The sequence below is a fragment of the Trichocoleus sp. ST-U1 genome, assembly GCF_039961835.1.
GTDB lineage: Bacteria > Cyanobacteriota > Cyanobacteriia > Cyanobacteriales > FACHB-T130 > FACHB-T130.
This window is the reverse complement of the sequence record NZ_JAMPJZ010000025.1, coordinates 1-57385: the sequence shown is the minus strand read 5'-3', so window position 1 is coordinate 57385 and position 57385 is coordinate 1. Positions and strand designations below refer to the sequence as shown.

Sequence of the window (57385 nt, the reverse complement as noted above, 5' to 3'; positions counted from 1 at the left end):
CTCGTCATTTAGCAGAATCCCCGTTCCCGGCACCACCACACCCGATCCAAAGCCGTAGTTAATCGTAAACGTGAGGCTGACAGTATTGCGCTCCTCATCGACTACCGTTAAATGAGACGTATCTTGGGATTCCTTGGGATTGGCAAAGCCCTGTAGCGTCTCCTGATTCCCTGCCTTTACCTCAGTGGAAGATCGCGCCCGTTCCAAACTAATTTCCTGGCGTCTTTTAGCGGCGTATGCCGGATTAATCAAGGCATTAACCGGAACTTTCACAAAATCCGGATCGCCCAAATGTACAGCCCGATCCGCATAAGCAATCCGCATTGCTTCCACCATCAAATGCAGGGAGTCTGGGTGGTGCCATCCTTTGGATTTTAAGTCAGTTTCCCCAATAATATTTAAGATTTGCAGCAGGTGAACGCCTCCCGACGAAGGCGGCGGCATCGAGCAAATCCGAGCAGCGCGGAAATTGCCGCAGACGGGGGCACGCCAAGTCGTTTTGTAAGATTTTAAATCTTCAAGGGAAATCAAACCCCCATTTTTTGCCATATCGCTCGCGATCGCGCGGGCAATGTCGCCAGTATAAAAGTCTTGAGGATTGAGGGCGATCGCTTGTAAGGTTTTGGCTAAATCTTTTTGTACCAGTTTCTCTCCCGGTGCAAACAAAGTGCCGTTCGGCGCAAAAATTTGTCGGGCTGCGGGATTATTGAGAATGGCATCCTTGCGGTTTCCAGCAACTTGGGCAAAACGCGAGGTAGGGTTGATCGTAGAGCCTTCGTTGGCAAAACGAATCGCCGGTGCGATCGTTTCTTTCCAGGGAAGTTTGCCATACTGGCGATGGAGTTCGTACAGTCCCGCCACCGTTCCGGGCACTGCTACTGACAAATATCCATTGACACTGGCATTGGGACGCACTTTCCCCGCTGCATCCAGGTACATATCCCGCGTTGCCTTCAGGGGGGCGCGTTCGCGAAAGTCAAGCGCCTTGATTTCGCCAGTTTTCTCCAAGCGCACCAGCGCAAAACCCCCGCCGCCGATCCCAGCCGAAAAAGGCTCGACAACGGAAATGGCAAAAGCAGTTGCCACGGCTGCATCGACTGCATTGCCTCCCTTGCGTAACATAGTCAACCCCGCGTCACTCGCCAGTCGGTGAGCCGAGACAACCATCCCCCGTTTGCTTCGGACGGGCTGTACAAATGCTGCGGGTGCTTTGTCGCACCAAGACACGGAGACAGAGACAAGAACTGTCACCAGTGCCAGGGAAAAACGCTTAGACCTTAGAGAAATAGGCATTATTGTGGCGCAACAGAGCGATCGCTTTTGCCACTAAAGATATCACTTACCACTCGCGATGATTGTTTTTTTTCTTGAACCAATCCCTTTTCCTGACCCAGCACCATTCAAGATTGGGTGCGTCCGGTGAGGTTAGCGATCGCTGTCGCTATCTCCACGGGGTTGACTGGCTTAGAAATGTGTACCTGGAAACCTGCTTGGAGCGCCTTTGTACGGTCTTCAGCTCTGGCGTAGGCAGTCAGCGCTACAGCCGGAATTGTTCTACCTTTTATATCCAGCGCCCTGACTTGACGAATCAGGTCGTAGCCATCTTCTTCCGGCATCCCAATATCGCTCACCAAGATATCCGGCTGCAAGCGGTGGAGGGCTTCCAGTGCTTCGCGGGCACTCGTCACAGCGGTGACTTGGGCGTGGTATTGCTCCAAGATGGCAGTTAGCACTTCGCGGGCGTCGGGTTCATCATCCACAATTAGCACTCGCAAGCCATCCAGCGTTACGGCACAGGAAGCGAAGTCGGCGGAGGAAGGAGGAAGGTGAGAATCTAATTCATCTTTCCGGTTTTCTGCTTCCTCCCTCCGGAGCGGTAAATTCACAATAAAGGTTGCGCCTAAGCCAATTCCGGGGCTTTGGGCGCGGACGGTTCCCCCTTGCAATTCTACGAGGTGGCGCACGATCGCAAGTCCAAGTCCGAGTCCGCCATGCGATCGCGTCGTTGTACCATCGGCTTGACGGAAGCGTTCAAATACATAAGGGAGAAAGTCGGCACTAATCCCTTGTCCCGTGTCAGTTACTCTGATTTCGGCATAGTTGGGAATCGGGAATGGTTCGTTCCCATTCCCCCTGCCTACAGAAAGTTGTACCTCGATCCGCCCTCCCTTGGGGGTGAACTTGACGGCGTTAGAAAGCAGATTCCAGACGACTTGCTGCAAACGAGCGGAATCGCCCAAAATGAGTCCGACTGAGCGATCGCATCTAGAGTCAATTTGAATGTTTTTCGCTGCTGCTGCGGGTAGCACCGTATCGATAGCCGCCTCAATCACGGGTACAAGTTCGATGGGACGCACATTTAGGCGCAACTTGCCGGTAATAATCCGCGAGACATCTAGGACATCCTCAATCAATTGAGACAGTGCCCTGGTATTGCGGTCGATGGTTTCCAGGGCGCGGGCGGCAGTGGCGGCGTCAAATTTCCGGGTACGCAGGAGTTGAGTCCATCCCAGCATGGCGTTGAGAGGCGTTCGCAGTTCGTGGGAAAGGGTCGCTAAAAACTCATCTTTGGTGCGGTTTGCTTCTTGGGCTTCCCGGTAAAGGCGTGCATTCTCAACCGCGACGGAAGCCATCTGTGCCAGTTGGACGAAGATGGCTTCATCTTGTTCGGTGAAGTCACCCTCGTATTTATCCGACAGTTGAATCAAACCGATATTTTTCCCGTTGTGTCCCGTCAGGGGTGCAGCTAGCCAGCCTCGGATCGGTAGATTATCAACAGTTTTGTCAAATTCTTTCCAAGCCGGATGTGCCTCTAGCTGGGCTTGCGTCATCCGCATCGAGCGGTTCCTTTGGCAGACAAGCGAGTAGATGCTCGTCGTCACATCAATTTTTTCAGGGGATTCGCGCCTGGGTGCATATTTGTCCGACACAGAGATGGCGTTGAGAGACTGCGCCCAGTCTTGATTAAAACTTAGTTTGGCGTGTGACTGGTGGGCACCGATGATCGTACGCGCTTGGTCAGCGATCGCTTGCAACCGCTCATCAATCGAGAGTGTAGAGTTGATGGCTAAAGCAGCATCCGCCAAGCCTCGAAGTTGGGTCGCCCGTTGTTGTTCGTTGAGCAAAAGTTGATTGCGTTCTTGCTCTAACTGCTTGCGATCGCTAATATCGGCAACAATGGACATACAGCTAAGATTTCCCTGAGCGTCACGCACCGGACACGCCCAGACACTGATATCAACCAGTGAACCGTCCTTCTTTCGGCGACGTGTTTCTATAGCTGTTAATGTTCCGCCTTGCTCGATAGCATCAAGTTGTGCTATAAACTCGTCTCGTTTATCTTCTAGGATGCTAGGAAGAAAACAGCCGACTACCTCTTGTTCGCTCCAGCCGAAGATCCGCTCATCTGCTGGATTCCACAGTTTTACCGTTCCATCATCAATACTGAGAACTGTAATCCCCAGGGGACAAGCTTGAATCAGGCTGTCAAGAGTTTGGTTTGTTGCTTGCAGCGCTTCCTCAGCTCGCTTCCGTTCGCTGATGTCTTCAACCATGCCCAATCCATAGCAGGGGTTCCCTTCTCGATCGTAAATTGCCGTAGCTGTAAGATTAATCCATAAAATTTCCCCATTTTTCTTGATATAACGTTTTTCTACTTGATAGCGAGTTAGTTCACCTGTGAATAATTGCTCTGTATAGCGCCAATCTTTTTCAACATCTTCGGGGTGGGTAATCTCTGTAAAGGTCAATTGACTGAGTTCTTGCTCTGGGTATCCCAACATCTCACAGTAGGTTTTATTCATTTTGACCAAGCGACCGTTTATGTCAACCACGGAGATGCCAATGGGTGCCTCTTCAAAAAATTTCCGGAATCGTTCTTCGCTTTCTCGAAGTGCTTCCTCGGCTCGGACGCGCTCTGTAATATCTTCGTGTACCAAAACCACTTCGCGAATATTTCCGGTTTCATCTTTGACGGGATAGATGAAAGCCTGCGTCCAGCGTTCTTGCTTGTGGAAATCTCCTAGCTCCGAAACATAGTAGATGATGGGTGGCATGGCTGTCGCCTCGCCAGCAAATGCCTTTTGAATGTATGGCATGATGCCTTTAGCGACTAATTGCTCATCCTGCAACAGGTTGTATTCCGAAAGTTGGTCAAGCGTGATTCCCCAAAGTTTCTCCCAAGCCTGGTTGACCTGAAGAATCCGACCGTCGAGAGCCATAATTTGCGTACTCAACGGGGACTGATCCACCAAAGCTCGGAAGCGAGCTTCTGATACTCGCAATTCCTGCTCAGCGCGTTTGCGTAGCGTAGCGTGCCGCAGGCTTTCGCTTAAGTCAATCGCAAAACCCACTCCGATTTTGTTCGCTCCGCCCAGATAGCCTGTCCCCACTAGGACGGGAACCCTGGTGCCGTCTTTGCGGATGTATTCTTTCTCGAAAGGCGTATGGGTGCCTGTCTGCTGCATCGCCTCCATCGCCTGCAAATCTAAATGCCGATATTCTGGCGGCGTCATTTCCGCCCAGTTCGCTTTTCCGGATAGCACTTCCTCCTGTGTATAACCGACGATGTTACAAAAGACATCGTTTGCTTCCAGGATATTGCCAGAAAAGTCCGCAATGATGACCCCGATGATATTTGACTCAATCAAGCGTCTCGCCCGTGCTTCACTTTCTCGCAGAGCCTCTTCAGCTTGCTTGCGCTGGGTGATGTCGCGGGAAATGACCACGATCCCCTTGATGCTTTTATCCTGATTGTGCAGGGGGGCGACGATATATTCGTAGTGTTGCAAGCCGCTAGCACCTAAGAACTCGTTCTCATTTCTGATCGGTTCTCCGGTAGAGATGACTTCTTCTCTGTGAGCATCAAATCGGCTCATAATTTCTTCTGGCAAGCCGATATCTCGCCAAGTTTTGCCTACCAGCTCGCTTGGCTGGAATCCCACCACTTGGGCACCGCCAGCGCTTACATATTGGTAGCGGCCTTCACGATCGAAGATGTAAATGTGATCGACAGATGCCGAAAGAATTGCATCCAGCGTACTGGCTTGTTCTTGAAGCTCGTTTGCAAGTTGCCGAGATTTTTCTTCCGCTTGTTTGCGTAGCGTAGCGTGCCGCAGGCTTTCGCTAATGTCCTGTTGAGTTCCCCACGCTCGTACTAAAAAACCATTTTCCACAATTCCTACGAGGTTATTTAAGAAATATTTGGGATTTCCTTCTTTATCCACCTCATAGGATTCTGCATCGCTGAGCCGGTAGCCAGACTGAATAAACGCCCGCAAATATTCAATATTATGTGGCTCGGAGGGAATTAAAAAATCTTCTAATCTTACCCCAATAATTTCTTCTACACTACTAAACCCATACATTTGAGCCATGACCCGATTGCATTCAGCTAAGTATCCATGTTGGTAAAAACGCTGAATCTGCTCATCTTCTGTCACTTCTATGGGAATCGGTTGCTCAAGTTCAAATCGCCAAATTCCTTCTGAACTCCGCTCAATAAAAGCGCGGTAGCGTTCTTCGCTGTTCCGCAACAAGGCTTCAGCTTGCTTGCGCTCAGTAATATCTCGAATAATACTTAAAACTATTTTTTTATTGCCAATTACTAGGCTTTGGGCACTCACTTCTACCGGAAAGGAACTCCCGTCTTTGCGGTAGTGAATGGTTTCAAACAAAATTCCTTCTTTGTCTGCTTGTTCAATTTGCTGAGCGATTAAATCCCGAGTTTGTGGCGCTCGTAAATCGTTAATCTTCAGGGAAATCAACTCTGACTTAGAGTAACCATAAGCCTTAACAGCAGCTTGGTTTGCTTCAATAATTTGACCATCAAGCTGAATATATAAAACAATGTCACGACTGTGTTGAGAAAGAAGTTGATATCGTTTTAATTCTTCCTCAGCGGCTTTGCGCTCGGTGACATCAGTTAACATCGCGATCGCTTTCGGCATCGCTTCACCTTTCGCGTCGCTGACACCGCCTTCATGAAAAATAAGATTTGTGGAGACAATTGCCCAAAGCGTCGAACCGTCTTTGCGGCGGTAACGGAAGTCAAACTGCTCGTTGATACCCTGTTTTCCTCGCTCCAAAGATTGCTCTAACTGAATGCGAGCCTCTTCATCCATGAAGTCAAAAATTGGACGACCGAGCATCTCTTCTACACCGTAACCGAACATCTCGGCTAACCGTTGATTGACGTACTCTATTCGCATTTGGGCATCCAATAACCAGATGCCCTCGTTAGCCGTCTCGACGATGCTACGATACCGCTCCTCGCTGGCTCGTACTTTTAATATGTTCTTCTCGGATCGATGCTTGGCAGCTTTTAATTCCGCGCTGAGCCAACTAATAAATAATGCCACCAACCCAAACACCGCCACTCGCAGGATGTCCCCTCCACCAAACAAAACTGAATGGAACGGCGGGATAAAAAAATAAGAAATCGTTAAAGTAGACAAAACAGTAGCTAACAGTCCCGGTTTCGAGCCGCCGTACCAGGAACTCAACATCACGGCAGCAAAAAAAAGTGGGGAAATGTGCGGCTGAATGTGCGGCAATAACCACAGCGTCAGTACCCCAGCGCTAGCAACGGCGAGTACAGCAACACCGTAGCGCCGTAATCGAGGGTTGATTTTTTTTAACATATTCTGTTCTCCTGGCGGGTTCGGCATTTGGAGCGCTTCGCACTAATGCCAACACCGATTCTTAATGTAAAAAATGAAAAACGAATCTCCCGCACCAGCGCGATCGCGTTGCGCTGACTTGTCAGTTCGCTGGTTCGCACATCTACCCTAGTGGCTCCTCGATCCGTATCATAGCCAGATGTCAAGGTCTAGCGCCTCTATATTGCAAAATACTGATGATGCCAGTGTTAAACACAAAAATCGGCTCCAATTACGCTGTTGCACAAGATTGCACCATACTGTAACAATTTTGTGAGGTTGGGTTGTAAGGTTAGGAGCATCTCTTTGCTACCCCCGATGCGTTCATCCTTTCATTAGGGAAAGCTCCAGTTACTGCAAGGGTTCAATCGCATTGTGCATTAAGTCTCCTAAAATTATCGGGGGATTAAGAATTTAAAAAAATAATGGCTCGTAGCCCTACTTTATCTTTTGATCGTGGCACTTTAATATTGCATCCGCCTCCTAGGGGCAAAGCTTGGGTGGAATATGCGACTTGGGACGATCGCGTGGAAAAGTTCCGCATTCCGGCGATGCACTATCGTCAACTGGTAGAAGCACTACAAGCGGAAGAAACAAATTTTATCGATGAGGCGAAGGGTTTTCAAGCGCTGGAACTCGTCGCCAGCATGGAAATGGAACCCTACCCGCATCAAACCGAGGCGCTAATGGCTTGGAAGCAAGCGGGACGTCAGGGAGTAGTGGTGCTGCCTACGGCGGCTGGGAAGACGTATCTGGCTCAACTGGCGATGCAGGCGACGCCGCGCAGTACGTTAATTGTGGTGCCGACACTGGATTTGATGCACCAGTGGTATGCCCACTTGACGGCAGCTTTTCCGGATGCAGAGGTGGGGTTGCTGGGAGGGGGTTCGCGGGATAGAACAGCAATTCTGGTTGCCACTTACGACAGTGCGGCAATTCATGCCGAAAACTTGGGCAATCGCTATGCCATGCTCGTGTTTGATGAGTGTCACCACTTACCGACTGATTTTAATCGGGTGATTGCCGAATATGCGATCGCTCCCTACCGACTCGGACTGAGTGCGACTCCGGAGCGTTCTGATGGCAAACACGCCGATCTAAATCTTCTCATTGGTTCCGAAGTTTACCGCAAAACGGCAGAGGAACTTTCGGGTTCGGCACTCGCTGAACATGAGATCGTCCAGATTAAAGTCAAGTTATCGCAACTAGAGCGCGATCGCTACAACGAGTTAATTCAACTCCGCAACAACTTTTTGCGAGAGTCCAATATTTCTCTCGGCAGCATACAAGGCTGGCAGCAGTTTGTGATGAGAAGTGCCGGTTCGCCAGCAGGACGTCGGGCGATGCTAGCCCATCGGGAAGCGAAAGATATCGCCTTGGGTACAGACGGCAAACTGCGAATTCTCGCCAATTTGATTGCCGAACATCACCCAGAACGAATTCTGATTTTTACGGCTGATAACGCTACCGTTTATCGCATTTCCCAAGATTTCTTAATCCCAGCGATTACCCATCAAACGCCGGTGAAGGAACGCCACGAGATATTAACTCGGTTTCGGGAGGGAGAATACAAAACTCTGATCGCTTCCCACGTCCTGAATGAAGGGGTGGATGTCCCCGCCGCTAGCATCGCAATTATCTTATCCGGCACAGGTTCGCAGCGTGAGTTTATTCAGCGCATGGGGCGGGTTTTGCGGAAAAGTCAGGATAAAAATAAACGCGCTATTCTCTATGAGGTAGTGGCGGAAAATACCAGCGAGGAAGGTACATCCCAGCGGCGGCGGGGAGATAAGAAAAACGAACCGCCAAGGCGCAGAGAACGCGAAGAAAGAGAGGAGAAGAAAGGTAAACAATTGGAAATTTTGCCGTCGAAACCGATTTATGGGGTAAATTCTAATGTCGCTAAGCGAGCAGCGGAGTCACCGGCAAAATGGGGAGAGGAGGATGAACCACCCATTAGCGATTAGCAATTAGCAATTAGCAATTATCTAAATCCAAATGTTACCTACCGACCTTTTAATCCACCGTCAAAATGGCGAAACAATAGTCCCAAAGCGCTTAAATATAGATGATAAGCATCTAGAGATTGCATCCGATCTGATTACCTGTTTTCAGGAAGCGCTTGGTTGTACGCAGGGAGAACTCGATCGCCAGTTGCTGGAATTAGAAGGAGATAGCCCAGATTATCGCCTGAAGCGGGGGCTTGCCCACATTCTCAAAAGCAGTTTGTGTACGTTTGAAATCGTTAGTCCCTTAGAACCGCAAGAATTGCGGGAACGAGTCTTTGCGCTGGCGGCTCAATCTGTTCCCAGCCCTCAAGCCTCGGCGCAGACACTAAGCTTATTAGCGGACAAACTCAGCCAGGAACTCGATCGAGAAGTGCTGGCAAGTCAAATCCGCATGGGACTTTACGCAGATTTAGCCGAAAATCGCATCCTCACCCAGTTTGACACTCCGACTCCCGAAAATTTGTTGCACCGCTACAATTTATCCCAGGTGCAGGGTGTCTTCTATCGGGCGAGTCAAATTACTCTGAATGCTCACCGCAACGTTCCGGGCGAATATAAGCTGTTATTCCGCTATCTCAAATTATTTCAATTGATGGCATATATTGAAGGCGATGCGGATCATGGCTTCACGATAACAGTGGATGGCCCTACCAGTTTATTTAAGCCGAGTACGCGCTATGGGTTAGCGATCGCTAAACTCCTCCCAGCTTTACTCCACGTCACTAAATGGAGTCTCAGCGCCACGCTGCAAAACCGCGATGCCTTCACTGGCAACTGGAAAACCGGACGCTTTACGCTGAATTCTGAATGTGGTTTAGTGTCCCACTATCCACCTGGCAAGCCTTATGACAGTATGTTAGAGGCGTCTTTTGCCGACCGCTGGGACGCGCTGAAAAGTGAATGGGTATTAGAAAGAGAAGTTGACCTTATCCCCATTCCAGGCAGTGTCATGATTCCTGACTTTCGCCTCGTGCATCCCGATGGTCGCACGTTCTTACTCGAAATTGTCGGCTACTGGCGTCCCGAATACTTGCAAAAGAAGTTTTCTCAGGTGCGTCGCGCTGAATGCGAGAACTTAATTTTAGCGATTTCTGAGCGGCTAAATTTGGAGAAAGCCGGTGTTAAATTGAACGATGTACCGGCAAGAATTGTTTGGTTTAAAGATAAATTAGCACCCAAGGCGGTGCTAGCGGCAATGGATTAATCTCTACTCGCTTTCACAAGAGTGCCTTCGTCGCTATGCTCATCATGACAGCTCACTTTGGCAATTTGTTTTGGCAATTTGTTATCAACGCTACCGAAATCCAGGTAATCTACTTTTAAATATTTTCTGGCTTCTACTTAACTTTCCGATTCCCTACTTGCATAGAAAACTATATAGCAATTTTCGTTTGGATGCAGTATAGTTTAAACTCCCTCCGGCTTCTCTCCGAAAGCCGAGTGGGGTTTGAGGTTCAATGTGGAGCACACACTTAGCGAAAACCGCGATACCAACTCTCGAAAAAGAATTTTTTTAACGTAGGGACTGCCCCAATACTGCTCCTTGAAAAATAATAATTTTAGCTTGACTTTAGCAGCAAAAAAAACAACAAATACTAATTTTGGTGGTTTAGCTCTCGTCAAATCTTATTAAGGAGTGCCCACTACTTAAGCATTGAGTATACTTTACTTCTACTTCTATCGAAAGTAGGAAGACGATTACAGAGGAATGAGTTTTAATCAAGTGCATCCCGATTTTAGGAGAAACCAAGTAGATACCGATGAATAAAGATCTTAAAACTCAAATTAAAACGCGAGTTGGCATGATGTTGGTTGTGAGTGCTGGAATTTTGCTGAGTTTTCCAGCTACTGCACTAATTAATAGTCCTAATAATCACTCCAATGCTGGTAGTGAATCCGAGCAAGCTGATTTAACTGTGAGTAGCCAAGAGTTATTAGCTCAAGATGCGCCAGCCAGCCCCGAAGATAGTCCCGAAGCCAGTCCCGAAGCCAGTCCCGAAGCTAGCCCTGAAGCCAGTCCTGAAGCTAGTCCCGAAGCCAGTCCTGAAGCCAGTCCTGAAGCTAGCCCCGCAGCTAGTCCTTCAACCACAAGTACTATGAACAACAACAACACCGACCTCATGCCAGGAATTTGGCTATGTTTAAATAATCCTAGCCCGCAGTGTGGTAATCCCCCAAGACCTTAAACTCTCCACCTGTCTGTAGTGCGAAGGGGGCGCGAAGGGAGCGCGATCGCACTCCAGCGACCAATAAAAAAGCCCCCAGAAATGGGGGCTTCTTCTTTATGTTTTAGTAGCGACGAGAGAAACTGTTGTTTCTGCGACCGCCACCATCAGACGAACTTCTGTCTTCGCGGGGCTTGGCTTTATTCACTTTCATGTCACGACCCATCCATTCAGCACCATCCAGGGCTTCAATGGCAGCTGTTTCTTCAGCCTCGGTAGACATTTCCACAAAACCAAAGCCGCGCGGACGACCTGTTTCGCGGTCAGTGGGTAGCTGAACCCGCTTTACAGAACCATATTCTGCAAAAACGCCGGTTAAATCGGCTTCGGTAACGTCGTAGGACAAATTACCTACATAAATAGACATAGATCGACTCCAAAATCATAGGAACGTGGAGATTTAGATTTCGGAGAGGAGTCTGTTAAGACCAAGACGAAAAAGCCAGTCAATAAAAACAAAACCTTGCAACCGAATCAACTCTCATTTGAGATGATAGCATTTTAGAATTTGATCTGGAAAAGAGCCATAAAAGTATTACAAAACGCAATATTGAGGATGATGTAGGGGCAAAAGGCGCTCGCATACTTGGATCGGCAGTTCTCTCCCCTTCTCTCCACTTAACCGAGGATAACGGTGCGCGATCGCATCAAAAGAGTCAGTACCCGCATGGGCGAGGAGACTCCATCCTGACAGCCCTATTTTCCAGTGAAATCCAAAGCGCTGAGTGCTGACAAAATGTATCTTCAAGAAGACGTTAAGCTGCATAGAAACTGTAAGTAAGTTTGGGTTGTTTGGAATCAGCAACCAGAAGCACAGAATTTGGACGGGTCTACGCGCTTAAACAACAAGCCATGTCTTCAGCCTTGCAGCCAGAATCGGATAGCTACGGATAACAGATGCGATAACCGCAAGCCTTCTACAACTCAAAATCTAAAATGGGATTAGTGTTGTGGATCAAAGCGATTGACGAAGGCGGCTACTGCAATCATTGGCAACCCCACCAACAGGCAAATGAGCCATTGATTTAAGTTCAGTGGTGTTGTGGAGAATAAGCCATTCATTAGGCTCCACTGACTGAAGATTACTTGCAAAAGCAAAGTGCAGGCAATCCCAATTGCCAGGGCTGGGGAATTGCGAATGCGTCCGATGCCACGAATTTTGGCGATGACAGCATTTCCAAAGTGGCTAATGCTTAAAAGATAAAAGATTCTCCCGACCACTAAAGCCTGGATTGCCATTGTGCGGGCTAAATCAATATTCCCGGTTGTTTGTTTCATCCATTCAAATACGCCAAAAATTACAATCCAGTTAAAAGCAGAAATTACTAAGATCCGCTTTAACAGACTGCCAGAAAGCAAGGGTTCATTCGGGTTGCGTGGAGGCTGTTGCATCACCTGCTGAGATTTAGGCTCAAAGGCTAAGGGGACGGTCATGGCAATAGAATTAACCATATTGAGCCAGAGAACTTGTAAAGATAAGATGGGCAATTCTCTAGCGAGTAACACGCTAATCAAAATCGTCATCGATTCGCCACCATTAACGGGGAGAATGAAGGCGATCGCTTTCAGGAGATTTCGGTAAACGGTACGACCTTCCTCAACAGCCGCTTCTATCGAGGCAAAGTTATCATCGGTCAAAATCATATCGGCGGCTTCTTTTGCCACCTCAGTACCCGCACCTCCCATTGCAATCCCAATATCTGCTTGCTTGAGTGCAGGCGCATCGTTAACCCCATCCCCCGTCATCGCGACAACTTCGCCTTTAAGTTGTAAAGCTTCGACAAGACGGAGTTTTTGTTCCGGTGCGACACGGGCAAACACGACTCCATCTTCTACCGCTGTCGCCAGTTCTTGTTCATTCATTTGAGCAAGTTCTTGCCCGGTAAAGGCCAGAACTTCCCCATGCCTTTTCAACTCCATGCGAGAAGCGATCGCAGCTGCGGTGACAGCATGATCGCCCGTAATCATCTTGACTTGAATCCCCGCTTCTTGACAGGCTTGCACGGCAGCGATCGCTTCTTTTCGCGGCGGATCGATCATGCCCTGCAATCCGATAAAAATCAGATTCTTTGCAATATCACCATGATCTACTGATTGTTGCTCGGCTGACACGGGCTTCTTCGCCAACGCCAACACCCGTAGCCCCTGTTCTGCCATTGCATCGACTTCCCGATGCACCGTTTGTCCATCCACAGGGATCAAACTCCCATCAGCATCTAGCATCTGCTGACAGCGCTGGAGAATTGCCTCCACCGAACCCTTCACGTAAATCGTCGTACCGGGGTTTCCCCGCCCGTCCCCATCGCTTTTACCTTCATGCAACGTTGCCATGTACTGAAATTCAGACTCAAACGGAATAACATCCAGCCTAGGCATTTCTCGCTCTAAGTTTGACTGCTTTAATCCCACTTTATTGGCAACAGCAATTAACGCTCCCTCTGTCGGATCGCCAATCACAACCCATTGCTCGTCCTTGACTTCCAGGTGAGAGTCATTGCATAACAATCCGGCTTTTAAACACTCTAGAAGAACGGGGAAATTGTTCAGGTTAATCGGCTTTTCTTCTAACAGGATTTCCCCTGCCGGATTGTAGCCGCTACCGCTGGCTGTATAGTGCTGACCTCCGGCATAAATAACTTGTACCGTCATCTGGTTTTCAGTCAAGGTGCCGGTTTTGTCAGAACAAATGACTGTAGCACCACCCAGAGTTTCAACGGCTGGCAACTTACGGACAATGGCGTGACGACGCGCCATGCGGGAAACGCCAATCGCCAGCGTCACCGTCACAACGGCGGGTAATCCTTCGGGAATCGCACTCACTGCTAAGGCTACGGCAGCTTCAAACATTTTTACCCAGGAATTGCCGTACCCCCATCCCACTGCAAACGTCAGCGCGGCGACTCCTAGAATGACGTACAGCAACTTTCGACTGAATTTGTCAAATTTGCGAGTTAAGGGGGTTGTCAGGCTGCTTCCCCGATCCATTAACTGGGAGATTCGCCCGGTTTCAGTCGCCTCCCCAATTGCGACGACAACGCCCCTGGCAGTACCAAATGTCACGAAGCTGCCAGCATAAGCCATATTGGTTCGCTCCGCCAAGGGTGCGTCTAGGTGCAAAAGCGGGGCTTCTGTTTCCGCCTCTTTTTGTACTGCAACCGACTCGCCGGTGAGTGCAGATTCGTTCACTTGCAAGTTACGCACCTTCACCAGTCGCAAATCGGCGGGTACTTTGTCTCCAGAAGTGAGGAGTACGAGATCGCCCGGTACTAACTCAGTCGAAGGAACTTGTACTTTTTGACCCTCGCGCAGTACATTTGCATCTGTTTGAACAGAAGAAGCTAAGGCAGCGATCGCGCTTTCGGCTTTTGATTCTTGGACAAATCCGATAATGGCGTTAATTAGCGTCACGCCCCAAATTACCCACGCATTCACCCATTCCCCTAGAAATGCCTTGACTGCACCAGCAATTAACAAAATATACAGGAGCGGTTGATTAAATTGCTGGAGAAAGCGCACTAAGGGACTTTTTCCGGCTTTACCCTTGAGTTCGTTCGCTCCAAAACGTTCCTGTCGCTTTGCTACTTCAGCGGATGTCAAACCTGTTTCTATGTTGCTGTCTAAATTCTGAGCAACTTCTCCCACAGGTAGATGATGCCACTGATTTCCCACTGATTTCTCTTTCGCTGTTGCTGTCATTTTGTTGGCTCCTTTAGAGGCAAGAAGTCTATCTTTTGCAGACAAAAAACCAAAGGAGATTAGTTTCTTGCAGAGATTCTGTTTTCTTTAGTGTTAGTAACAAATGTGACTAGAAAGTGACAGCGATCGCAAACAAAGTCGAATGTGCCGATTGTCGTCCAGCACAGCCATCTCGGTTCTCGCTAAGCTGAGAATACTAGCTCAACATGATGGCTGATGCCAGCAGCGATGAATCACAAAAGGATTTTTCGATTGATTCAAATTCAACAAACTAAAACAGCAACCAGCAGAAGCATACCCGCGCAAAATTTAAAGGCAACCATCAGGCGTCAGCGACGACCAAGGATAGCTTGGATATTCTGGATACCGATGGCTCTAGGATTGGTGGGGTGCGAACCTGCCGCAGAGTTATTGCGGCAATTGCCTGGACAGGATGTACCCGAAGCGCCGAAATTGCCTAACAGCGCCGCTCAATCCCTCACCAGTGCCCAGATGGAAGCTTCTGTCCGTCAGCGGATCAACGAAGTCCGCCAAAAGAATGGCTTAAATCCACTTCAAAACAACGAAAAATTAGCACGGGTTGCTCGCAATTACAGTCAGAAGATGGCTCGTGAGAACTTCTTCAGCCACGATAGTCCAGACGGCAGCACTTTGACTAAACGGGTTCGTGCGGGGGGAATCTCCTACTGGATGGTCGGGGAAAATTTGTTTAAAAGTGTTAATGCTCCCCAACCCGTACCGTTAGCTGTTGAAGGATGGATGAATAGTCCCGGACATCGCGCAAATATTTTGCAAGCCGAATACGCCGAGACGGGTATCGGAGTTTGGCGGCAAGGAAACACTTGTTACATTACGCAGTTATTCTTGCGATCGCAATTTTCACCCAAAGATTTATTCAAGAAATTGTGATGACAATTGCTTGACGACGATCTGAAACCTGAAACTGCTGTCATTAAAGAAAAAGCCCTCTTGCTGTTGAACAAGAGGGCTGTATTTTATGGTGTGAGGAGTAGAACTTTGCAGTTCTTACTATCAGCCTACTCAGCGAATGTGACGTTTTGGTGACTATCCGATGACATTTCTTACACCATCAGCATTGGCTGCCATCCATCAATTAGAAGAAGCATCGCTGCCGCTGCATCCCCAGATTTAGAACGACAATGCATGGCTAAGTGTTTAGAAAGCTGCCTGTGTCGGGTGAGCCGAAAAACCTATTGCATCATTCAGGCACTCGCCAAGGCAGCGGATAGAGATATAGAGAACGGCTTAATCTTTTTCGGAGCATACGCCGGACGCGCAGACCGAATTATGTCTGTCGCTGAGGTGATGGCGGAGTTAACCGGAACGTGTTGAGATCGAATCGGGTGCGTACCTGCCTGTGGCGGGATCTCTTTTAGCGATCGCATTTCCTGACAAGTTCCTCAAACTGCGTTTCTATAATGAGACTGGGGAATAATACTTAGCTTGAACGGTGATGGCTGAGCGAACCTCTTTTCAAGAGAACCCCCTACAGTTGCAACACTTAAAGGCAACAGAGATGACTATTGAAGAGATCCTGAATCGGTATGCCGAAGGCAAACGAAGCTTTCAAAGGGTCAACCTGCGAGAGGTTGATTTGCAGAATGCTCACTTTCATGGTGTGAACTTCAATCAGGCAGATTTACGGCAAGCGCGATTGGGTAAAACGGACTTTAGCCGAGCCAGCTTCCGGGAAGCAGACCTCAGCGAAGCGCTCTTGTGCGGAACTGATTTGAGCGAAGCTGATTTGGATCGAGCCATTCTACGAGAGGCAGACTTGAGTGGTGCCGAGCTGAGTTACGCCAATCTGGAGCGAGCGAACTTGAGTAAAGCAACCTTAGGAGGTGCGAATTTAGTCCGCGCCAGATTATTTCGTGCCAATTTGTTTGACGCCAATTTGCGTCCTACGTCCGACCAAGCGACGGATCTGAGTCATGCGATTTTAAGCGATGCAGACCTATGCTACGCCAATTTAAGTGGAGCTGTTTTGTATCGGGCAAATCTAAATGGTGCAAAGCTTTGCCGCGCTCATTTAAATCGAACGCCACAACAAGGAATGAAATCAACCGATTTGAGCGCAGCCAACTTGCGAGGAGCTGACTTGAGTTATGCCGATCTCACAGGAGCAATTTTACACAAGGCAAATTTGAGAGATGCTGATTTGACAGGCGCTGTGCTGACGGATGCAGAGTTGCAGGGAGCAATCATGCCCGATGGATCGGTGCATGAGTGAGAGCGATCGCACGCTTGAAGTTAGCAATGAACCGAGTGACGAATTCCGATGGGCGATCGTGCTTTTACTGGATTAGCGATCGCCTTACAATCCAGAGAGATGTCATTACGAGATTTTCAACAAATACGCTAATTTCGAGAAGCGAATCAAGCAAGCTTTTTCGTCATAAATATGCTGTTCGGGTCATCAATGTAGCCAGCGAAGGGGCCTCGGTACTCGAACCCATACTGCGCGTACAATGCTCGTGCTGGAGCGAACTCAGGCATTGCCCCTGTTTCTAAATTTAGGCAATCATAAGCACGCCGTTCAGCTTCTTTGATGATGTGTTCAAGAAGCTTTGAGGCGACACCCCTACGACGGTGAGCCTTGGCGGTACGCATTGATTTGACTTCACCACTTCTTGAATTTAGTTCTTTGAGTGCCCCACATCCGAGTAATTCATCACCCTCCCAAGCCGTCCAGAAAGTAATTTCGGGCGATCGCAATGCCTCTAAATCAAGAGCATGAACGCTTTCAGGCGGCGTAATTTCATGCATATCTTCGAGATGTTCTCGGAGAAAATCAGCAATCTTTTTACCTGTCAGGTCATCTTTGCGAATCTGCAATCAACTCATCTCCTTAATTTACTAGGAAATTTTACTCTAATGAGGGATGGCTAACGGCTTCATGACAGGAACTACTCTACTAATTGATGGCGGAAATGCGTTAGTTTAATGCACGCAAGTAAACGCCCTATAACAATCGTGTTGCAAACGGACGATCGCTCCCACCCTACGAAGCGATCGCGCTCCTCAATTCCCAAACCGTTCCTCGCAGAGCTTCAGCATCAACTGGTTTGAAAAGTTAATTCGCAGGTGATGACTGCGATCGCAAGCTGAAACGGTAATTTGTTTGCTGCTTTCAACCACTTGGATTGAGATGTGCAAGAAGCCAACCAAGCGGAGCGAAGCTAGGTTGAGAGGAAGTTTCTGTCTATCTCGCTGAACTAGCATCCGATCCGGAATATTTCTACCGATTCATCTGATTTGGTCTGAGATCGGGAATTCGTCAATCTATCAATCTGATGCGAGAGTATTAGACAGAAACTTTCAGTCTAATAATACTTAAGCTGTACCATCTTCCAAGTTGGTCTCATTTCCAATCAATTCATAAAATTGCGAAATCTGTTCGGTAGAGCTGATGTGATAAACCCTTTTAGTATTTTGCGCCTGTTCGATATACTCACGATATTTGGGGGTCAAATATTTGTAGCATAACCAAAGTACGCGGTAGCTATTAAGTGAACTCTTTAATATTGGACTTTTTTCAGGCCAGCCTTCAGGGGGTTTAAAAAAACCTGCGATCATTCGTTTAGTTACCCACCAAAAATGCACATGGATTGGTAGATCCACAAAAACCAAAGTATCCGCTTCATCAAGTCGCAGCCAGACGGTTTCCTTGCAACCAAAACCGTCAATAATCCATCGGTCAGTAACTAAAATTTGCTGATGGCCGTGCTTATAGACTTCATGGGGAACTGGCGTGCCCCCCACTTGATATTGAATCTTGTCCAAGACGTGAAGTGGCAAACCCGTGATTTCGGATAGTCTCTTGCTTAGAGTTGATTTACCGCCTCCAGCATTGCCAAATACTGCTACTTTTTTCATCGCCATTCTCCTTTTAGTCCTTTTCTGTCACCTCGTAGACTAGATTGAGTGATGAAACCGAGCAATTCCAGTCTTTTGAATATCTAATAAAAAACGCTTGCACCGGACGGTCGGTATATACTTATGCTGAATTATATTTTACTTGCCGCCTGTGAAGCGCAAGCCGTTATGAGGATGAAGATTGGTAGTAGTCCATTACTAGCTGACGAGCGATCGCCCTCTCGCCACAGAGCGCTCGTCTGACCATGTAGTATCAGTATAGACATCTATCTTTAGATGTATTAAAGTGCCACTTCGCCGGGTGGCATTATAGCCTTGAGTAAGGGCTGCCGATCCCCATTCACGAGATATTGCTATGAATAGTTCTCTTAAGTCTGAAACATCCATGAAGCGACTCGAAATTCCTTTAGAGCGGGATATATTTTTACGTACCTTAATTCGAGAGTTGGCAGGTACATTACAGGATGTCGTGGGCTTAGAGGAAGCCTCCGGGTTTATTAGTGTCGTGGGTCAAAACATGGGGAGGCAAATCGACCGGGACTATAAAGCGGCTCTAGAGGTATCCCATCTAACGCGAGAGCAAGTTGCTGATGTTTTGGTAGATTTGAAGAAGCGAATCCAAGGTGACTTTTATATTATTGAACAAACGGATGAAAAGATTGTCTTAGGGAACCGGGCGTGCCCGTTTGCCGAAAAAGTCATCGATCGCCCTGCTATGTGTATGATGACCTCCAATGTTTTTGGCTCCATTGCAGCGGACAATCTGGGGTACGCCAAAGTAGAACTGCAAGAGACGATCGCAATGGGTGCGCCTGGATGCCGTGTGGTTGTTTATTTGAAACCCACCCCAGAGGCAGAAGAAAGTCACGGCAGAGAATACTTCAAAGGAGAGAGTGAGGGAGATGACGAGGGGTGACACCCGAACAGTTTCTCGAATTCGCTAGACCTTTACCCGAACCCATGCTCCTAATTGCCGGAAATGGTCAGCTTCTGGCTGCCAATCCGCCATTTTCCAAGATGCTGGGGCTACCCCGTCAGCTCCTGCAAGAGAAAATGCTCTTTGAGATGGTCGTCGATCCTGCTGATAAGGTTAAACAGTATCTGCGTGCTTGTTCCAGCAGTCGAGAAATGGTGATTGGCTCATTAACCTTCAATGCTAACAATGGAGAGACTTGCTTGTGTCGCTGTGAAGGAGCGGTCATCCGACCGCGATCGCCTGAATCCCCGGCACTTATTCTCTTACGCTTGAAAAACAAGGAATCTGCCAGTAGCCGATTCACCCTGCTGAACAAGAAGATCGATGAATTAGCCAAAGAGATTCGGCAGCGTCAACGAGCGGAAGAAGAGCGAGCTAAACTTCTGGTGCAGGAACAGAAAGCACGAGTAGAAGCTGAGAAGCTGAATCGATTGAAGGATGAATTTCTATCCACCGTATCCCACGAACTGCGAACCCCTCTCAATGCCATCCTTGGCTGGTCTAATATCCTGAGAACTAGCAAGGTAGACGCAGCCAAGATGCATCGGGCGTTGGAAACGATAGAGCGCAATGCCAGATCCCAGGCACAGTTGGTTGACGATCTCCTGGATATTTCCCGCATCATTACAGGCAAGATTCGCCTCAATGTGCAAACAGTTGACCTATTGCCCGCGATTCAGGCAGCAATCGATACGGTGCGTCCTGCTGCTGATGCCAAGAATATTCGCTTGCAGTCGGTGCTCGATCCAGCAGCAGGCCCTGTTTTAGGAGACTCCGAGCGATTACAACAGATTGTCTGGAATTTGCTCAGCAATGCGATCAAGTTCACACCGAAACAGGGGCGGGTTCAGATTGGTCTGCAACGGATTAATTCTCATATTGAGATTGTGGTGGCAGATACGGGTCAAGGCATCAGTGCAGAATTCCTCCCCTACGTCTTTGAGCGCTTTCGTCAGGCAGATGGTTCCATCACTCGTTCCTTTGGCGGATTGGGGCTGGGTTTAGCGATCGTTCGCCAATTGGTAGAACTGCATGGGGGAACGGTGCATGCTCAAAGCCCCGGAGAAGGACAAGGTGCAACATTTACCGTCAAACTACCCCTGCTTGCCGTTGGGCCAACAGCGATTGAACCAGAACGGGTGCATCCAACCGTGGGAGACAGTGTCCCATTTGACTGCTCCTCTCAACTAGAGGGATTGAAGATACTGATCGTGGATGATGACCCGGATATGCGGGATTTGCTCGCCTACACGCTGGAAGTTTGTGGGGCAGAAGTCATCGCTGCCGCTTCAGCAGACGAAGCCATCTCAGCACTGACCCAATCTTCACCACCGATAGATATATTAATCAGTGATATTGGGATGCCAGATGAAGACGGTTATGCTCTGTTGCGTCGCGTCAGAGCTTTGGAGTCAAACAATAAAGGCAGAATTTCCGCGATCGCCCTGACCGCCTATGCTAGAACTCAAGACCGCACGGCTGCGCTTTTAGCAGGCTTTCAATCCCATATTGCCAAACCCGTTGAACCTGCTGAATTAATTGCAGTAATTGCCAATTTAACTGGACGAATCAGCGGTACCTAGAATATTACGGAACCGTTCCTCGCAATGCCTCAGCATCAATCGGTTTAACAGGTAAATTCGCAGGAGATGACCGCGATCGCAAGCTGGAGCGATAATTTGCGTAATGCTTTCAACCACTTGGGTTGAGATGTGCGATCGCAGAAATCTTTAAATAGCGATCGCAAGAGCAATGTAAACGGCGGAAAAACTCCGGATGTTCTGTAGAAAAAAGCGGCTCCACAAGCGAGATTTCCAGGTTTACCGGAGTTGAGGATGCGATCGCAAGCTCACTGCTCACCCACCGCTCCCCTGAATTCCCACCGCCAAACGAATCTTCTCCGGCAAAAAATTCAAATCGTCTCAATTACAAAAATTTACTTAAAACTCTCTCACTTCAAGCGCAAGCGGGGGAAGATAAGGAGGAGTTTTTCTTCGCGACGGTTTGGATTGGGTTCGGGACTCCCGGAATGGAGAACCCAATTAATTCGGTTTTTCCCGGCGAGATTTGCTGGTTTCCAAGGCTGGTTATTCAGTTAATTCTGAATTCCAAGGTTACTGTCACTTTCTGGTCACATTTATTGATGACCCTGAAGATGGAAACTTACCCGACCCTGTAACAAAACGATTGATGATAAGGAGTTTTGGTTATGGTTGGAATCCTCATCACCTGGTTAGTCACTACTATCAGTTTTTTAATTATTTCCCGGCTGCCGATTGGCGTAGAAATCGACACTTTTGGAAAAGCCGCAATTTCCGCAGCAGTTTTTGGAATTTTGAATGCTCTCTTAAAACCCATCTTAGGGTTCTTCACCTTTCCATTCATTCTTTTGTCATTTGGTTTATTCCTGTTTGTCTTAAATGCAGTTATTTTCGGTTTAGCCGCTTGGTTAGTGACAGGATTTCGGTTACGGTGGGGTTTTTGGAGTGCTTTGCTTGGCTCCCTGGCGCTGAGCATTGTTAATTCTGTACTTTTCCATCTGCTAGCATCGCTCAGAATGTAAGCGCAGGCTGGTTCTGAGCGGGGAGAGAGAACCGGAAGTAGAGGGTTCAGAGAGTCCGGATTGAGTGAGAGTAACTGTCTAGAAGGATCGGTTTTTCAATTGGTAACGCACTAGCGTCCTAACATTTTCAGCAGACAGTCCTAATTCTTGCGCGATCGCAGCTTCCACCTGACTGAATTCTGTTACTGGAAACTCAAATTCTAACTTTTTGAGTGTCGAATCTGTCGTTTTGACCTGTACTTTGGTAAATCCCTGCTCTTTGTCAATTTCTGCTTTGATGACTAGCAAGGTGACTGAAAGTTGCACTTCCAACTGTGTATCAGCTTGAAGCTTATCAACCGTATCGTAGGAGCGACTTAATGCTTGGTCTGTTACCAGTCCACCCCCAACCCAAAAAATAATTCCTAGCAGGGGTAGAGGTAGCCAAAATTCTAGCCCTAAAAAATGTAATCTTTGTAACCAACGGGGAGAGGACATAGGGAGAGGTGAGGAATTTTAGCTTCACAGCTAATTGAGTTTAAGGGAAAAAAACAATCAAATTCGACATCAAAAGTCAAAATTTAAAAGATATAAAAAGAGAAGATTCACTTTTGACTCTTGATTTTCTTCGGTACTCGATAAAAATCTGACTGGTGGAAGACGTGCGATCGCTTTAGGCTTCTCTACTATGAGCAGCGCGATCGACGATTCTCCGGAAAAGAGGTTTCACTAAAGCGTCTTATGAGAATTTTACTGGTAGAAGACGACCCCGAACAATTAGAGCCACTAAACGCAGCTTTGTTGCAAGCCGGACATATTGTCGATGGCATTGAGGATGGGGAAACTGCCCAATGGCTGATCTCTCAAAAAGACTATGACTTGTTAATTTTAGACTGGATGTTGCCGACAGTCAGCGGGTTGAGCCTTTGTCGCCAGTATCGACAAGCAGGGAAAACCTCGCCGGTGTTGATGCTGACTGCCAAAGACACGACTGTGGATAAAGTTACGAGTTTGGATGCAGGTGCTGATGATTATCTGGTTAAACCGACTGATATTATCGAACTTTTGGCACGGGTGCGGGCATTGGGAAGGCGATCGCCTCTATGGCAGGGAGATATCCTCCGCATAGAAGATTTACAACTGCACTTGAATAGCTTGACTGTTGAACGGGGACAGACAACTATCCAATTGTCCGCCCGCGAGTTTCAGCTATTAGAATACTTCCTGCGCCACCCTCATCAGGTCTTAACCCGCGATCAAATTGAACAAGCCTTGTGGGAGTGGGGTGCAGAACCAGAGAGCAATGCCGTAACTACCCTTGTCCGGAGGCTGCGGCAGCGTTTGCAGTTAGTCGGTGCGGCAGATTGGATTGAAACAGTCTATGGCATGGGATATCGCCTCAATCCTTCGGGAAGTCAAAAGTAAAAAGAGAAGAAATTCAAAAGAGAAATGAATCAAAATGACAGAATAAATCTTTCTTTTGCTTTTTGCCTGTCTTGCCCCAAATTCGGGTGTAACTTTGCTTCCCTAAATCTTCAGGCGCTTTTTAACTTTGCCTTTTTCCATGTTTGGTCGTAGCCGTCGCAATCTGGCTCGCTGGTTCACCCTATCAATGGGAAGTATTTTGGTGATTTTTGCAGGAGTCGTCTACTACGTAGAAGTTGCAGACGCGCTCTTAGCATTGGATCGATTACTCTACCAACAAACCAAGGTAATGGCAGCGAGCGTGAATTATGAGCGTCGCAATGGTCAGTGGCAGGTAGAGCTGGACAATGTGCCACTTTTGGGAAATAACCCACAGCCGTTGGATAGTGGGCTGGCGTATGGGCGTTGGTACGATGCCAAAGGGCAATTGGTGCAATTTTTTGGTACGCTTCCCCCAGAGAAGCTGACGGTGACAGATGGATTTCAAACCATCAAAACTGCCAATGGCTCTGCACGTTGGCTGCGTCAGGTAACGCTGCCTGTCTACGAGAAGAGTGTATTAATTGGTTATCTCCAGGTTGCGACTTCCCTGACATCCACTCAAGAGGCTTTGTCTGAATTGCGGCTGGTTCTGACGCTCTTGGTGCCAGTCACCTTGGGGGTAATTAGCCTGACTGGGTGGTTTTTGGGGGGGCTAGCGATGCAACCGATTCGTCATGCTTACGAGCAACTGCATCGCTTCACCGCAGATGCTTCCCATGAATTGCGGACACCATTGGCGGCGATTCTTAGCAATGCACAAGTCGGGTTGCTGTCTGACGATCATTCACAGCAACGGCTTCGGCTAGACAAGATTGTGAATGTTGCTAAGTCAATGAATTCGCTGGTGAGTAATCTGCTGTTTTTGGCTCGGAATGATGGGTCATTATCTCCTGAATCTTTGAGAAAGATTAATCTAACTCTTTTGCTACAGGAGCTAGCAGAGAATTATGCAACGCAAGCAGCCACCAAAAATCTAAATTTTGTTAGTAATCTGCCGACTGAGAGCTTGGAGGTGAAGGCCGATCCAGAGTTGCTCCGTCTGGCGGTGATGAACCTGCTGAGTAATGCTTGCAAATATACCCTGGAGGGCGGTGAAGTTCAACTGCGATTGTTTACGCGATCGCATTTGGCTATTATTCAAGTTTCAGACACTGGGATGGGGATTGCGGCGACTGATTTGCCGCATATTTTTGAACGGTTTTATCGGGTGAATCGCGATCGCTCTCGCACTACAGGGGGTTTTGGTTTGGGATTAGCGATCGCTGAGCAAATCGTCAAAGCTCATGGAGGTGGGATCGAAGTCACCAGTGTAGTCGGTCAAGGATCAACTTTTCAAATTGAGCTGCCACTCCAGTAGCAAAAATAACCTGGCGATTGGAAATCGCGGCTACGCCAACCCCCCTTACCCCCCTTCAAGAAGAAGAGGGGACATAAGTTGCTTCGCTTCTATTCAACCAAGTCCGCCTGCGCGGAATCAATTCAGCCTGCGGAGGCAGGCTTTGTTTGTGTAGCCCCAGACTTCCAGTCTGTGGGGGATTTGCAAATACGGGATGCTCCCACTGTCACTTTCTAGTCACATTTGTTGCCAACACTGAAGATAGCAGGAGCAGAAGGTTATCACTCCTAAATCATTTTTCTTTAGTTAGTTTTCAACACTTTTTTTCATGGAGTTAGTGTAAATCCGATGTTGTTCAGAGGTACTTCTTCTCTACTCTGCCTTGCCGCTCTGGCTGTTGTTTGTAGTGGTTTATCAGCTCAAGCTGAAACTGACGACTTCACCCCTAAGACAGATGCGTTTGCCAGAGTACCTAATCATAATTTTGAATCAAATAAGACTCCAATTCAATCTGACCAAGTTACAACTTTCTTTGTACAAGAACAAGTGAATGTAGCGAATTCAGGTTCACCTGATTCTGTTGTAAAGGTACTGACAGAATCAACAATTCAAGAGCAAGATTTTTCAGAAATAAAATTGCCAACTGCCACTGCATCAGCCGAGGCGAATCAATCTCCATCTAACCTTTCTAGCGAGACAAAGCAGGAAATTCCTGAGAAAACAGCGATCGCAACCTCCGATGCGGTAAACCCAGAGCAGATTGTAGACAAAAGGGTGAAAACGTCTGCGTCGGCTTTGACTGTTGAACCTTCAACACCTCAACTCCCAGAAGCAGCGACGACTGAAACCACAGCGCCGGAAATCGCTCAAGTGGATGTAATACCTGGTAGAGCCACTCGCTCTGGCCCAAGTTATATCGGGGTTGCAGGCAACATTGGGTTGGGTGGCGATACAACTTTGAGTGAAGGTGCCTTTGCAGTCATTAGCAAAATTGGACTCACTCGGAATTTTTCTGTGCGACCCGCTGCTTTATTTGGCGATAATACAGTTTTTCTGGTTCCACTTACTTACGATTTCCCCTCTCAAGGAGTGGAACAAATCAGATACCGTGTAGCCCCTTATATTGGAGGCGGAGTGGCGATTTCAACGGGTGACGATAGCACTATTGGCGCACTGATTACGGGCGGGGTCGATGTTCCATTATCATCCCAATTCACCGCAACCGCTGGCGTGAATGTCGGTTTTGTTGATGAAACAGAGGTGGGATTATTAATCGGAGTTGGTTACACTTTCTCAGGACTTTAAACCGACTTTGCTTTAATCTTTTCACATCGCAACTCAAAGAAATTACGATCGCAACGGTGAAGGTGCCAGAATGAGCAGACGGGTAAACGACAGTCTCCCAAATCAAGTCTTCGCGGTAAGCAAAACAGCAGCACCCAAGCCAGCGCTGGCTTTCGTAGACGCGATCGCTCTAATTGTCGGTATCGTGATTGGTGCCGGAATTTTCGAGACACCATCCCTAGTCGCCGCTGCTTCTGGGAGTGAAGCGGTTGCACTTTCCCTGTGGATTCTGGGTGGCGGGATGTCCTTAGTCGGCGCATTGTGCTACGCAGAATTGGCAACGGCATATCCTCACGCTGGGGGCAATTACTATTACTTGATGCGTGCCTTCGGCAAAAACATCGCCTTCTTTTTTGCTTGGGCGCGAATGACGGTGATTCAAACAGGTTCGATTGCCCTGTTGGCGTTCGTATTCGGAGACTATGCCTCGCAATTACTGCGCCTTGGGAATTATTCATCCTCACTTTACGCAGGGATTGCGATCGCCCTGTTGACAGGTTTAAATATCATCGGCGTTCAGCAAGGAAAGTGGGCGCAGAATTGGCTAACAGTCGCCAAAGTGGGTGGCTTGCTGTTGGTGGTAATTGGGGGTTTAGCCTTTGCCGTTCCCAGTCTCCCGGAGGTGCCTGCTGCACCAGCAACATCCCAAACAAACTTTGGGATGGCAATGCTTTTCGTGCTGTTGTCCTATGGCGGCTGGAATGAAGCGGCTTATATCTCAGCCGAGTTACGCAACGTCAACCGAAACATGGTGCGATCGCTGCTAGTGAGTATCGGCATCATCACGACAATTTACTTAGCGATAAACTTCGCGTACATCCACGGTTTAGGATTGGCGAACATGGCAGCCTCAGAAGCCGTAGCAGCGGATTTGATGCGTCGTGCAGTTGGCGAACCCGGTGCTTGGTTTATCAGCTTCCTGATTGCCATTTCTACCTTGGGTGCGATCAACGCCACGATTTTCACCGGCGCACGTACCAATTACGCCCTCGGACAAGATTTTTCCTTGTTCAGCTTCCTCGGACGCTGGCACCATCGCGCCAGTACGCCAGCCAATGCCTTGCTAGTGCAGGGTGCGATCGCGTTAGCCCTCGTGTTTCTGGGAACTCTCACCCGCGAAGGCTTTAAAACGATGGTGGACTACACTGCGCCGGTGTTCTGGTTCTTCTTCCTGCTATCGGGTATCTCGCTGTTAGTGTTACGAGTTCGAGAACCGCAAGTAGTGCGACCCTTCCGCGTCCCTCTCTATCCTCTAACGCCCCTACTTTTTTGTGCAATCTGTGCTTATTTACTCTACTCCAGCGTTGCCTATACAGGGATTGGGGCGCTTGTCGGAGTGGCTGTCGCGATCGCTGGCGCACCGCTATTGCTGTTATCTCGTCGTCGGCAAATTTGAGCAAAACGTTAACAACTCAAAAGGAGAAGATGCAATGCAATTACAACAAATTAAGCTGTTGCTGGTTGCTAGTTTGAGTGCGGGTAGCTTCTTGTTCGCAGGCTGCACCCAACAACGCCAGTTTGAGGCACAAACTCAACCCGATCTTCAAGCCCAAGCGCCCACCGCACCGACCGCACCGAGTGTTCAAGTCGAAGCACCCGCAACCGACGTTCAAACCCAACAACAGCCAGCGGATGTGCCCTTTGTACCAACCCCCGAAGTCGTCGTCGCCGAAATGCTCAAACAGGGGCAGGTAAAAGGGAACGATGTACTCTACGACCTCGGTAGTGGTGATGGACGAATCGTGATTACCGCTGCAAAACAATTTGGCACTCGCGGAACTGGTGTAGATATCAATCCGCAGCTGGTTCAAGAAAGTCGAGAAAATGCCCAAAAATCGGGTGTAAGCGATCGCGTGCGGTTTTTACAACAAGATTTATTCGCCACTGACCTCAGCGATGCCACGGTGGTGACACTTTACTTGCTTCCTGAGGTGAACTTGCGGCTGCGACCGAAGCTACTCAAGGAACTTAAACCAGGCACTCGCATTGTTTCGCACAACTACGACATGGGTGAATGGAAACCTGAGAAAGTAGTGCAGGTAGAAAGTAGCCCCGGTCGCCAGCATACTATTTACTCCTGGGTTGTGCCTGAAACTGTCCCGGATAATTTGAAATAACCGGGATATCCTGTTGCAAGTTCCATCCAGTCGAACTAATCTTGCTGATACTATTTCACCAATAATCTGCAACAGCTCCCCTAACAGCATCTTAAAAGGGAGAAGTTAGCCTCCCTTTTAAGATGCTGTTGGCGAATTCCAAAAAATTAATCTTAGGGGCGCTTATTTAGGGGCGCACCGATAAGCGCCCCTAAGCGATTAAACACTTTCTAAAACAGAATAGGAGTGCTGTTATTCTCACCATTTCCAGCGTTCACGAAATTATCCTTAAGCCAGAATAGGTTGGTTTTACTGCCAGAAAGGCGGCATAGAAAATTTTATGCGATTGCGCCGAAATACTAAAGGTATTGGGGTCAATGCTATGGGGCTGGGTGCCACAGTTACGCGCATCTACATGACTTAGAAGCAAAGGCTGAGGTAGAAAGTTTATATCCCAAGGTTTCGGGCAAGTCCGCCGGAATAAATGGCAGCATCGGTGGCATTTTTGGCATCTGACTAAGCTACCTACATCACAAGCCAAACTCGGTTTTTTGACGGTGGGTTGACGCATTATCCCGCCTTTGGCGAGTCTTAGTCATAAGAAAATAGGAGTTATTCACGATGAATTTCAAAAACATTGTACAGCTATATACAGCCGGAAAAAGGAACTTTAGAAAAGCAGATTTATATAAGGCAAAATTAGCTTTTGTCTGCTTAAATGAAGCAAATTTTAGCAAAGCGAATCTATGTTTGGCGAACTTGAGAGGGTCAGATTTGCGCGGAGTCAATTTCAGCGAAGCAGACTTAACAGGGGCAAACTTACGTCAAGCAGACCTCACTGAAGCTAACTTGGGGGCAGCGAATTTAAGTAAGGTAAATCTTCGGGGAGCAAATCTAACCAGAGCAAATTTGAAAGGGGCAAATTTGGAAGAAGCCGTGTTAGGTGAGGCAAACCTGAACCAAACAAACCTGAGATACGCCAACTTATCTAAAGCCAAGCTAATGGGTGCCATCCTTACTGGGGCAATTTTACTAGGAACAAACCTAAGTAAAGCTATTTTACTCAGGGCAAATTTAACGCAAGCAAGTTTAATTGAAACCAACCTCAGTGAAGCTGTCTTAACTGAAGCCAGAATGCCTGACGGAAAAGTTCACGACTACGCTTAAGTACGCAAGGAAAACCTATATTCCTTGCAAAATCATCAACATACAGCGGTTAGTTGGATCTAGAATTATTTTCAACTGTGGTTGTTTCTAGCTGTTTGGGTGTAAAACTGGCGAAGCAATCAAACAGTAACTCCCGTTTCAGCGAGTTGTACTTGGTTTGACCTTCTTTTCGGATCTGGATTAATCCTGCTTCCGCCAGTGTCTTGGAATGGTGACAGAAAAGAGCTAAACTAATCCCTAAATAATTGGCTATTTCGCTGCCGCTCATTTCCTCACAAGAAGCTAACATCTCCACAATCCTCAAACGTGTTGGATCGGAGAGAGCTGCAAAGATTTTAGCCCGAAGTTCTATGTCTTGAACGGCAGCTTGAGACGCAGAGGGCAGTTGAACGCTATGGTTGTTATCGATCATGGGAAGTAGGGGTTACTAAAAGAAGCCACGAGAAAGCCCCAACAAGACTCTGCATTACTCCTGATGTCAACACTAAAAGAAGGTTGAACGACGGTATAGGCGTGTCTGACGTAGATGTATGCCGTTGGCGAAAACTCACCGTCTTACTTCTATTTTACGTCTTGGCGTTCAGTATTGAAATAGTTAAACAACCACTTGACTATTGGGGAAAGATTGTTCTAGTATTTAGTCAAATGGTTGTTTAACTACTAAACCCTTTAGGGGATTGAAACCAGATTGGTAACTTTTAGCAGCGAGTTGAGTGGATGCGATCGCATGAAATGATGCAATGCGCTTTCTGCAACAGCTGCTGATACTCTCCTCACCTTGATCTACAGCCTGAAGGAGGCTGGAAACCATGTCAGACAACGCGAAATATGTCACCTTGACCGAAGACAACTTTGAAACCGAAGTCCTCGCAAGTTCAGTTCCAGTTGTGGTAGATTTCTGGGCGGCTTGGTGTGGTCCTTGCCGGATGCTCAACCCATTAGTTGCAGAATTAGCTGCCAATTTTGAAGGAATTGCTAAGGTTGGCAAGCTGAATATTGACGCCTATGGACACATCGCTACACAATACAACATCCAAGCCGTGCCAACGCTGCTGTTCTTCAAAGATGGTGTGGTGGTGGATCGAACCACTGGCGTAGCTCCTTTGGAAGTGCTGTCTGACAAGCTTCAAGCTTTACTTCCACAGAACAACTTAACCACAAAGCCAGTAGCGATTAACTAACTATCTAGTTTGTTGGCGGTGCGGGTAACTCTTATCCGCACTGCTCATACACTAGCTAGCTAGAGTTCCTGATGTCTGCGTTGTGCAATCAAAACTGTAATGTCATTCCAATGGAGATTAAGTCAATGAGCGAGAATATCAATCTTTTCTCAACTGTTCAGCTGGGTTCTTTAGAACTTCCCAATCGAATCGTGATGGCTCCCTTAACCCGGATGCGTGCGGGAGCGGGAAATGTTCCTAGAGCGATGAATGCGACTTATTATGCACAACGGGCATCGGCGGGGTTAATTATCGCAGAAGCCACTCAAGTATCGCCTCAAGGACAGGGATATGCGAATACCCCAGGCATTCACTCAGCAGAACAGGTGGCAGGATGGCAACTGGTGACAGATGCAGTTCATGCTCGTGGGGGGCGGATTTTCTTACAGTTGTGGCACGTTGGGCGGATTTCTCACCCATTACTGCAACCAGGAGGAGAACTGCCAGTAGCGCCCAGCGCGATCGCACCAGAAGGTGAAGCAATCACTCTTGAAGGGCCAAAACCCTTCGTCACGCCTCGTGCCCTAGAAACTGAAGAGATTCCAGGAATCGTCGAACAATACCGCAAAGGGGCAGAAAATGCCTTAGCTGCTGGATTTGACGGGGTTGAAATTCATAGTGCCAACGGTTATCTCCTTGACCAGTTTCTTGAGGATGGGACGAACAAACGAACCGACCAATATGGCGGTTCAATTGAGAACCGCGCCCGACTTTTGATGGAAGTGACTGAAGCAGTCGTCAGTGTTTGGGGTGGACAACGGGTAGGAATTCGCCTCTCCCCAAGCGGTACTTTCAACAGTATGTCTGACTCCAATCCATCTGCTTTGTTCAGTTATGTAGCCGATTCACTCAACCGTTTCAACCTCGCTTATCTCCACATCGTTGAGCCAAGAACCGATGGCAATACTAGCCTCGATAACTCTACAGGAGGCTTGTTTACCGAATACTTCCGTCCTATCTTCAAAGGGACTTTAATCGCCGCAGGAGGATATGACCGCGACTTAGGGAATGCTGTTTTGGCTTCTGGCAATGCAGATTTGGTGGCTTATGGAAGACTGTATATTGCTAATCCAGATTTACCAGAACGTTTTGCACTCAATACTTCCCTAAATAAGCCAGATCGCTCCACCTTTTATGGTGGCGATGAGAAGGGATATATCGACTATCCAAGCCTTGAATTACAGACGGCTTGAGTTGATTTGTTTCCTCACAGAGAACCTCCTCCCCACCCCCTTTCCTTTAAAGAGCTACGGTCTACACACAAGTGACTTGTTTTGCTCATCAAAGCGCTCCCAGACCTGACAAGAACAGCCCCTTCCCTATAAAGGAAGGGGAGCCATATTCAAAGCCCCGCTCCGTTCACGGAGAGGGGTTTGGGGTGAGGTTCCGAGTGTATATTGCACTCACGTGAGAACCCATATAGTACAAAGAGAAGTAAAGTTTATTTCTGTCTTTAATTCTCGTTCATAGATTAACCGCATAGGAAGGTTATGAAGGAACTGTCAGCGGCACACCATTGTCTTTTGGTGCCATTTGCAATAAAAATGGCACCGCTTTTTTAACCCAATCTTTCACCGCTGTGTAAGCAGCCGCTTCTTCTCCAAAACAAGTCTCTAACATATCGGTATGAATAATGCCTGGGTTGAGGGGAATCGCCGCCATTCCCGAAGGTAATTCTTGAGCCAACGACTGAGTTAATCCTTCAATTGCCCACTTGGAAGCACAGTAAGGTGCAAATTCAGGCGAGGTGGAGCGACCCCAAGTTGAACTCAAGTTGACAATGATGCCATTGTTCTTTTTAATCATAGCTGGAACAAAGGAGCGGATTACATTCACGACTCCTTTAATATTGACATCAATGAGTCGAGAAAATTCCGTGCTATCAACTTTCCAAAGCGGGGCGGGTTGATTGATTAATGCGGCATTATTAATTAATAAATCAGGGGATGAGTAGTTATTTAAAAGTTGCTCAGCCAGGTTTTTACTTGATATTCATCCGCAACATCTACGCTGGGAAAATGATAGGGCGTTCCAAATTTTCGCTCAAGTTTCTGTGTTGCTTCTGTGGAACGGGCGCACCCACAAACTGTATGACCTTGCTCAATAAATTTTTCAGTCATGGCAAGACCGAGACCCCGACTTACCCCTGTAATTACAATCAGTTTTTTCATGAGTTAGACTAATTTAGGATTTTAGATTTGGGATTTTTGAAGGGTCTGGCGGAAAGAAGCCATGAATCGCATTTCTACAACCCAAAATTTAATTGCCAGCTAAGGGTGAATTGTGCCATCAGGCATGATTGCTTTTTGGAGTATCGTCCGCGTCAGGTTAACGCCGGTGAGGTTAGCGCCGGTAAGATTCGCCGCAGTGAGGTTAGCGCCGGTGAGATTAGCACCCCTCAAGTTCGCTTTGTTCAAATTAGCGCCGGAGAGGTTCGATTTGCTGAGGTTAGTCCATCTGAAATCAGCCTGAGTCAGGTTCGCTTCGCTCAAGTTAGACCTAAAGAGATAAGCACCATTGAAGTGAGCCTCGATTAAGTTTGCTTTGTGTAGGTCAGCTTTGTAAAGGTAAGCTCCTAGTAGTTCAGCGTCGTAAAGATTAGCATTACTGAGATCGACGGCTATTAGGTTCGCTGCCATCAAGTTAGCTTCGCTGAGGTTCGTTCTAGCCAGCTTTGCTGCACCGAGATCGGCTTTGTGAAGATTAGCGCTTCTGAGATCGGTGCCGATCAGGTTCGCGTTAGTTAGATTCGCTCTTCTTAGGTTAGCTCCTCTGAGGTCAGCCCCGATCAGGTTCGCATCGCCCAGATCGGCATCGCTGAGGTTGGCAATGCTGAGGTTCGCAATGCTGAGGTTCGCTTCACTCAGGTTTGCCTCCATTAGGGAAGCGGAGTGGAGATTTGCATCGCTGAGGGTAGCCTGGCTGAGGTTAGCGGCGATGAGTAAACTATTGCACAGATCCGCCCTTCTCAGGTTAGCGCCTGTGAGGATTGCGCCTCTGAGGTTGACCCCTCTGAGGTTGGCTTCGCTCAAATCGGGTTCTATTTGTCGGTTTTTTCTTCTCCACTCAATCCATTTCACTGCACCGTTCTGAAGTAGTGCAAGATGCTCTAGATTTGCCATTTAGATTTCCTTTGCTTAACCCACCAGTGCTAACGCATTGACTTTAATCTGAAGTGGCTTTCTTTGAAAGCAAGCGATCGCCCATTTGTAAAGAGCGATCGCATTCCCCTTCTCTCCCTCGTCATCCCCATCCTTTCGCTATTCTTGACGCCAACTAGCAGGATTTTCACGACCAGGCACGCCTTCTAGCGCCACCAACGCTGCCGCAGAACCCGCCAGAATATCCTGTTCTGCTCCGCCCAAATAGAGGCGTCCGAAGCTTCCCACAGCTTGCACTTCCAAGATGTTAATTGCCGCCGCTTTCTCCGCCGCATTCGCCGCCAGTGCTGCATAAGCAGCAGGTTGAACTTCTAATACATAAAGCGTTTGCCCTGCCAGAAGTAGCTGTCCTCGCCGCGTGCGATTGATCAGCTGCGTTTGGTGAGCATCAATGTTGCGGATAATCTGGCTAGAAACGACGTGCGGCTTGAGACATTCATTTCGATGCACTCCCAGCGCCTCCAAAATGGCTTTACCCGCCGCCCGCGTCTCCCCTTGGCGGCTGGAATGCACTTCTAGTAGCCCGTATAGTCGTTCGACCACCTGCACCCCTGGACGTACAGAGGCAGCTTTGAGGGCGACATCAGTAATCCGGTTAATTTCAATGCCCGGTGAGATTTCAATCCACAGCGACGTATCTCCTGGCAATGGCAAGAACCCTAGTGCTACCGTCCCCATGTAAGCTGCGTGCTGAGGCTGCAAGCTGTCTAGAAATACGTAACTGCGTAGTTCTATGCCCAAGGTAATTAACTCCGGAAGTTAGAAAAAAGGAATCGGGTGCAACATCTGAGTTTACCGCGATCTCAGATCGCCAGAAGCTGCATCTGGTCAGCCAATAAGAGAAGCGATCGCTTCCCGCCGAAGGACTCTCCCATTTAGGGATTTGAAGACTCACGCAACCAGGGTTCTACCTATTTATAGACAATCGGGTTCTACCCCTTTATAGACACAACCACCCAGACAGGCGCGTTAGCTTAATTCACATAAGTTAACAATAAAAGAATACACCTTTAAGTTATGATGCCTAACCTGTTTGAAGCAACCAAAGAATATTGGCGCAAATTAGATCAGTTAGAAGCTGCCTATGAAAAGGGCGAAGTCTCGATTGAAGAGGTAGATGCTAAAGTTCAATTGCTCATGGCTGAACTCGGACGAGAACGCCGTGCAGCGTTTACCTATGTTTTTTATGGCTTGCGCCGTCTTTGGGATGAGCAACGGGAAACCATTGTTGGGGTGGCAATTCTCGGAGTTCTCGCGGTTTTCCTTCAAATTGAATACACCTAAAATTCCTAAATCGGGTCTGATACTCAGGGATGGCGTGGGTTGTTCTGAATGAATCTCGATCGGGGATTGTAAAGATGACCGACGCTTCGGCAACCTGGAATGTATTGGGTGTGTCACGTTACAAAAGAGCGATCGCCCAGAGACCAGCTTAATATTGTAGCCGCCGAGCGATTTTCCTCCGTCTGGGCGCTCATTAACCATAATGTAAAGATTTTTATCTAGCGCGTGTCAGTTGATCAAGTGTCACGTAGTAGAGTATTAGCTCGATTGAACAAGCGATATTCTTTAGTTGTGTGAGGAGCAAGTTTAGAAGAAAAAGCGTCTGGGGTCGAAACACGGCAAGACTCCCAGGCGCTTTTTCATATCTGTCAAAATCCTTCAACAACGAACTACAGCCCAGATTCATGGCTTATCTTGTCTCCAGAAACGACACATTTAGACTGATAAGCAGGTAGGCAATACTTTGAGATCGGGAATGGATGGGGCTTTTGACCCAACCCCTAACTCCTCTGCAATGCCCAGAGGAACTGTGAAAATGGCTCTGGCTCCCGTTCCCTGCATAGGAACGGGTTGGGGGTTAGGTTTGCCTGAGCCAAAAAATATTGGACTAGATGATTTATTACATTTTGTTTATTCCGAGATGCAGATACGCTGCTGAGTGATGAGCGTCTAGAGTAACCAGTATCAGCACACTTCTTGAGATTAAGCACTATGACAGACGAGCCACGCCTAGAGGAGCAGGCCCTCTCCCAGGCTGTCGAAATGGGGTTATCTAGCCAGATGGATAGCGTAGAGAACATCAATGTAGATGTCCGAACCGATTTGCTGAAGATGGCTCAAGGAAAGGCTAATTCAGTTTCGGTTGAAGGTCGGGGTCTGGCGATTCAGAAAGATATTCGCGTGCAGGAAATGGAATTGCACGCCGATAATATTGCGATCAATCTCTTTGACGCGATATTCGGTCAGATTAAGCTGAACCATCCGCTAGACGCGACTGCCCGTGTTGTCCTCACCGAACAAGATATCAACCGCGCTTTAAACTCAGACTACATCCGCAGCAAGTTTCAAAGCATGGAGTTGAATGCAGATGGTCAAATCGTGACCTTGGAACCGCAAGAACTGGAAATGCATCTGCCGGGTGAGGGCAAGATGGAATTCAGTGGAAAAATGCTACTGCATGACGTGGATAAGGCTCGACAAGTCGGTTTCGCCGCCGTAGTGCGTCCGCGCACTTCTTCAACGCCAATCTTGTTGGAGGGGTTTAGCTGTAATCCTGGACAAGGCATTTCACTGGAACTCACGATCGCCTTGATGGAGAAGTTAGGAGAACTGGCAAACTTGCCCTATTTTGACCTCCAAGGGATGGCAATCCGCATTAAGGAGATGGATGTACAAGAGGGTAGTTTAACCCTTTATACCGAAGCCTACATCAAGCAAATTCCCGATCAATGATCGAGGATGAAGGGCGCGATAGCGAAGCGCTGCTGCTTTCAGCAGATCGCATCAATCAAGCGGTTCTCCCTTCAACCCATTAGCGTACCGTAGGCTTAGCCCCGACAAAACCGCGATAACCCCAGCTTCTAGGAGGAAACCATGACAGAGTTTCAAGATTTTTTAAAGCACAAATTTGCCTATGTTGCGATTGGAGAATTCAAACCTGGCAAATTTGATGAGGCTGAGCAACTCTATGAAAAAGCTGTCTCAACGTACACGCACGGCTTTAAGGGGTCGTACTTACTGCAAGAACCGGGGACTGACCGAGGAATCGCTATTATTCTTTGGGAGAGTATCGAAGATATGCAAGCCAATCAAAGCGAGGCATACCAAGCCATCTTAAATCAGATGAATCCTTTGTTTGAGGAAGCGCCGACCACTGCTTTCTATGAAATTGTCAGTGAAATTCAGCCTACAAATGCAAGTGGTGAATCCCCATCCATATAATCAACCCGAAAAAGCGATCGCTCTATCCGGTCGGAGACATTTGAGTCATTTGATGTCAAAGGCTTTCTCGCGGGCACTCCTGACTCCAACTTGATGGCGAGATCGATGAGGAATCGCACATGACCAATGGTTGAAGCAAGGCCAGCTTCGTTTACAGGACACCCAAACCGGGGGAAGGATTCTTGGGGATGTTGCCAACGCAACCATAGCTTTCCATCAATCACTTTTGTACTAATTGACCAGCCTTTATATTGGCTGGGAACTTCTTTAACGTCAGTATCAAGGACGTTGGATGTTACTGAGGGTTGGGGTTGACTCGGTGGGATCATCATTAGGGCACGGGAACTTAATGCCCTAAATATCGGTGAAAATACTATGGCGAATCGTGATTCAACCCGCAAGCAAAAGTGATTGTTTAAAAAGATTTAGGTGACAGAACTTTGGAACCCCTCGTGATGCACCTCGGATGGTGAGTGTGAGGTGCATCACATTCGCAAGCAGGAGAGCGGTTTGGTAGAATTCAGCCGGTGGCGTCACCAGGTCAAAATCTACGGCTAGCGATCGCTTGAAATGTGCAAGTATTGAAAAGCGTATCCACGCAACCGGCTCAACACCCCCCGATTTGTTGACGCACCTTACTCAACCCGTACCAGGTTTTTTCGCCCACAATTCCGTCTGCTAATAGACCACTACGCAGTTGAAAGGATCTCACAGCAGCTTCAGTGTGGGGTCCGAAGATTCCATTCACTTCTTCATCAAAATCACCAGATAAAGACAGTACACTCTGAAGCGTGATGACTATCTCACCTTTAGCGCCTCGTTTCAGCACTGGCATATTTACGGGAGCGCCGGTGTAGAGAGCCTGCCAGGTCATTTGACCCACGACGCCATCTTCTTTGAGAAACATCCAATTTTGAAAAACAAGAACGGCAAATTCGACTTCTCCATTAAAGTTTCCGTTGATAGCTCCGTTATAAGCAAACCTTTTAGTTAATAGTTGTTGTAATTCTTTTACTGCGGCTCCAGAGTTCCCTATTTGCAGTACGGGCTTATTGAGTTGAGCTGGTTTGACTGATATTTGAGTTGATTCTTTAGCAAGCATGGCTTAAGTCTCTTGGAATTCCTGTGTTTGACTATTCCAAACTAACCAAAGCGTTCTCCCTTCCACCTCGCACGCTCAGTTCATGCAACTGGATATTTCAATATCCCGCTTGTTGGTCACCCATTAGCAGGAGGTGGTAAAAACTACTGAGTGGCTCCTTGATTCGCTCCCAGGAACCAGAGACGGCTTGGTCGAGAAGGTTTGTCCCAACTTAAGTTGGCAGTCTTATGATGGGTTTATGGCGCGTCAAGACATCGACTTGCGTCGAGTTGGGAAGTGGGATTTTTGCTTTTTATGATTCGTGGCAACAGTTTTGGTTATTCTTGTCAGGCGTGGCCTATGACAGTAGCAAGAGCAAATCTGCTCTTGAGGTGCGATCGCATCCACAGCTAAACCGATGAAGGTAATTCAGCAAACTTTTACATTACTCACCCTGCGAGAACGCCCAGTTGGCATTTGGATGCTGAGTAGTTTTACCGCTGTTTTAGGGCTTCTCGTTTTTATTTCTTCCAATTGGCCGATTGATTTTTTTGGATTGTTCTGCATTTTTTGCGCTAACTTGATGATGTTTGGAAGTCCGGTGAAGACTTGCCGGTTTGATAAACATCTCAATCGAGTAATTCTCAAACAAAAAGGTTGGCTGGGAACTCAAGTAACGGGTTATTCAATTGACAAGATTACGGGGGTTCAAGTAGAAGAATCTAACTTAGGAGGAATTCGCTTTTACCGGCTTACTCTGATGCTTTTATCAGGACAGCGATTTTATTTAACTCCGATTCCTAGCACTGACTGGCAATTACAACAAAGTTTGGCTAGCTACATCCAGCAATTTCTCAGCCATTAAAGTGGCGGCAAAAACGCTATGAGCGACTCTTTTGGGTAGACGCGATCGCGTGTCTTCAAAGCGAAGCGTTCGCCTACCCCTGACAAGTCTGTGCTATTTACCAATCCACCTCATCCGCATCAATCCGTTGGAGCTGGGAATGATGAGGAAAATCATACCACCCATCATCCGTTGTGTAGCCTATGCGATCGCCCGCCTCGTATTTCACCACTACCCCTTCCGTACAAAAGTCCAAGCGCCTGACTCGACACCCAACCGGAAACTGCTCAACCAGTTTGGGTGAGATGCAGGGTTTGAGAGCGACCGCGCTAGTGTTCACCATTTTCAGACCTCGGCGCGAAGAGTGCTGCCACGAGCAATGCTAGTTTGAGTGTAGCCCCTTCACTCCACTACTGCTAGTGTTGCTAATTCTAGTAAAGTGTGTTTAACCCTACCAGTGGGGCTGGGATCAACTAAAGGAAAGGTAGAGGATCGTTGCGGGACGCTGATTTCACAAGCTTTTCCGGGGAAAAACGGTATCAAATTAAACAATCTTCACGGTAGGTAATTGGCGATCGCAGCATTGCTATGTATTTGTCACCCTGATGTCACATTTGCATGAGTAAACTTTATGTAGGCATAGGGTAATTGCTTCTGACATATCCATCAGTTAAAGAACGATGTCCTCTCAGCAGAAGGAATGAGAGGGCATTTTTTTATGGATAGCGATCGCGACTGGGATTGGCAACGATACCCGGGTTGGGAAAGCTAGTCCTCGGCTACCAAACAAGCAAAGCGCTAGACCAGTTGCTCTTTGGCATTCCTGCCCAGTCTCGACTAATTTGGTCGAAGAGTATCATCTGCACCTCTGATAATGGAGGAACTGGTAGTCATAGCCCGAACCGCAAGGAGAGCTAAACATCCAGGGTTCGCTGGTCAAGAAGTGCTGCATTCTGGCAACAAAAACAGGTTGGGACTGGTGTGTATGTTTTACAAAATTCTCGTGGCAATGGATAGCTCTGAAATTGGCAAGCAAGTCTTTGATGAAGCCGTATCCTTAGCGAAAGCGTTCCATGCCAGTCTGATGCTATTGCACGTCCTATCTGCGAATGAAGAGGGCAGTCCGGGGATTCCTGGGATGCCGGGTCTGGATTACTATCCTTGGCGACGCGATGATGTCCCAAGCGACTATCGACAGCAGTGGGATGCATTTGAAAGTCAATACTTGGCGCTACTGCGATCGCGTGCAGATGAAGCAACGAAGGCAGGAATTAGTACCGAATTCACCCAAAGCCTTGGCAGTCGGGGTGAAAACATCTGTGACTTAGCCCAAACTTGGGGTGCCGATCTCATCGTAATGGGGCGTCGGGGTCGTTCTGCAATTGGTGAGTTAGTTCTCGGTAGCGTCAGCAATTACGTCCTCCATCATGCCCCCTGCTCGGTTCTGGTTGTCCATCGTTGAGTTTGTAAATAGCACGGTTTGGTTGTTTTAGAGGAACGAGGGCAAGACGAGCAACAGCGATCGCAGCATTGCTATTTACTTGTCATACCCCTGTCACATTGCCGACTTATGCTTGTTTTTAAGAAGCATGGTGAAAACCCTTCTCACACCCATCAGTTAGACGATGCCCTTTCAGCGGAAGAGATGAGAGGGCATTTTTTTTACTAAGCGATCGCGCAAGTGAATGTCACGCATTTAAGCTACCTCAAATAAGGTTCGCTCAAAAAAGCGACTGGAAACCCACCTTGAACAATCGCTATACATAAATCTATCTACCACTCAAGAACTGCTTACTCATCAGTGAGATTCTGCCTTCTTTATAGAAGGCTTTTTTGTGAAATTGCGATTCATCCCAATGAGCGTAGGGACACGGCATTGCCATTGGGACATGGCAATGCATCTGGCTCATCTTGGCATCTCATAGAGGCGAGGCATTGGGTAATAATTCCTCCCCGACTAAAAAATTGGCTGAGTTTGTAAGTTCATCTGAAAATGCCCCGGAAACAGCTCAATTTGTAAAGCATAGTGGTAAGAAATCACTGAAATACTTATCTTTTTCGCACAATGATGAGTAAGACACACTGCCGTAGGAATCGGTAAAACCAGAAGCCGGGAAGCGATCGCTGTAAAACCATGCCAAATCAAGGAGGCGGACATGGCATCCCGTTATGGATTGGTTGATAGGAGTCAATTAAACTGGCTCATTCTTTATCGTCTAGGGATGATTGCCTGTGCGCCACTCGCTGCCGAGTTGATTGGCAGTGCATTTAATATCTGGTACAACCTGACCCAGATTCAATCGCTGCTGACTCCCGCGCAGAATAGAGTCTTTGTCAATACTCTGTTGGTTTACAACGTTGTCGTCTACCCAGTCGCTCTGTCCCTCTGGGTGCAGCTCGTGCTGTCGCTACAACGACCTTTACAGCAGATCCTGCACCAGCAAACCTTAAGAGCCGAGCATCTGATTAAAGCCAGACAACTCGCGATTAATCTGCCGTGGTGGGGAATGCTTCTGGCGGGAATCGGTTGGCTGTTGTGCATTCCCGTATTTCTACTCGCCCTGCATTATGCTCCGGGAACGCTCGACCGGCGCGTATTCTTGCACCTGTCGATTTCGGTGATCGTTGCAGCGCTGATTGCCATCCCTCAAGGTTTTTTTATCGTTGAGCTGTTTACCCAGCGACTGTTGTACCCGTTGCTGTTTCAAGAAGCTCACCCGGCGGAAACACCGGGGGCTTTCCCCCTCTCGCTGCGGCAACGAGGACTCGTGTGGGCAATATCTGCTGGGGTATGTCCGATTGCTTCGCTATTACTTTTAAGCTTGACCGCTAGTTCATCCGCAACGCCCGATCCCTGGTTTACCATCGCCGTCGGGGTGTTGGGTATGGTCTTCGGGTTTAGCAGTGCTTTGATGGTCGGTCAATTAGTCGTTGAACCCGTAGAGGAGCTACAACAGGCGGCTCGGATGGTAGCATCTGGGAACCTTAATATCCACATTAAATTGCTGCGAGCCGATGAATTTGGCCCTTTAATTGATGATTTTAACGACATGATTGAGGAGTTGCGAGACAAACAACGCTTGCAAGAAACCTTTGGTCGTCATGTCGGTCAAACCGCTGCCCAACAGATTCTCCAGCGCGATCCCAGCTTGGGCGGCGTCGAGCAGGAATTAACAATTATGTTTGCCGATATCCGCAACTTTACAGCCCGGAGTGCGGTTTCCTCTCCCCAGCAAGTCGTGGCGATGCTGAACTTGTTCCTGACTGAAATGGTAAAAATTGTTGAGCAGGAACATGGGGGAATGGTAAACAAATTCTTAGGGGATGGATTTATGGCGCTGTTTGGCGTCGGAGATGATCCCCACAATCATGCTACCAAGGCTGTTGCAGCGGCTCAAAAAATGCTCGCCAGCCTGCAATCGATTAATAGCGACTTAGCAAAACAGGGACAAGCTCCTTTAGCAATGGGAATTGGCATTCATACGGGATCTGTGGTGTTAGGCAGTATCGGCTCACCCCAGCGATTGGAGTACACTGCGATCGGAGATCCGGTGAACGTCGCCTCGCGGATCGAATCTTTGACCAAAGAACTTGGAACACCGTTGCTGCTGAGTGCGGCGACTCATCAGCAATTACCCTCGACGATTTCGACTCAAGAATTGCCTCCCCAGCAGGTAAAGGGGCAACCCCACCCGATTATTGTGTATTGCCTAAAGGAATAGTCGGTATTCATGGCGGCAATTCTCATTTGGGTGCAGTACGGTTGAACCCCACCCCTGCCCCTCCCCGTAAACGAGGAGGGGTTGAATATTCTCCCCTCTCCGTGGAGGTCGAGGGGTTGGGGTGAGGTTCCGAAATTTATTGCGCTGGTGCGCTCTGTTGGGTAACGGCACCGGAAAAAACTACGATTTTACAAGGGTTTCAGGAGTTGGGTCTGTGAATTAGACATCCACGCTTTAGCTGTTTAATCGGCTGGTTCGTGGTACGGTTTTAGATCCGTTGATGTCTCAAGAGTTTTATACTCCTCCAAATGCATCCACCCAGCCTAAACCCCAAACACTTTCAGGAATTAGCCTTAGACAGCGGTATTGACCGCGATCTGGCTTTGCTCAACTTCATCTCATTGGAAGGAGACGCCTTTTATGAGTATTTGTTGATCTCCAATCGCATTCCCCGGACGAATACTGGGATGGTGAGCAGTTGGTGGCTGCATCGCTATGCTCATGGGGCGAAAGGAGGCTGGTGGTGTTCGGGACTCGATCCCCTTAACGATTGGCGGTTGATGGAGTGGGGGTGTTATAAGCCGAACCATCCCAGACCAGATAAAAAGGGTAAACTCATCAAGTACGAGCATCCGCCCTGCACGCCGACACGGATTTTTTGTCTGAGAGTGCCGCTTCATATCTGGCAGCAGACGGCATCGCGCTACGGCGTCCCCATGCCAGAGAAGATTGCGATCGCTCAAAACGGAGAAGCGCTGGGATTTTGGCAGTGGGTGCTAGAGATGAAAATCCCGACGATCCTTTGCGAGGGAGCCAAAAAAGCAGCGGCTTTGTTAACCCAAGGATATGCTGCGATCGCTTTACCGGGCATTACTAGCGGCTACCGCGTCACCAAAGACTTTCAAGGCAATGTTCTTAGCCGACAATTAATTCCAGACCTTCTGGCGTTCACGCGACTCAAACGCACTTTTTTTATCTGCTTTGACTACGAAACTCAACCCAAGACCATCAAAGCAGTCAATCAAGCGCAAACTCAACTGGGCGAACTGTTAGAGGAACAAAAGTGCCCGGTCAAAATTATCCGGCTTCCCGGATTACAAAAAGGCGTTGATGATTTTATAGTCGCCCAAGGCGCTGCCGCCTTCCAGACAGTCTATGAAGCCAGCCTCAACTTAGAAACTGACCTTGCTAAAAGCAAACCCCACACCGAGTTAACCTATTCCCCCGCACTCACCCTCAACCGGCGCTACCTGGAAAAATTGCCTTTTCCCACCTCTGGATTAGTCGGAATCAAGTCTGCGAAAGGAACCGGGAAAACCACTGCGCTGGTATCGCTGATTCAACAAGCGAAAAATAGAGGCGATCGCGTTCTGCTGCTCACCCATAGAATCCAACTAGGGCAGTTCTTATGCGAAAAAATCGGAGTGAATTGGATTAATCACCGCACACTCGAAAAGCGGGAAAAAAACTCGCATAACTTATTGCCCATTGCCCCATCGTTAGGACTCTGTATTGATTCCATTTGGAAGCTAAACCCAGAACATTGGCAAGGCGCGATCGTGATTCTGGATGAAGTTGAGCAATCTTTATGGCATCTCCTCAACAGCGACACTTGTAAAGACAAGCGAATCAAGATATTAAGAGTCTTCCAGCAGCTAATCTCCACCGTTCTACAAACTGGCGGTTTGGTTATCGCCCAAGATGCTGACTTATCAGACCTTTCCCTAGACTACCTGAAAGGACTCGCAGGAATTAAAATTGAGCCGTGGGTTGTATTAAATGAGTGGAAGCCTGATGGCTGGGATGTCACCTTTCACAACACCCCAAATCCAACCCTGCTAATTCAACAGTTGGAACTCGATCTGATAGCCGGACGAAAGTGTTATGTTACAACCGATAGTCGTTCTGGTCGTTACAGTTCAGAAACCATCGATCGCTACATCAAACAACGTCTAGAACAGTTCCTTCGACAATACCCCAAGACATTAGTAGTTAGTTCCCAAACAACCAGCACTCCCGGTCATGAGGCGGTCAATTTTGTTGAAGCTATCAATCAAAAAGCCTTAGACTATGACGCGGTTTTTGTGACTCCTAGCCTAGGTACGGGAGTCAGCATTGATGTAGAACATTTTGACCGGGTTTATGGTATTTTTCAAGGCGTAATCCCAGACTCGGAAGCACGACAAGCATTAGCCAGAGTTCGTCAGAGCGTGCCGCGAATTGTTTGGTGTGCCAAACGAGGCATTGGCATGATTGGCAGTGGTAGTAAGAATTATCGGGTACTGTCTCACTGGTACCAGGAAAATCAGAAAGAAAACCTAGCTTTGATGAGTCCGCTTCATCCAGTTGATGTTGATTTGCCTTTAGTTTATGACTTAATTCACCTCAGAAGTTGGGCAAAATTTGCAGCCAGAGTAAATGCTTCGATTACTCTGTACCGTCAATCGATGTTAGAAGGATTAATCGCTGAAGGACATCAGGTAAATGTCATGAGCGATGCTCCCCCTCACGAGCGTCTCAGAGAGCTACGGATGGCGCTTTTAGCAGCAGCTCCTCGCGATTGGGAAACTTCTAAGAAGCTGGTTCGAGAAATTGTTAAAATTCAACAAGAATTTGAAGTGCGCCGCAAAAAGACTAAATCTATCAAGCATCAAATTGTCAAAATTCGGAATCAAATTGAATTACAAGCAGCGAGTGCAGTTGCGAATTCTCCAGACATTGAGCGCAGAGAATATGAGCGTCTGTTAACCAAGCGTTCTTTGACAGATGAGGAGCGAAATCAAGTGCAGAAATACATCTTGAAACAGCGCTATGGGGTAGAAGTGACTCCTCAATTAAAGTTACGGGACGATCGGGGATATTATTCACAGTTGTTGGTTCACTACTATTTGACTCACGAAAGCGAGTATTTTCAACTACAAGATCAACAAGAATGGCATCAGCAGTTGGAAAGAGGCGAGGGTAAAGTTTTCCTGCCAGATTTGAATACTTACACTTTGAAAATAGAGGCACTTAGAGCATTAGGAGTGCTGCAATTTATCCATCCGGAGCGTGAATTTAAAGAAACTGATTTAGACTTAGTTGAACTCAAAGCGACTGCACTCCGGTGTAGCAAACACATTAAACGTGCTATTGGAATCAGCATTCCGATGGAAACCGAAAAAGAGCGCCTAAGTTGCATAAAAGTGCTTAGCAAGGTTTTGAATTTACTCGGATTAAAGCTAAGGTCATTTAAAAGAAAAGAAAATGGATATAAAAATCAAATAAAAGTTTATAGAATTGACTCAAAAACTCTTGATGATGGCAGGAACGAAATCTTTGAAGCGTGGCGTTACAGGGAAGGCTTGATAGAGGAGAGTGTTTCCAACCAGAGAGTTTTCACCCTGAAATCTGAAAGATGTACTACCCCATGCAAACCAGCGCTATTTCATTCCCAGCGATAAACGGATGAACGGGGAGCAACACCGATGCAACAACCAGCAATTTTAAGAGTTTTTGTATTTAAAGTTACAAATTTAGTTCATACAGAATTCAGCCTTAAGTGCAAGTAAGACATTCTATAGGGATGAAGCTGTAAGTTAAAGGCTGCCCTTAAATGTAAAACAGGGAACAAACGACAGGGAATATTACCTGTAGGGAATTCCAACCACTAGACACAGCGATCGCAATCGGGTCAATAGCCAAACCCGGCTTTAGCTGAGCAAGCTCCCTAAGCAGTCTTTCTTTACGCTGCTAGGTGCTTAGGCTTACTTAGGCTAACGCAGGGATGAGTGCGATTGTTTCACAAAGCCGTTTGCGCGATCGCATTTACATACATCTAACCAGAATTTAGAAATAGGCACGTATGACAATAAGCATAATTGTTCATGGTGGAGCAAAAACCATTACAGAGGGCAAGGTTGAAGCCAATCATGCAGGCTGCTTGGCAGCAGTAGAAGCAGGTTGGACAGTGCTTCGCAGTGGAGGCAGTGCTGGAGAAGCCGTTGAGGCAGCCATCCGTGTTCTCGAAACTGACCAGACGTTTAACGCCGGATTTGGTGCAACTCTCAACAGTGAAGGAGAGGTAGAGCTAGACGCGGCGATGATGGAGGGCGATCGCTTAGGTTGGGGAGCGGTAGCAGCAGTTCAAGGAGTGCGTCATCCAATCTCGGTGGCACACAAGATTATGGATGAAAAAGCCCGGTTCCTAGTAGCGCGGAGCGGCGAACGCTTCGCTGCTGAACACGAGATGGAGATGTGTGCAAAAGAAGACCTGATCAGTGAGGAGCAGCGACAGGAGTGGGAAGAGGAGCAAGAAGTTATCGATCGCCCCAACACCGTCGGTTGTGTGGCTCTAGATGCTAACGGCACCATAGTTGCCGGAACCTCCACTGGGGGCACTACAGGTCAACCACAAGGTCGCGTTGGCGACACAGCCCTGGTTGGTTGCGGCTTATACGCTGATAACCACTTGGGCGGTTGCTCAACGACGGGTGATGGCGAGTCAATTATCCCAGTGGTTCTTGCCAAGACAGCGATTGATTTTTTGGCTGGAGACACCCATCCAGAGGAAGCAGCACAGAAGGCGATTGACACTCTTGTCTCTAAGGTTGAAGGAGAGGCTGGCTGCATCCTGATAGACCGTCAGGGACGTATTGGGTGGTCGTACAACTCGTCTGACATGGCGGTAGCTTATATGACCGCAGAAATGGACAAACCAGTGGCGTTTATCAAGAAAGAAGAAGAAAACAACTCAAAAGTAGCATCCTTTGAGCCACATACAGAACAGATGCAGACGACTCACTCACCAGCCGCATAATCGAGTTGGCTACCCATTTAAGACGGGATGGAACCCCACCCCAACCTTTGTGAGATGCTAGCAGTTCAGATACCCGACTTCTCCAAGAAGTCGGGTATCTCGTATTCAGTTCAGCTCAGATTGAGGCGGTGATGCAAGTAGCTAGAAAAGCTCAAATTGCTGAATGATAACAATTCATTCATTCTCTAAGCAAAAGTTGTGTGGGCATTTTATCAGCTTTGCTTATCTTCCCATTTCTCCTGAAGTGAATACTCCCTAGGAAGATGATAGAAAAATTGGTTTATTGAGAGAATACTGATTGTTTGCTGTGCAGCCTGCTTTTGCTTCATAGGGGTAATTTTTTATGAACTCAACATACGACTTTCAATACTTTCAGGGGAATTCTCTTTCCGATCTGTTTGCTCAAGACATCACAGATGGGCGGTATGCATTTATCCTAAATTACCCGGCGACTGCGACTTGGGCTGCTTACCCTAACAATAAAAAATACTATATTCAAGACGGTAGTAGTGAAGCCACCAAAACTTCCTTCGATAAAATTTGCCAGAAGGAACCTTGGAAAAATCTAGCGGTGTTAGGCGATCTCCTTCCAGGAGTTATCATCAGTTCGCCAGAAGACGCGCTGGTTAACTATTGGCGGGAACATTTTGGTTTCAGCTACAAAAACATAGAGAGGATAGACTGCTCAACTTATCTGGATGAACTCAGCCAGATAGATACTCCGGAAGAATCTCAAAGCGATCGCTTTGACAAACTCATCACTCTATTTCCCTTCGATCATCTCAAACCAGAAAAACACGCTGTTCATCCGGATACTCACTACCGCTTGCTTAGCAAAGTAGCGCTAGCCGATCTGGGGATACAATGTCCAAAATATAAAACCTACAATCTGCACCAAATTAGCCTGGAAGACATTCAGCTACCACAATTCCCATACTTGATCAAAACCTCCCACGGACTCTCAGGCGAAGGTACTTATATTATCAAAAGCGCCAGCGAGTTAAACTACTGCTTGCATGAATTAAGGAAATACCTAGAGATTAAGTTCGTGGATACGATTATTGTTTCGGAATTTGTCAAGAATGAAGTGCAGAACTACTGCGTGCAGTTCTATGTCAGCAAGACAGGAGAGATTACGCTGATTGGCACTACAACCCAACTTGTCACTCCAGAAGGCAATTATTTAGGAGGACTCATTCACTACCGAGAAACCGACATGAGCAAGTTCTTTGAGATGATTGCTGCGGTTGGTAAGTATGCTCATCAACAAGGGTATTTCGGCGTGATTGGCTTTGATGTATTGGAAGATAAAGACGGACAACTCTATGCAATCGATGCCAATTTTCGAGTGAATGGCTCGACTCCACTCTGCTTACAGCGTCATACTTTGCTGGGACTGGGAAAAGAAGTCGCTAAGTATTCTAGCGATTATCGGATGGATGGGACATTAGAGTCCATTCTTGCCACGTTGAAACCAGAATTGGAGCGTAAAGATTTTACGATATTGTCAGCTTTGGAGAAGGTTAAATACGGGAAAATCTACACCGAAATTTACGGAATTGTTGCTGGAGAAACGACCGAAGAAATGCAACAGATCGAGCAGAGTTTACAACATAAAGGATTACACATACTCAGTTAGAGGTTACTGGAGAGCTGATTTAAATACCGGGTATTAACTGTTGAATCTTTGTCAATAGTTATACTCTACGTATTCAGAACCCCGACTTCTTAGAGAAGTCGGGGTTCTGACATTCACGAATCAGTTAAGACTGCTTTATAGAAAGGTCCGTCTAGTAAGCAATAATGACTGTTCTCAATACTGACTCGCTCAAACTTCTACGTTTCAGCTTCATTTTTATTCGATTTTGCTGATTGCAATACTATCCAACCAGCACTAGCGATTAAGGAACTAATCACTAAAAAGCCAATATCATAAGCTAACGTATGCGAACCCGGTCTGACATGATGAATGCCTAAAATCTGATGATCGATAACTCCTTCAATAAGATTGAACGCTCCAAATCCTAGTAATAGTGAACCAATAAAGGTTGGTGCTGACAAAAAATGACTTTGTTTTGCGGCTCCCCAAAACAGAAAAAGCCCAATTAATGTTAGTAGCCAATCAAACAGATGAAACAACCCATCGCCAAGAGTATTTAGTTCCAAACCGGCAACGGTAGCATCAGTTTTAACACTAGAAAACATATGATGCCATTGTAATAATTGATGAATGACAATCCCATCAAAAAATCCAGCCTGACTCATTCCTAACACAATACCAGCCACAATCAGAGGGCGGCGATCGCGCTGATGGACGGAAGAATTTCCTTGGCTACTCGCCTGGGATGTAGTTTGGTTTGAAGTCATGGCAATACCTCTGTAACAACCTCAGCGCGTACAGCACTCGCAACGAAAACGAATTCTTGAGTGCGGTTCGTTATTGACGATGGGGAGAAGAATTTGACTCCCAGAAAATAAACGGAAGCGGAAACAGACCTATCTTCGGGATTAGGCTGCTTCAATTGTTTCGCTTCCTCTCAGAAATTACATCTAACTCCTAGAGGATTGACGATTGTTTTTTGGTATACAAGCTGGGCTAATTCTCTGGCGTTGAGCAGCGATCGCATTTTAGGCTATTGGCAAAATCCACACTAGAAAGTATTCGGTTGCGTCCTCCGCTGCTGAAGTCAGCTTGTTAGCCTAGAGAAGCGACAAATCGCCAACATCTTTACTGAAAATTAGAACCACCAATAATTGTTGAAGTTGGTTTTAATCAGGTAAAAATAGCACTCTTCGGATCTTTCAAGAAAGAACCAAGAAAGAACAGAATTTTATCAGCAGGACTTGAGACCTGATTTTTGTCATGGCTGTACTCACAACATCTATTCAGAACACTCATCCGATTACAGAACTCTATGTGTTTGGTGACAGTCTCTCGGATGCGGGGACGGTGTTCCGAGCGACAGGAGGAATGTATCCACCCAACCCACCTTACTTTCAGGGGCGTTACTCAAATGGTCGGGTTTGGGTTGAGTATCTGGCTCTGCGCCTGGATCTCGCCTCTAATCAAACCAAAAATTTTGCTTACGGAGGAGCAACTTCTGGAAACGATCGCAACAGTTTTGTCCCTGGTTTGCTAGCCCAAGTGCAATCGTTTATCCAAACACATCAACCGCTGAATTCAGAGGCACTGTATGTGCTATGGGCGGGGGGAAATGATTATTTACAGGGAGTCGAGCTAGCCACAATTCCTGTTGAAAATATCACTAAAGCGATCGCTTCTCTGGCTGATAAGGGTGCTAAAAAGCTCCTGGTGGTAAACTTACCCGATTTGGGACAGTTGCCGACTACCCGAACCAGTGCAAATGCTGCCAGACTCAGTGCATTAACCCAAGCCCATAATCAAGGTTTGAGGCGATCGCTTAAGGTAGCTCAGCAGCATTCTGACCTTCAGATTGCGACTCTAGATGCCAATCGGCTGTATCGAGAAGCGATCGCGAATCCGGCAGCGTTTGGCTTTACTAATGTCCTCAATGCCTGTTTGGCTGGCGCTGGGACTTCTGGCAGTCCAGACCAGTTTTTGTTCTGGGATGGCATTCATCCAACAACAGCGACTCATCGCATTTTAGGGGAAACTGCCTTTGCCGCGATTCAAGAAGCAGGGATGCTCAATTCTCCTTCGGTGCTGTTTGGGTAAACCACTCCATTGAAGCTTGAGCGATCGCTCCTGGAACCGTGTGGGGTCCATTGAACTCGTGGTACTGCACGTCATAGCTTGCCCGTTGTAACTGCGGCACAATCCGGCGACTGCATCGCTCAATCGGCAACACCGTGTCTCCCTTCCCATGAGAAATGAATACCTGCGGTTTCCCTTCCTGTCCCGCCGGAGCCATGAATCCCGGTGAGAAAGCAATGATGTGGCTAAACAAGTCGCCATTGGTAATGCCCACTGAAAGGGCGTAGGAAGCCCCATCAGAGAAACCCGCGATCGCTACCTGATTTGGCGCGATCGCGTAACGGCTGAAGGTTTGTGCCAGCGCCCGGTCAATAAAAGTAATATCGGCACCGTACCCACTCCGAATCACGTCCCAAGTTTGTCGGCGCGAGTCTACTGCCAACAAAATTGTCTGGAAGGGATCTGCCAGATGGCGGACGATATTCAGCGCCCCTTCTGAATCGCCTCCGGCTCCATGCAACATCAACACCAGTGGCGCAGGGCGGTCTGCCCGATAGGTTTTGGGTACATAGACGAAACCATCCCGCTGCCCGTCCAGCCCTAGGGGGTGCAATCCGGGAGTTGCGGTTGCGGTGGGGCGAGTTGGGCGGGATAACAATCGTCCTTCTGTGGCGGATGAATCAGCTTGCTTTGAACTTTCCATTGTCAATAAATTCTGTTGCAAACAACTAGAGAGTTGAGAGATCGCGAACGGTAAGATCGTGCCTGCTACCCCAAGCCGGAGTAGTTGTCGCCGTGTCCAATAAGCAGGAAAGCTTTTGTATTGCCTCATAGCGATCGCGCAGCGTCCCCGGCTCGTTAGTCATCAGAGAGAGCCATACCTTCACGCTAGGATTTTTAACGGTTTCCTGCCTTAATCTTTGGGAAGATTCAGACTGGTTTAATCGCTGGTTTTTATCAGCCTGTTAACCCTAGAAAAGGATAAAACCGTTATTAATTGGAACGTCGATCCCATCAGAGGGATATAGAGCGTTAAATTCTGTAAAACATCAAGATACAGATGTATTCAGAGGAGCTATGTGCGTTTGGGAGCGCTCGTCTGGTGAGAAAAAATATAGTTTCGCTACTAGCTGTGTTGGTGGGGCTTTCCTATGCATGGATCGGGATCTTCACGTCTCTGAACTCTTATTTTTTCAACTATCGTGCAATGACCATTCCTGGCTGGTTTAGGTTAGGGGCAACTATCGCTCTTGGGCTATATCTTCTGGGTGTCTATACGACGGCTCTGGCGTTTCAACAGATTTCAACCCGAAAATCGGCAATTGAGCCATCGTTTTTGGTGTTGGGTTGCATCATCGGTTTGCTGGTTGGCAGTTTACCCTTTTTCCTGAATTTCCTAACCCCAATCCCGTACCTGCTTTATTCTCCATATATTATTTTGCCTATTTCACTTTTGCTATCTTTTTTAGGAATTCGGATTGCTTGTAGATATGAACGAAGTAAATCTAATTCCACGCTAAGAGTTTTATTGTTTAGAGCCTTAATTCCGTGCGCGATCGCCTTAACCTTAATCTGGCTTCACAACGGCAGTTTCCCCAGTGTCAAAGCTCCTGCTGAAGTTCGGCAGGAATGGGCGTACATACAATTTGGGGATTACAAGGAAGTGGTGAACTCAATCAAAACTTGTCAGCCCATTCTAGAACGAGTAGGCAGCGTGAAAGTTGTGGCACCGACCCAAGGCAGAAACTATATTATTTCCGATCCAGGGAGTTCCGGTCATCAGGGGGAATTGACTTTAGAAGTAATCGGAGACAAAGGTGTAGGTGTCGCTAACTTTAACTTCCACATCGTTACTTCAGTTTCACAGGTTCGATTTACCAATCGGGGGAAAACAGAAACAATCGTCTGTCGAAGGTAGGGGAAAATCTGATTTTTTCTGCCCCAACTCGATCGTCCCTGCAAAAGCGATCGCCTCTGCAAAGTTGCTTCATCGACAGATGCCCAAGCGAGTGGCATAACCATTGATTCAACTGTTAATTAGCTGTAGAAAACCGCCTATGGCGTAGTTATGTCGCACCCGGCCAAACACGCATCGCGCTTGCAAAGAGGATTAAAAATTAGAGCGACGTTTAGACTGATTTAGAAAATCCTTTAAGGTAAACCAGAGAGATAAACTTCCTAACATTATCAAACTAGCTCCGAGCGGATAGACGTACCAACGATTATCCTGCTCAACTTTTAGAGACTTAGCTTTTGAATCTTGGACAAATGTATTGATCTGGGAGGTTTTTTTCTCTGTAAAACTAAAACCGTTATTCATTGGAAAGTAGAGTTTCCCGTCAGATGTTTGCAAGACAAGCTGAGTTGATTTTCCATGTTTCTGAACGTTTGCTTTCTCTAATCGATCGAGTGGGAAGGGAGTCACGGTTTCCCCTCGCAAACTCGACACCACGAGTTTACACATACCTAACGATTGGCGGCGATCGCATTCTAAGGTTGCCAGTTGAGGATTCAGCAAAAACATTCCACCCCGGATAACCATAAAAACGCCTAGAACCGTTATCCAGAACGGTTTTTTCAGATGTACGGAAACGCCCTGAAGTTCAAATGAGGTATATCGCCGCCCTGCTTTTTTGGAATCTTTGTCAGTTCCCATGCTTGTCCTCTCCTGTAGGGCATTGAACAACATAAGTGCCGCTTTGTTGAGATACAAGCCCATGCATCCTGACTCCGGTTAGCTCGATAAAACCGTCTATGCCGTAGTTATCTGGCACCCGACCAAAAACGCGATCGCGATAACTTCTGGTTGATGAAGATAGTTAACCCAACGGAGCAAGTAAACTCAAGAGGCAGTTAAGGTTAAGCGCATACAGTTACAGACTGTTCGCGCATTTGCTTGATTTGATGTCATCACCGAAGGAGACTAGGATGACTTCGACCACCCTAAAGCCTAATTTAACCGTTCCCGGCCCCCGTCCAGTCCCCATTCTCGGACGTGCTGCCCATGTTTATCGCTTCGCGTCCGACTCAATCGGCTATACCCGCGATCTCTTCCAAACCTATGGATCGGTGGTCTCCCTGACTTATGGAGGCGGCACAAATCTTTACTCACCGCTCCCCAATTGTCCCGGTAGTGTATTTGTCTATGGCCCGGAACTCGTGCGCCAAGTGACGACCCAGCACGAGATTTATTATAAGCATCCCTTATCCGGAAAATTGTACCGCAGGCGGGAAGCCTCGGCGCGGACAGAACCCCTGAAGCACTTTGCCGTGGGACTCTTTGGCATCAATAGCGATCGCCATCGGCAAGCTCGTCAACTCCTCATGCCCGCCTTTCACAAACAGCGCATCGAGTCCTACCGCAACGATATCGTTACCATCACCCAATCGGTACTCGATCAAATCCGGGTTGGGGAAAAAAGTGACATTGACCAGATTATGCGGCTGCTGACAATGCGAGTGGCGACCAAAACGCTGTTTGGTGCTGATGTTGGCGAGATGGGTGGCATTACCGGGAAACTTTTTCAGGATACTGTAGGTTTGCTGGGAACGCCCATGATGGCACTATTCCCTGTGGACTTACCAGGATTGCCCTACCATCGCTTTCTGAATCTAATCGCCCAACTTGACGACGAGATGCGATCGCTGATTGCAACTAAAAGGGCAAAGGGCACTGACGATGGAGATGTGCTGTCGATGCTGATCCAAGCTCGTGACGCCGAAACTGGCCTCGCTCTGAGCGATGATGAATTGCTGGGACATACTGGCGTCTTCTTTTTAGCCGGACACGAAACCAGTTCCAATGCACTTACCTGGACGCTGTTCCTCCTCTCCCAACATCCGCAAATTTTTGCCGATCTCCTCGACGAACTCGAAAGCGTGCTGCATGGTGAAGCGCCGACAGTCGAGCAATTGCAACAATTGCCGTTATTAGAGCGAGTTATCAAAGAGAGTATGCGTGTATTGCCGCCAGTCCCCTGGAATGGGCGCGTCACCGCGCAACCGACTGAACTCGGTGGTTATGCCTTGCCTTCGGGAACGGAGGTATTTGTCAGTATTTACCAGACTCACCAGATGCCCGAACTCTATCCAGAACCGGCGGTTTTTAATCCGCACCGTTGGGAAGGATTTGAACCCACTATTTTTGAATACAATCCCTTCAGCGCTGGGCCTCGGATGTGCATCGGTGCAGCCTTTGCCATGATGGAAATCAAAATAGTGCTGGCAATGCTTTTACAACGCTACCGCCTGCAATGCATTCCCCATCTGAAGGTAGACCGTTTTGGGGTGATTGTCATGGCACCGAAATATGGGATGCCAACGATCGTCCATCAGCAAGATCGTCAGTTTAGCCAGGGAGTGGGTGGCGTGTGCGGTAACGTGCGAGAGATGGTGAAATTGCCTGAATAATCCGTGCGAGTAGGGGCGACGCATTCGGACAAAAAATCTTGGGCGATAGACACTCGGAACCCCACCCCTGCCCCTCCCCGTGAACGGGGAGGGGTTCAATATTTCCCCTCTCCGTGAACGGAGAGGGGTTAGGGGTGAGGTTCGGGACTGCATCCAATAGAGAATTGCGGCTATTTGAGACGGCAAACCAGGTTATTTCCTCTGTAGCGTTGTTTCCTCTGAAGTTCCCCGGAAGTGGGAAAATGAGACAAATGGCGCTTAGTGACAAAATTGCAAGGAAAGAGGGAAATGCTAAAACGGATTGCCGCACTACTACTGGTGGTATTAAGCGTAAGCTTGCAAAGTTGCACTGTCGCTAGTGCCACCAGTGGCTTAAAAAGCTATGTAGATAGCACCGACGGTTATCAGTTCCTATATCCCAACGGCTGGCTTCCAGTCGAGGTGAAAGGTGGAGCCGATGTAGTGTTCCACGATATCATTGAGCCTTCTGAAAATGTGTCAGTCGTCATTAACCCGGTTGGGGCAGAGAAAAGCCTCGCTGAGTTGGGGACACCGACGGAAGTGGGATACAAATTATCAAAAAGCGCGATCGCACCCCCAGGATCGGGACGCGAGGCAGAATTAGTGAACGCTGAAAAGCTGGAATCTAACTCTAAGACTTATTACATACTGGAATACACCGTCAAACTCCCCAATCAGCAACGCCATAATCTTGCCTCTATCGCCGTCAGTCGCGGTAAACTTGTCACCTTCAACGCTTCTACCACAGAAAAACGCTGGGAAAAGTTGAAGCCATTGTTAGAGCAAGTCGTTAGTTCATTTTCTGTCTATTAATAGCGATCGGCTGATGGCTAATGGCTCATAAAAGTGATGAGAGTGATAAGAGTTGAGGCGAAAAGAGAATTATTTAATTCAAAACTCAACACTTAAAACTTTTGACAATTAGCAACTCGCCACTGACAACAGAACGATGACCCTTCCCACTTTAGTCTTAGCCTCCGCTTCTCCAGCTCGCCGTCGCCTGTTGCAAAGTGCCGGAATCGAGCCGGTGGTTTGCCCTAGTGATTTTGATGAGTCCCAAGTCTCAACTAGCGTTGCATCCGAATTGGTGCAAACTCTGGCGTTGCGGAAAGCGGAAACGGTTGCGAATCAATTTCCAGATGCTTTGATATTGGGATGCGATTCGGTGTTGCTGGTTAACGGTGAGATTCATGGGAAACCAGCAGATGCAGCACAAGCGATCGCCCGTTGGCAAAAAATGCGCTCCCAAATCGGCGAACTCTATACGGGTCATGCTTTAATTGACCAGCAGCAAGACAAAACCGTGGTACGCTGCGGCATCACAAAAGTTTATTTTGCCGATACTAGCGATCGCCAGATTGAAGCCTACGTCGCCACTGGCGAACCCCTCAAATGTGCTGGCTGCTTTGCCCTCGAAGGGAGAGGGGGACTATTTGTAGACAAACTGGAAGGTTGCCATACAAATGTCATTGGTCTGAGCTTGCCACTACTTCGCCAGATGTTCGGTGAACTGGGATACGATGTCACCGATTTTTGGCAAAGATGAAGGATGAAAGAAGTTTGTTGTCCATTGCTACTAGCAAATAACAACTGATAATTGATTTGTGCCTTTTTCTTGAATTGCTCCGGAATTTGTTAAGGTTCCTAGATTTTTGATTAAGGCAAAGGATCTGCGTGTCTAATATTGGCTAAGGCAAAGCTTTTGGAGGGCTTTTGTTCATGGGAGTAAGTAACGAGTTTAAAGCACAACTCAAGGCTGGCAAAATTTTTGAGGCGCTCACCTTGGCACTCAGCGAAGCCATCGAGTTAGAAA

At 47.6% G+C, this 57385-nt stretch carries 55 protein-coding genes and 1 pseudogene (1 of these 56 cut by a window edge); 33 read left to right on the top strand and 23 right to left on the bottom strand.

Going from position 1 to position 57385, the window contains the following annotated elements:
* From ggt to NDA06_RS11760, 3 genes are all read right to left on the bottom strand, one after another.
* Positions 1 to 1293 carry the 5' portion of a gamma-glutamyltransferase gene (gene ggt / locus NDA06_RS11770; protein WP_348251730.1) on the bottom strand. Its footprint begins 453 nt before the window's first position, so only the first 1293 of its 1746 coding nucleotides appear in the window; it begins with the start codon at positions 1291 to 1293; its stop codon lies off the left edge, out of view.
* A 107-nt stretch (positions 1294 to 1400) separates the two neighbouring features.
* The gene (locus tag NDA06_RS11765) at positions 1401 to 6641 is read right to left on the bottom strand and encodes a PAS domain S-box protein (RefSeq protein ID WP_190986625.1); all 5241 of its coding nucleotides are present in this window, start codon (positions 6639 to 6641) and stop codon (positions 1401 to 1403) included.
* Positions 6635 to 6826, bottom strand: coding sequence for a hypothetical protein (locus tag NDA06_RS11760; protein ID WP_190986626.1), 192 nt, complete (start codon positions 6824 to 6826; stop codon positions 6635 to 6637). The genes NDA06_RS11765 and NDA06_RS11760 overlap by 7 nt, the downstream gene beginning before the upstream one ends.
* 258 nt (positions 6827 to 7084) lie before the next feature.
* On the opposite strand from NDA06_RS11760, the gene NDA06_RS11755 reads away from it, so the two are divergent.
* From NDA06_RS11755 to NDA06_RS11745, 3 genes are all read left to right on the top strand, one after another.
* Entirely contained in the window at positions 7085 to 8626 is a 1542-nt protein-coding gene (locus tag NDA06_RS11755) for a DEAD/DEAH box helicase family protein (protein ID WP_190416076.1), read from the top strand.
* A gap of 31 nt (positions 8627 to 8657) precedes the next feature.
* Complete coding sequence (locus tag NDA06_RS11750) at positions 8658 to 9872, top strand: DUF790 family protein (RefSeq protein ID WP_190434810.1); 1215 nt, start codon at positions 8658 to 8660, stop codon at positions 9870 to 9872.
* 556 nt (positions 9873 to 10428) lie between these two features.
* The gene (locus NDA06_RS11745) at positions 10429 to 10854 is read left to right on the top strand and encodes a hypothetical protein (RefSeq protein WP_190986627.1); all 426 of its coding nucleotides are present in this window, start codon (positions 10429 to 10431) and stop codon (positions 10852 to 10854) included.
* A 103-nt stretch (positions 10855 to 10957) separates the two neighbouring features.
* Here NDA06_RS11745 and NDA06_RS11740 read toward each other — a convergent pair whose 3' ends face one another.
* The 3 genes from NDA06_RS11740 to NDA06_RS11730 all read right to left on the bottom strand — a co-directional run bounded on the left by NDA06_RS11740 (position 10958) and on the right by NDA06_RS11730 (position 14589).
* Entirely contained in the window at positions 10958 to 11260 is a 303-nt protein-coding gene (locus tag NDA06_RS11740; RefSeq protein ID WP_190416073.1) for an RNA-binding protein, read from the bottom strand.
* 168 nt (positions 11261 to 11428) lie between these two features.
* The gene (locus tag NDA06_RS11735; RefSeq protein WP_190416072.1) at positions 11429 to 11659 is read right to left on the bottom strand and encodes a hypothetical protein; all 231 of its coding nucleotides are present in this window, start codon (positions 11657 to 11659) and stop codon (positions 11429 to 11431) included.
* Positions 11660 to 11835: 176 nt separating this feature from the next.
* Positions 11836 to 14589 (bottom strand): cation-transporting P-type ATPase, encoded by a 2754-nt coding sequence (locus tag NDA06_RS11730; protein WP_190986628.1) that lies wholly within the window; start codon positions 14587 to 14589, stop codon positions 11836 to 11838.
* A gap of 252 nt (positions 14590 to 14841) precedes the next feature.
* Here NDA06_RS11730 and NDA06_RS11725 point away from each other — a divergent pair, with 252 nt between their 5' ends.
* The 3 genes from NDA06_RS11725 (at position 14842) to NDA06_RS11715 (ending at position 16840) form a co-directional block, all read left to right on the top strand.
* Positions 14842 to 15498, top strand: coding sequence for a CAP domain-containing protein (locus NDA06_RS11725; protein WP_242030594.1), 657 nt, complete (start codon positions 14842 to 14844; stop codon positions 15496 to 15498).
* 255 nt (positions 15499 to 15753) lie between these two features.
* On the top strand, positions 15754 to 15942 hold the full coding sequence (locus NDA06_RS11720) for a hypothetical protein (protein ID WP_190416070.1): 189 nt from the start codon (positions 15754 to 15756) through the stop codon (positions 15940 to 15942).
* 184 nt (positions 15943 to 16126) lie between these two features.
* A complete protein-coding gene (locus NDA06_RS11715) occupies positions 16127 to 16840 on the top strand; it encodes a pentapeptide repeat-containing protein (protein ID WP_190416069.1) in 714 nt (237 codons plus the stop codon).
* Between the two features lie 146 nt (positions 16841 to 16986).
* Here NDA06_RS11715 and NDA06_RS11710 read toward each other — a convergent pair whose 3' ends face one another.
* Entirely contained in the window at positions 16987 to 17445 is a 459-nt protein-coding gene (locus NDA06_RS11710; protein WP_190986030.1) for a GNAT family N-acetyltransferase, read from the bottom strand.
* Between the two features lie 498 nt (positions 17446 to 17943).
* Positions 17944 to 18486, bottom strand: a complete 543-nt coding sequence (locus NDA06_RS11705) for an adenylate kinase (protein WP_190536713.1) — start codon at positions 18484 to 18486, stop codon at positions 17944 to 17946.
* Between the two features lie 355 nt (positions 18487 to 18841).
* On the opposite strand from NDA06_RS11705, the gene NDA06_RS11700 reads away from it, so the two are divergent.
* Positions 18842 to 19402 carry a methanogen output domain 1-containing protein gene (locus NDA06_RS11700; RefSeq protein ID WP_190685326.1) on the top strand — a complete coding sequence of 187 codons (561 nt, stop codon included), beginning with the start codon at positions 18842 to 18844 and terminating at the stop codon, positions 19400 to 19402.
* On the top strand, positions 19399 to 21045 hold the full coding sequence (locus NDA06_RS11695; protein ID WP_190685323.1) for an ATP-binding protein: 1647 nt from the start codon (positions 19399 to 19401) through the stop codon (positions 21043 to 21045). The genes NDA06_RS11700 and NDA06_RS11695 overlap by 4 nt, the downstream gene beginning before the upstream one ends.
* Before the next feature lie 109 nt (positions 21046 to 21154).
* On the opposite strand, the gene NDA06_RS11690 is transcribed toward NDA06_RS11695, so the two are convergent.
* Positions 21155 to 21322 (bottom strand): hypothetical protein, encoded by a 168-nt coding sequence (locus tag NDA06_RS11690; protein ID WP_190685321.1) that lies wholly within the window; start codon positions 21320 to 21322, stop codon positions 21155 to 21157.
* A 349-nt stretch (positions 21323 to 21671) separates the two neighbouring features.
* Between NDA06_RS11690 and NDA06_RS11685 the strand changes: the two genes are divergently transcribed.
* On the top strand, positions 21672 to 22025 hold the full coding sequence (locus NDA06_RS11685) for a phage holin family protein (protein WP_190986029.1): 354 nt from the start codon (positions 21672 to 21674) through the stop codon (positions 22023 to 22025).
* 78 nt (positions 22026 to 22103) lie between these two features.
* Here NDA06_RS11685 and NDA06_RS11680 read toward each other — a convergent pair whose 3' ends face one another.
* A complete protein-coding gene (locus NDA06_RS11680) occupies positions 22104 to 22502 on the bottom strand; it encodes a hypothetical protein (protein WP_190434782.1) in 399 nt (132 codons plus the stop codon).
* A 243-nt stretch (positions 22503 to 22745) separates the two neighbouring features.
* On the opposite strand from NDA06_RS11680, the gene rppA reads away from it, so the two are divergent.
* The 6 genes from rppA (at position 22746) to NDA06_RS11650 (ending at position 29414) form a co-directional block, all read left to right on the top strand.
* Complete coding sequence (rppA, locus tag NDA06_RS11675; RefSeq protein ID WP_190414564.1) at positions 22746 to 23429, top strand: two-component system response regulator RppA; 684 nt, start codon at positions 22746 to 22748, stop codon at positions 23427 to 23429.
* A 139-nt stretch (positions 23430 to 23568) separates the two neighbouring features.
* Complete coding sequence (locus NDA06_RS11670) at positions 23569 to 24828, top strand: ATP-binding protein (RefSeq protein WP_190430572.1); 1260 nt, start codon at positions 23569 to 23571, stop codon at positions 24826 to 24828.
* Between the two features lie 705 nt (positions 24829 to 25533).
* A complete protein-coding gene (locus NDA06_RS11665) occupies positions 25534 to 26112 on the top strand; it encodes a hypothetical protein (RefSeq protein ID WP_347276245.1) in 579 nt (192 codons plus the stop codon).
* Between the two features lie 70 nt (positions 26113 to 26182).
* Positions 26183 to 27547: an amino acid permease gene (locus NDA06_RS11660; RefSeq protein ID WP_190986028.1), complete on the top strand. Its 1365-nt coding sequence runs from the start codon at positions 26183 to 26185 to the stop codon at positions 27545 to 27547.
* A 34-nt stretch (positions 27548 to 27581) separates the two neighbouring features.
* The gene (locus tag NDA06_RS11655) at positions 27582 to 28268 is read left to right on the top strand and encodes a class I SAM-dependent methyltransferase (RefSeq protein WP_190986027.1); all 687 of its coding nucleotides are present in this window, start codon (positions 27582 to 27584) and stop codon (positions 28266 to 28268) included.
* Positions 28269 to 28868: 600 nt separating this feature from the next.
* On the top strand, positions 28869 to 29414 hold the full coding sequence (locus tag NDA06_RS11650) for a pentapeptide repeat-containing protein (RefSeq protein ID WP_190414559.1): 546 nt from the start codon (positions 28869 to 28871) through the stop codon (positions 29412 to 29414).
* A gap of 49 nt (positions 29415 to 29463) precedes the next feature.
* Here NDA06_RS11650 and NDA06_RS11645 read toward each other — a convergent pair whose 3' ends face one another.
* Complete coding sequence (locus NDA06_RS11645) at positions 29464 to 29826, bottom strand: metalloregulator ArsR/SmtB family transcription factor (RefSeq protein ID WP_190414558.1); 363 nt, start codon at positions 29824 to 29826, stop codon at positions 29464 to 29466.
* Positions 29827 to 30223: 397 nt separating this feature from the next.
* On the opposite strand from NDA06_RS11645, the gene trxA reads away from it, so the two are divergent.
* Positions 30224 to 30595 carry a thioredoxin gene (gene trxA, locus NDA06_RS11640; protein ID WP_190414557.1) on the top strand — a complete coding sequence of 124 codons (372 nt, stop codon included), beginning with the start codon at positions 30224 to 30226 and terminating at the stop codon, positions 30593 to 30595.
* Positions 30596 to 30720: 125 nt separating this feature from the next.
* Positions 30721 to 31827 carry an alkene reductase gene (locus NDA06_RS11635; RefSeq protein ID WP_190414556.1) on the top strand — a complete coding sequence of 369 codons (1107 nt, stop codon included), beginning with the start codon at positions 30721 to 30723 and terminating at the stop codon, positions 31825 to 31827.
* A gap of 295 nt (positions 31828 to 32122) precedes the next feature.
* On the opposite strand, the pseudogene NDA06_RS11630 reads toward NDA06_RS11635, so the two are convergent.
* The 3 genes and pseudogenes from NDA06_RS11630 to NDA06_RS11620 form a co-directional block, all read right to left on the bottom strand.
* Positions 32123 to 32805 (bottom strand): annotated as a pseudogene (locus NDA06_RS11630) (SDR family oxidoreductase).
* Between the two features lie 99 nt (positions 32806 to 32904).
* Complete coding sequence (locus tag NDA06_RS11625) at positions 32905 to 33756, bottom strand: pentapeptide repeat-containing protein (RefSeq protein WP_190986026.1); 852 nt, start codon at positions 33754 to 33756, stop codon at positions 32905 to 32907.
* Positions 33757 to 33894: 138 nt separating this feature from the next.
* A complete protein-coding gene (locus NDA06_RS11620; protein WP_190414554.1) occupies positions 33895 to 34536 on the bottom strand; it encodes a hypothetical protein in 642 nt (213 codons plus the stop codon).
* 276 nt (positions 34537 to 34812) lie between these two features.
* On the opposite strand from NDA06_RS11620, the gene NDA06_RS11615 reads away from it, so the two are divergent.
* Together NDA06_RS11615 and NDA06_RS11610 are read left to right on the top strand one after the other, a co-directional pair.
* Entirely contained in the window at positions 34813 to 35079 is a 267-nt protein-coding gene (locus NDA06_RS11615) for a hypothetical protein (RefSeq protein WP_190414553.1), read from the top strand.
* A gap of 29 nt (positions 35080 to 35108) precedes the next feature.
* A complete protein-coding gene (locus NDA06_RS11610; protein ID WP_277878399.1) occupies positions 35109 to 35231 on the top strand; it encodes a hypothetical protein in 123 nt (40 codons plus the stop codon).
* A 283-nt stretch (positions 35232 to 35514) separates the two neighbouring features.
* Here the strand turns inward: NDA06_RS11610 and NDA06_RS11605 are convergent, their stop codons facing one another.
* Positions 35515 to 35640: a hypothetical protein gene (locus tag NDA06_RS11605; RefSeq protein WP_277878398.1), complete on the bottom strand. Its 126-nt coding sequence runs from the start codon at positions 35638 to 35640 to the stop codon at positions 35515 to 35517.
* Between the two features lie 150 nt (positions 35641 to 35790).
* Here NDA06_RS11605 and NDA06_RS11600 point away from each other — a divergent pair, with 150 nt between their 5' ends.
* Positions 35791 to 36531 carry a DUF2993 domain-containing protein gene (locus tag NDA06_RS11600; protein WP_190434754.1) on the top strand — a complete coding sequence of 247 codons (741 nt, stop codon included), beginning with the start codon at positions 35791 to 35793 and terminating at the stop codon, positions 36529 to 36531.
* A gap of 141 nt (positions 36532 to 36672) precedes the next feature.
* Complete coding sequence (locus NDA06_RS11595) at positions 36673 to 37020, top strand: antibiotic biosynthesis monooxygenase (protein ID WP_190430564.1); 348 nt, start codon at positions 36673 to 36675, stop codon at positions 37018 to 37020.
* On the opposite strand, the gene NDA06_RS11590 is transcribed toward NDA06_RS11595, so the two are convergent.
* A complete protein-coding gene (locus NDA06_RS11590; RefSeq protein WP_190672066.1) occupies positions 36981 to 37352 on the bottom strand; it encodes a hypothetical protein in 372 nt (123 codons plus the stop codon). The two genes, NDA06_RS11595 and NDA06_RS11590, sit on opposite strands and share 40 nt — an antisense overlap.
* Before the next feature lie 275 nt (positions 37353 to 37627).
* The gene (locus NDA06_RS11585) at positions 37628 to 38122 is read right to left on the bottom strand and encodes a peptidoglycan-binding protein (RefSeq protein WP_190986025.1); all 495 of its coding nucleotides are present in this window, start codon (positions 38120 to 38122) and stop codon (positions 37628 to 37630) included.
* Positions 38123 to 38349: 227 nt separating this feature from the next.
* On the opposite strand from NDA06_RS11585, the gene NDA06_RS11580 reads away from it, so the two are divergent.
* Complete coding sequence (locus NDA06_RS11580) at positions 38350 to 38523, top strand: hypothetical protein (RefSeq protein WP_190986024.1); 174 nt, start codon at positions 38350 to 38352, stop codon at positions 38521 to 38523.
* Positions 38520 to 38966, top strand: coding sequence for a hypothetical protein (locus NDA06_RS11575; RefSeq protein ID WP_190986023.1), 447 nt, complete (start codon positions 38520 to 38522; stop codon positions 38964 to 38966). Before NDA06_RS11580 ends, NDA06_RS11575 begins: the two co-directional genes overlap by 4 nt.
* 97 nt (positions 38967 to 39063) lie before the next feature.
* On the opposite strand, the gene NDA06_RS11570 is transcribed toward NDA06_RS11575, so the two are convergent.
* Positions 39064 to 39288: a hypothetical protein gene (locus tag NDA06_RS11570; protein WP_190414545.1), complete on the bottom strand. Its 225-nt coding sequence runs from the start codon at positions 39286 to 39288 to the stop codon at positions 39064 to 39066.
* Between the two features lie 642 nt (positions 39289 to 39930).
* Between NDA06_RS11570 and NDA06_RS11565 the strand changes: the two genes are divergently transcribed.
* Positions 39931 to 40407 carry a universal stress protein gene (locus NDA06_RS11565; protein WP_190430150.1) on the top strand — a complete coding sequence of 159 codons (477 nt, stop codon included), beginning with the start codon at positions 39931 to 39933 and terminating at the stop codon, positions 40405 to 40407.
* A gap of 495 nt (positions 40408 to 40902) precedes the next feature.
* On the opposite strand, the gene NDA06_RS11560 is transcribed toward NDA06_RS11565, so the two are convergent.
* Positions 40903 to 41103 (bottom strand): hypothetical protein, encoded by a 201-nt coding sequence (locus NDA06_RS11560; RefSeq protein WP_190986022.1) that lies wholly within the window; start codon positions 41101 to 41103, stop codon positions 40903 to 40905.
* Here NDA06_RS11560 and NDA06_RS11555 point away from each other — a divergent pair.
* The 4 genes from NDA06_RS11555 (at position 41102) to NDA06_RS11540 (ending at position 49104) form a co-directional block, all read left to right on the top strand.
* The gene (locus tag NDA06_RS11555; RefSeq protein WP_242037133.1) at positions 41102 to 42667 is read left to right on the top strand and encodes an adenylate/guanylate cyclase domain-containing protein; all 1566 of its coding nucleotides are present in this window, start codon (positions 41102 to 41104) and stop codon (positions 42665 to 42667) included. The two genes, NDA06_RS11560 and NDA06_RS11555, sit on opposite strands and share 2 nt — an antisense overlap.
* A gap of 308 nt (positions 42668 to 42975) precedes the next feature.
* The gene (locus NDA06_RS11550) at positions 42976 to 46110 is read left to right on the top strand and encodes a plasmid replication protein, CyRepA1 family (protein WP_190986021.1); all 3135 of its coding nucleotides are present in this window, start codon (positions 42976 to 42978) and stop codon (positions 46108 to 46110) included.
* A gap of 401 nt (positions 46111 to 46511) precedes the next feature.
* Entirely contained in the window at positions 46512 to 47465 is a 954-nt protein-coding gene (locus NDA06_RS11545) for an isoaspartyl peptidase/L-asparaginase family protein (protein ID WP_190414542.1), read from the top strand.
* 343 nt (positions 47466 to 47808) lie between these two features.
* Positions 47809 to 49104 (top strand): ATP-grasp domain-containing protein, encoded by a 1296-nt coding sequence (locus NDA06_RS11540; protein WP_190986020.1) that lies wholly within the window; start codon positions 47809 to 47811, stop codon positions 49102 to 49104.
* Positions 49105 to 49301: 197 nt separating this feature from the next.
* Here the strand turns inward: NDA06_RS11540 and NDA06_RS11535 are convergent, their stop codons facing one another.
* Complete coding sequence (locus tag NDA06_RS11535) at positions 49302 to 49832, bottom strand: DUF2243 domain-containing protein (RefSeq protein ID WP_190986019.1); 531 nt, start codon at positions 49830 to 49832, stop codon at positions 49302 to 49304.
* Between the two features lie 496 nt (positions 49833 to 50328).
* On the opposite strand from NDA06_RS11535, the gene NDA06_RS11530 reads away from it, so the two are divergent.
* The gene (locus NDA06_RS11530) at positions 50329 to 51162 is read left to right on the top strand and encodes an SGNH/GDSL hydrolase family protein (protein ID WP_190429049.1); all 834 of its coding nucleotides are present in this window, start codon (positions 50329 to 50331) and stop codon (positions 51160 to 51162) included.
* Here the strand turns inward: NDA06_RS11530 and NDA06_RS11525 are convergent.
* Both NDA06_RS11525 and NDA06_RS11520 read right to left on the bottom strand, forming a co-directional pair.
* A complete protein-coding gene (locus tag NDA06_RS11525; RefSeq protein ID WP_190986018.1) occupies positions 51134 to 51844 on the bottom strand; it encodes an alpha/beta hydrolase-fold protein in 711 nt (236 codons plus the stop codon). The two genes, NDA06_RS11530 and NDA06_RS11525, sit on opposite strands and share 29 nt — an antisense overlap.
* A gap of 25 nt (positions 51845 to 51869) precedes the next feature.
* Positions 51870 to 52007 carry a hypothetical protein gene (locus tag NDA06_RS11520; protein WP_190428724.1) on the bottom strand — a complete coding sequence of 46 codons (138 nt, stop codon included), beginning with the start codon at positions 52005 to 52007 and terminating at the stop codon, positions 51870 to 51872.
* 341 nt (positions 52008 to 52348) lie between these two features.
* On the opposite strand from NDA06_RS11520, the gene NDA06_RS11515 reads away from it, so the two are divergent.
* Positions 52349 to 53059, top strand: coding sequence for a hypothetical protein (locus NDA06_RS11515; protein WP_190986017.1), 711 nt, complete (start codon positions 52349 to 52351; stop codon positions 53057 to 53059).
* A gap of 192 nt (positions 53060 to 53251) precedes the next feature.
* Here the strand turns inward: NDA06_RS11515 and NDA06_RS11510 are convergent, their stop codons facing one another.
* On the bottom strand, positions 53252 to 53797 hold the full coding sequence (locus NDA06_RS11510) for a hypothetical protein (protein WP_190986016.1): 546 nt from the start codon (positions 53795 to 53797) through the stop codon (positions 53252 to 53254).
* Positions 53798 to 54069: 272 nt separating this feature from the next.
* On the opposite strand from NDA06_RS11510, the gene NDA06_RS11505 reads away from it, so the two are divergent.
* From NDA06_RS11505 to NDA06_RS11495, 3 genes are all read left to right on the top strand, one after another.
* Entirely contained in the window at positions 54070 to 55551 is a 1482-nt protein-coding gene (locus tag NDA06_RS11505; RefSeq protein WP_190986015.1) for a cytochrome P450, read from the top strand.
* Between the two features lie 288 nt (positions 55552 to 55839).
* Positions 55840 to 56385, top strand: a complete 546-nt coding sequence (gene psbP, locus NDA06_RS11500; RefSeq protein WP_190430730.1) for a photosystem II reaction center PsbP — start codon at positions 55840 to 55842, stop codon at positions 56383 to 56385.
* Between the two features lie 136 nt (positions 56386 to 56521).
* Entirely contained in the window at positions 56522 to 57118 is a 597-nt protein-coding gene (locus NDA06_RS11495) for a nucleoside triphosphate pyrophosphatase (RefSeq protein ID WP_190433954.1), read from the top strand.
* Positions 57119 to 57385: the final 267 nt, after the last annotated feature.

Coding starts and splice junctions, on each gene's coding strand:
- NDA06_RS11765 (WP_190986625.1), bottom strand. CDS start 6,641: ATGTTAAAAAAAATCAACCCTCGATTACGGCGCTACGGTGTTGCTGTA.
- NDA06_RS11755 (WP_190416076.1), top strand. CDS start 7,085: ATGGCTCGTAGCCCTACTTTATCTTTTGATCGTGGCACTTTAATATTG.
- NDA06_RS11750 (WP_190434810.1), top strand. CDS start 8,658: ATGTTACCTACCGACCTTTTAATCCACCGTCAAAATGGCGAAACAATA.
- NDA06_RS11745 (WP_190986627.1), top strand. CDS start 10,429: ATGAATAAAGATCTTAAAACTCAAATTAAAACGCGAGTTGGCATGATG.
- NDA06_RS11740 (WP_190416073.1), bottom strand. CDS start 11,260: ATGTCTATTTATGTAGGTAATTTGTCCTACGACGTTACCGAAGCCGAT.
- NDA06_RS11735 (WP_190416072.1), bottom strand. CDS start 11,659: ATGCAGCTTAACGTCTTCTTGAAGATACATTTTGTCAGCACTCAGCGC.
- NDA06_RS11730 (WP_190986628.1), bottom strand. CDS start 14,589: ATGACAGCAACAGCGAAAGAGAAATCAGTGGGAAATCAGTGGCATCAT.
- NDA06_RS11720 (WP_190416070.1), top strand. CDS start 15,754: ATGGCTAAGTGTTTAGAAAGCTGCCTGTGTCGGGTGAGCCGAAAAACC.
- NDA06_RS11715 (WP_190416069.1), top strand. CDS start 16,127: ATGACTATTGAAGAGATCCTGAATCGGTATGCCGAAGGCAAACGAAGC.
- NDA06_RS11705 (WP_190536713.1), bottom strand. CDS start 18,486: ATGAAAAAAGTAGCAGTATTTGGCAATGCTGGAGGCGGTAAATCAACT.
- NDA06_RS11700 (WP_190685326.1), top strand. CDS start 18,842: ATGAATAGTTCTCTTAAGTCTGAAACATCCATGAAGCGACTCGAAATT.
- NDA06_RS11685 (WP_190986029.1), top strand. CDS start 21,672: ATGGTTGGAATCCTCATCACCTGGTTAGTCACTACTATCAGTTTTTTA.
- NDA06_RS11680 (WP_190434782.1), bottom strand. CDS start 22,502: ATGTCCTCTCCCCGTTGGTTACAAAGATTACATTTTTTAGGGCTAGAA.
- rppA (WP_190414564.1), top strand. CDS start 22,746: ATGAGAATTTTACTGGTAGAAGACGACCCCGAACAATTAGAGCCACTA.
- NDA06_RS11670 (WP_190430572.1), top strand. CDS start 23,569: ATGTTTGGTCGTAGCCGTCGCAATCTGGCTCGCTGGTTCACCCTATCA.
- NDA06_RS11660 (WP_190986028.1), top strand. CDS start 26,183: ATGAGCAGACGGGTAAACGACAGTCTCCCAAATCAAGTCTTCGCGGTA.
- NDA06_RS11655 (WP_190986027.1), top strand. CDS start 27,582: ATGCAATTACAACAAATTAAGCTGTTGCTGGTTGCTAGTTTGAGTGCG.
- NDA06_RS11650 (WP_190414559.1), top strand. CDS start 28,869: ATGAATTTCAAAAACATTGTACAGCTATATACAGCCGGAAAAAGGAAC.
- NDA06_RS11645 (WP_190414558.1), bottom strand. CDS start 29,826: ATGATCGATAACAACCATAGCGTTCAACTGCCCTCTGCGTCTCAAGCT.
- trxA (WP_190414557.1), top strand. CDS start 30,224: ATGTCAGACAACGCGAAATATGTCACCTTGACCGAAGACAACTTTGAA.
- NDA06_RS11635 (WP_190414556.1), top strand. CDS start 30,721: ATGAGCGAGAATATCAATCTTTTCTCAACTGTTCAGCTGGGTTCTTTA.
- NDA06_RS11625 (WP_190986026.1), bottom strand. CDS start 33,756: ATGGCAAATCTAGAGCATCTTGCACTACTTCAGAACGGTGCAGTGAAA.
- NDA06_RS11615 (WP_190414553.1), top strand. CDS start 34,813: ATGATGCCTAACCTGTTTGAAGCAACCAAAGAATATTGGCGCAAATTA.
- NDA06_RS11610 (WP_277878399.1), top strand. CDS start 35,109: ATGGCGTGGGTTGTTCTGAATGAATCTCGATCGGGGATTGTAAAGATG.
- NDA06_RS11605 (WP_277878398.1), bottom strand. CDS start 35,640: ATGCAGGGAACGGGAGCCAGAGCCATTTTCACAGTTCCTCTGGGCATT.
- NDA06_RS11600 (WP_190434754.1), top strand. CDS start 35,791: ATGACAGACGAGCCACGCCTAGAGGAGCAGGCCCTCTCCCAGGCTGTC.
- NDA06_RS11595 (WP_190430564.1), top strand. CDS start 36,673: ATGACAGAGTTTCAAGATTTTTTAAAGCACAAATTTGCCTATGTTGCG.
- NDA06_RS11590 (WP_190672066.1), bottom strand. CDS start 37,352: ATGATGATCCCACCGAGTCAACCCCAACCCTCAGTAACATCCAACGTC.
- NDA06_RS11585 (WP_190986025.1), bottom strand. CDS start 38,122: ATGCTTGCTAAAGAATCAACTCAAATATCAGTCAAACCAGCTCAACTC.
- NDA06_RS11580 (WP_190986024.1), top strand. CDS start 38,350: ATGATGGGTTTATGGCGCGTCAAGACATCGACTTGCGTCGAGTTGGGA.
- NDA06_RS11575 (WP_190986023.1), top strand. CDS start 38,520: ATGAAGGTAATTCAGCAAACTTTTACATTACTCACCCTGCGAGAACGC.
- NDA06_RS11570 (WP_190414545.1), bottom strand. CDS start 39,288: ATGGTGAACACTAGCGCGGTCGCTCTCAAACCCTGCATCTCACCCAAA.
- NDA06_RS11565 (WP_190430150.1), top strand. CDS start 39,931: ATGTTTTACAAAATTCTCGTGGCAATGGATAGCTCTGAAATTGGCAAG.
- NDA06_RS11555 (WP_242037133.1), top strand. CDS start 41,102: ATGGCATCCCGTTATGGATTGGTTGATAGGAGTCAATTAAACTGGCTC.
- NDA06_RS11560 (WP_190986022.1), bottom strand. CDS start 41,103: ATGTCCGCCTCCTTGATTTGGCATGGTTTTACAGCGATCGCTTCCCGG.
- NDA06_RS11550 (WP_190986021.1), top strand. CDS start 42,976: ATGCATCCACCCAGCCTAAACCCCAAACACTTTCAGGAATTAGCCTTA.
- NDA06_RS11545 (WP_190414542.1), top strand. CDS start 46,512: ATGACAATAAGCATAATTGTTCATGGTGGAGCAAAAACCATTACAGAG.
- NDA06_RS11540 (WP_190986020.1), top strand. CDS start 47,809: ATGAACTCAACATACGACTTTCAATACTTTCAGGGGAATTCTCTTTCC.
- NDA06_RS11535 (WP_190986019.1), bottom strand. CDS start 49,832: ATGACTTCAAACCAAACTACATCCCAGGCGAGTAGCCAAGGAAATTCT.
- NDA06_RS11530 (WP_190429049.1), top strand. CDS start 50,329: ATGGCTGTACTCACAACATCTATTCAGAACACTCATCCGATTACAGAA.
- NDA06_RS11525 (WP_190986018.1), bottom strand. CDS start 51,844: ATGGAAAGTTCAAAGCAAGCTGATTCATCCGCCACAGAAGGACGATTG.
- NDA06_RS11520 (WP_190428724.1), bottom strand. CDS start 52,007: ATGACTAACGAGCCGGGGACGCTGCGCGATCGCTATGAGGCAATACAA.
- NDA06_RS11515 (WP_190986017.1), top strand. CDS start 52,349: ATGACCATTCCTGGCTGGTTTAGGTTAGGGGCAACTATCGCTCTTGGG.
- NDA06_RS11510 (WP_190986016.1), bottom strand. CDS start 53,797: ATGGGAACTGACAAAGATTCCAAAAAAGCAGGGCGGCGATATACCTCA.
- NDA06_RS11505 (WP_190986015.1), top strand. CDS start 54,070: ATGACTTCGACCACCCTAAAGCCTAATTTAACCGTTCCCGGCCCCCGT.
- psbP (WP_190430730.1), top strand. CDS start 55,840: ATGCTAAAACGGATTGCCGCACTACTACTGGTGGTATTAAGCGTAAGC.
- NDA06_RS11495 (WP_190433954.1), top strand. CDS start 56,522: ATGACCCTTCCCACTTTAGTCTTAGCCTCCGCTTCTCCAGCTCGCCGT.